This is a genomic window from Pseudomonas sp. MF08875 (assembly GCF_059862525.1).
In genome coordinates, this window is sequence record NZ_JCBCUW010000033.1 from 1 (window position 1) to 57,671 (window position 57,671).

Sequence of the window (57,671 nt, forward strand, 5' to 3'; positions counted from 1 at the left end):
GACCGTCGAAGCCGTCAATCGGACAGTAGCGAGGATCAATCTACGCCCGCGCAAGCGCTTGGGCTGGAAGACGCCGTACGAAGTGCATACAGGGGTGAGCGTTGCACTTATGTGTTGAATTCAGGAGACTTTTCATAAGGATTCGCGTCAAAAAAACGATAGAAAAGCATGGAACGTAGCTGGTTTGATGGACCACTTGGCGCGATATAACAAGGCCCCGCGCTAGATGGATACTAATTAGTGATCCGCCCCACAATTTGTTGGCACTCAACGACTGCTATTGGCCGACTTCTGCCTAATGCGACAGGCTCAATGCGGCCAAATGCAGCCCACTAAAAGTGGGCTGAAATTCCTCTCAGTATTCGGAATGTAAGGCTGTATCTGCTTTGTAAAGTGGCGCGGCAAAAGCGAGTTATCTTCGTCTTTGCCGATCTCTTCGATGTAAAGATTTCTTAGCCCAACGGCAGTTTTGGCAGGCTGTTTAGTGGAAGCTGCACCAGCTAATTTTTTGTAGGAGTTGGACGTACTTAATGAACTGCGTGGGGGGGATGTCATTCTGTACCGCCGAAATGGGCACAATTCGGTGGATCGGTAAAGTGCGATCCACCCTACGCAGGACCGCGTTAGTGCTTGAACATCACATGGCGGATGGCCGTGTAGTCCTCAAGCCCATACATGGACATGTCCTTGCCATAGCCGGACAGTTTCACACCGCCGTGGGGCATTTCGCTGACCAGCATGAAGTGCGTGTTGACCCAGGTGCAGCCGTACTGCAAACGCGCCGACAGGCGATGGGCGCGGCCGACATCGCTGGTCCACAACGAGGAGGCCAGGCCGTAGTCGGAGTCGTTGGCCCAGGCCAGCACCTGCGCTTCGTCGTCGAACGGGGTGACGGAAACCACCGGGCCGAACACTTCGCGGCGAACGATCTCGTCGTCCTGGCGGGCGCCGGCCAGCACGGTCGGCTCGAAGAAGAAGCCGGGGCCGTCGACCGCATTACCACCAGTGATCACGCTGATATGCGGTAGTGCTTTGGCGCGGTCGACCATGCCCACGACTTTCTGGCGGTGCTGTTCGGTGATCAGCGGGCCGAGTTCGGTACCTTCGTCGTCCTGCAGGCCGTACTTGATGCTGCTCACCGCCGCGCCGAGCTTGGCCACGAACTGCTCGTAGATGCCTTTCTGCGCGTAGATGCGGCAGGCGGCGGTGCAATCCTGGCCGGCGTTGTAGAAGCCGAAGGTGCGGATGCCTTCCACAGCGGCGTCGATGTCGGCATCGTCGAAGATGATTACCGGGGCCTTGCCGCCCAACTCCATGTGCATGCGCTTAACGGTGTCGGCGGTGCTGCTGATGATGGCCGAGCCGGTGGGGATCGAGCCGGTCAGCGAGACCATGCGCACTTTCGGGTGATTAGTCAGCGGTGCACCGACGCTCGGGCCGCGGCCGAAGACGATGTTGACCACGCCGGCGGGGAAGATCTCGGCGAGGAATTCGGCCAGTTTCAGTGCGGTCAGCGGGGTCTGCTCGGACGGTTTGAGCACCACGCAGTTGCCTGCGGCCAGTGCTGGGCCAAGTTTCCAGGCGGCCATCATCAGCGGGTAGTTCCAGGGCGCGATGGAGGCGATCACGCCCAGCGGGTCGCGGCGGATCATCGAGGTGTGACCCTGCAGGTATTCACCGGCCGCCGAGCCGCTCATCACCCGGCTGGCACCGGCGAAGAAGCGGAACACATCGGCGATGGCTGGCAGTTCGTCGTTCAATGCAGCGCTGTAGGGCTTGCCGCAGTTGTTGGACTCCAGGCGGGCGAGTTCTTCGGCGTGGGCGTCGATCTTGTCGGCCAGCTGCAGCAGCAGGGTGGCGCGATCCTTGGGTGTGGTCTGCGACCAGCTGTCGAAGGCGGCATCGGCGGCGCGTACGGCGGCATCGACCTGGGCTGCACTGGCTTCGTTGATTTCAACCAGGGTGGTACCTAGGGAGGGGTTGAGCACGGCCTGCAGAGTGCCTTCGCCTGTGACCAGCTGGCCATTGATCAGTAGTTTGGTTTGCATGGATTCTTCCTTTGCTTATAGCCAGCAACGGCTCAGGAGACGTTGCTAGCTGGTTGCTCACTCGTTCCGCTAGGGTCAGGCGGCCTGGCTCGTTAATGATGGCTGCAGCAGTTCGGGCAGTTCCGATATCAGCTCGACCTCCGCTTCTTTCATGCGTACGAAGTAATGCATGGGTGGTAGTAGGGTCCATACGAAGCAACCTGGCAGCATGCGTACATGCAAGCTAAGCCTGCCTTGCTCGCTGCTCAGGTTTACCTGTTCGGTATCCAGCTTGCGCAGTTGCTCAGCCAAACATGGGCGTTGGCTCAACCAGCTCGTCAGGGCAGGTTGAGCGCTTTTCCAGCTGCGCTTGTTGGTCCAGCGCGCATGCCCGTCAGGTGCTTCGCTAGCGGCTATCTCATAGCGCAAATCTAATTTGTAGATGCGGCTAAAGAACTGGCGTCGGACGTAATAACTCAGTTGCCGGTCAATGCCTGACAGGCAATCGCTTGCCTGCAAGATGGCGTGCTCCGACGGCTTGCAGCCGAACTGCTTGCACAGCTGCTGGAAGGCATGCTGCGCGCGACGTTCCACATTGCCGAAGATATTCATTTCAACGTTGTTCCAGTGGTTTGTCTGTCGCTTGCAACAACGGACTTGTGGTTGCGGGCGACTCGCTGCGCTCGGCCTGGGCCAGGTCGTAGAGCTGCTCGAGCGGTACTGGGCGAAAGAGAGGGATGCGCTTATAACGCAACCAGCAGACGGCATAGACCACGATAGCCAACATGAATCCGCCCGAGATAGCGTAAATGCGCAGCTTCATCTCGCTGTCTGGGTGGATGGTCAGGATCATATAAAGGCATGCGGCTATACCTATGATCTGTGGCAGTGGGAACAGTGGGGTACGGAAGGGCCGCTCGATATTAGGGTAGCGACGACGCAGGATCATGACGTTGACCTGAGCAATCACATAGGAAAGCAGCCAGGTGACGCAGGATGCCAGAATCAACGTGGCGATCAGCTCCATGTCGATGCTCAACAGGAACGGGATGCACAGCAGGATGAACACCGCGATGATGCCAACCCAAGGTGTGCGAAAGCGCGGGTGTACATAGGTGAATGCGTTGGGCAACAGGCCTTCACGGGCCAGGCCATAGAGCATGCGTGGCACAGCGGCAAGGTGCGAGCTGACCGAACTGGCGCTGGCCAGAACCGTGATCACCACAATGATTGCCGCACCCGCATGACCGAACATTGCACGCGCACCATCGACTTGTGGCGCAGTAGAGCCTTCAAGGATGTCCAGTGGTACATAGTGAGCAATGGCCTGACCGAACAGCATGTCTGCAACGAAGATAGTCAACAGGCCAAACAGCATCGCTTTAGGAATGGTTTTTTCTGGTTCGATGACTTCTTCTGCCATCGGCGCGACGTATTCGATACCAACAAACAACCAGATACCCAGGGCCAACGACTGGAACACCACCTCCCAACCTTTGGGGTTGAAGGGTACGGCCTGAATTTCGTTGACCGTACCGATGCTCAGCAGGCCCATCAGGCCCATGATGGATGTGCCGATAATCATTGAGCCGGTGATTAGCACCTGGACCGAGCCGAACACGCCGACGCCCATCAGATTGATGATCAGAAACAGCACAAGCATGGTGACAGCCACGAGAGTCGCGCTGACCGAAGGCAACATGCTTTGCACGGCGAGCCCAGCAGTTATTGACTCCATCGCGCCTGCCGCAGAGACCAGCACAATGTAGCCGCCCAGCACACTGACGATTGCCATGAAAGGACCCATGGCGATCAAGGTGTAATCGCCGATCATGCCGGCACCCGGCATAAATGACGACAGTTCGGAGTAGGAGAAAGACACCAAGATACTGACGAACATGGCGATCAGTGCGCTGACAATAAAGGCTGGCCCAACTAGTCCCATGCTGTAGCCAAGAGAAACCATGGTGGTGCCGGCGACGACGAGCCCGGTGCAGGTGGCGAACGCGCGCCAGAAGCCGAGCGTCCTGTTTAGGGAAGTAGATGACATGAATGCAGCCTCGGTTAGTGTTGGTAGGCTTGGCGGATGATGGTCAGGTAGCTGTCCACGCTCATCGGCTTGGCATTGCTGCTGTCGGACATGTTGCTTTTGGATTTTTCGGCAATAGCCTGGAAGTCCTCTTCACGCACTCCTGCCACTTTGCTGAAGCGCGGAATGCCCAGCTCTTTGCTCATGCTGAACAATTGCTCTACTGCGCGCTCGGCGGCTGTGGCAGCGTCCAGAGTTGGGTCGATACCCAGGGCGTAGGCTACGTCGGCATGACGACGTAGGTCGGCATCGCGGTTATGACTGAACACGAAGGGCAGGAAAATCGCATTACCCACGCCGTGTGGCGTGTCGTACATGCCGCCGATGGCCTCGGAGATACAATGCACGCTGGCGATGTCGGCATTGCCGAATGCCATGCCGGCAATCAGACTGGCGATCAGCATTTGCTCGCGGGCGGCCTGGTTCTCCGGTTCTTGTACGGCGGCCTTGAGGTTTTGGCTGATCAAGCGGATGGCGTGCAGGGCAAGACCGTCGCTGATGGGATTGGCAAGCTTACAGGTGTAGGCCTCAATCGCATGAGTCAGGGCATCCATGCCCGTGCTTGCGGCTATAGCGGGCGGCAGGGTAGCGGTGATATCCGAGTCGAGCAGGGCAAGGACCGGACCGATGCGGTAGTCCAAAATACTCATCTTGAACTGACGCTGGGTGTCGGTGATTACCGAAAAGAAGGTAACTTCACTGCCGGTGCCAGCGGTTGTCGGGATGGCAATGATTGGCAGTGCAGGGGTCTTGAGGGTAAAGGCACCTTCGTAGTCCTCAACATTGCCCTCGTGGGTCAGCAGCACGCTGATAGCCTTTGCTGCATCCATCGCGCTGCCGCCCCCTACGGCGAGCACACCATCGATGCCCTGACCGCGATATTTCTGAGCCGTGGCGTTGCAATCGTCACTGCGGGGGTTGGGTTTGACGTCGCATACCTCAGCATAGCGGACCTGCGCTGCGTCGAGGCTGGTGTAGATACTTTCTAGCAAGCCCGCGCGCTTGACCCCCGCGTCGGTCACCAACAATACGTGCCGCAGACCCAGTTCCTTCAGGTGTTCCCCGGTGCGCGCCCGCAACCCTGCCTGCATGACGATTTTCGTTGGTAGTAAAAACTGAAAGTTCATGGTCGTTTTACTCCTTGGCCTTTAAGGCTCTTTATTTGATGTTTAATAACTCAACGTAAGGTGCGTGTTTGATTGGCGTAGGGGGCGACATGGCTATGCATGGTTATGTACAGGCTTTTCGTTGAGCGATTTTAGGTGCCTAACATAAGCAGCAAGACCTAGATCATCACCAGCATCGCTATAGCGTTATTAAGTCGAGCGAGAGAGCTACAGTAAGCTCGGCGAAAGCGGTAATGATGTCGAACTGGACTCCGCACAGAGTGCCTTAAGGAGTTGGCCACACAGTGCTGTAACGAAGGTGAGCAGTGCGATGAGTACTGCGGTTGAATGCGCTGACATTGCGATTCCCTCTTCTTGTGGACTGTTATAGGGGCAGTAAAATGTCGTTCGGCGTAACGCAGCCGAGCGGGTGACGTCAGTCTAATTGTTGTCCGTGACGCGCCATGATGTGACGCACCACGCTGTAATCCTGCAACGAGTCGCTGGACAGGTCCTTGCCGTAGCCCGATCGTTTAAGTCCACCGTGGGGCATTTCGCTGGCCAGCATGAAGTGGGTGTTGATCCAGGTGCAGCCGTACTGCAAACGTCCAGCGACCTGCATGGCTTTATCCAGATTTTGCGTCCAGACCGAGCTGGCCAGGCCGTACTCGGAGTCGTTGGCCCAGTCCAGCGCCTGGCTTAACTCGTTGAAACGGGTGACGGTAACCACCGGGCCGAACACTTCGCGCTGGACGATCTCGTCGCTTTGCTTGCAGCCGGCCAGCAGGGTCGGCTGATAGTAGAAGCCCGCGCCGGAATGCACGGCCGCACCGGTCACGCGCTCGATATGCGGCTGCCCAAGGGCGCGCTCGACGAAACTTGCCACGCGGTCGCGCTGGCGAGCGCTGATCAGTGGGCCGATCTCGTTGTCGCTGTCTTTCTTGCGGGCGAAACGGATGCTTGATACGGCTTCGCCCAGCTCGGCGACCAGACGATCGTGAATGCCGGCCTGGGCATAGATGCGGCAGGCAGCGGTGCAGTCCTGGCCGGCATTGTAGTAGCCGTGAGTGCGTACGCCCTGCACTACGGCTTCGAGGTCGGCGTCGTTGCAGACGATCACCGGCGCCTTGCCGCCCAGTTCTAGGTGCGTGCGTTTTAGCGTTCGCGCGGCGCTCTGCAGGATCTTCTGCCCGGTGACGATATCGCCGGTCAGCGACACCATACGCACTCGTGGGTGGCCGACCAGTTGGCTGCCGACCCCTTCGCCGCCGCCACATATGATGTTCAGCACGCCAGCCGGGAGGATCTGCGCCAGCACCGGAGCCAAGGCCAGGATCGACAGCGGGGTATGTTCCGAGGGTTTGAACACCAGCGTATTACCGGCGGCCAGGGCCGGAGCGATCTTCCACGCGGCCATCATCAGTGGGTAGTTCCATGGCGCAATCGAGGCGACCACGCCCACCGGGTCACGGCGTACCATGCTGGTATGACCGGGCACGTATTCGCCGGCCAGTTGGCCCTGTTGGCAACGCACGGCGCCGGCAAAGAAGCGGAACACATCAGCGGTGGCGTGAATGTCGTCCTGGCGCGCTAAGTGTAGCGGCTTGCCGCAGTTCAGCGATTCTAGGCGCGCCAGCTGGTCGGCGTTCTGTTCGATGGCGTCGGCAATTGCCAGCAGCGCCGTGGCGCGTTGTGCCGGGGTGGTGCGGGACCAGCCAGCGAAGGCACGGTGGGCGGCCTGTACGGCCGCTTCCACCTGCTCCAGCGACGCTTCGGCAATTCGGGTCAGCACTTCGCCAGTGGCGGGATTGATGATGGCCTCTGCCAAACCTTCCCCGGCGACCAGGTGGCCGTCGATCAGCAATGCGCTGTACAGGGTGGGTTCGGACATCTTCGGGCTTCTTCTTTTGTTTTCTGCCTGCATGACGACTCCAATGCTGCGTGGAACCTCTGCGTTTATAGGGTCCTGAGACTAGGGCCATGCACAGAGGTCGACAAATTCTTAAAAACGAAAGCTGCGTTCGATTAAATAGATATCTTGCGATTGTGCGATTGCTCGCGCGCCACACTGAGGAAGGGATCGACCAGTGCCGGCCGCGCCGTGCCGCGACGCCAGGCCAAGCCGACATCAAGCGGCTCGCTCAGGTCAGCCAGCGGCAGGGCCTCAATGATGTCGCCTTCCAGCGACCAGGGGCGGTAGGTCATGTCCGGCTGGATCGACAGGCCAAGGCCCGCAGCTACCAGGCTGCGTACGGCTTCCACCGAAGCCGTACGCAGGGTGACATGCGGCGTCAGGCCGGCACGGGTCCAGATGCGCTGGGTGTGCAAGCCCATTTCGTCGGCGTTGAGCTGGATCAGCGGCTCGCCGGCCACATCGGCCAGGCTGATGCTGTCGCGCTCTAGCAGCGGGTGCCGCGCCGGCAACCACAGGCGATGCGGCGAGTGCGTCAGCACTTCGGTCTGCAGTGCGTGACGATCTTCCAGGTTGGACAAGATCAGCACGCCGACATCGATCTCGCCACTGACCAGCAGATGCTCGATATACGGTCGCTCATCCTCGACCACGCGGGTCTGCACGTTGGGGTAGGCGCGCTGGAAACGGGTGATCAGATCGGCCAGGTAGTAACCGGCGACCAGGCTGGTCACACCAATGGTCAGGCCGCCGGCCACCTTGTCGGTGCTCTGCTGCAGGCTGCGCTTGGCGTTATCCACCGTGGCCAGAATCAAGTGCGCCTGGCGCAGAAACTGATGTCCTTGGTGGGTCAAGCTCATGCCTTTAGCGTGTCGGTTGAACAGACAGACGCCGATTTCTTCCTCCAGTTGCTGGATGGCCAGGGTCAGGGTCGACTGGGAGATGAATACCGCTTGGGCGGCGGCAGAAATCGAGCCGGTCTCTGCAACCGCAATGAAATGGCGAATCTGGCGCAGGGTCATCATGCGAAGGTGGCTCGCTGTATTGGTTAGATGCCAATAACTATATTTTATCGAAACCTTATTGATTCATTCTTTTTAAACGAACGCCTATGACTTACTGCAATCTCCTATTGGCAGCCACAGAAAGGCACAAGCCATATAAGCGCTCTTTAAACCGAATTCACCGGGACAAGCGCTGCTTTCGGTAGACCTGACTTGCTGTGCAGCGACCAAAACCAAAAGCGGCGCGGCAATTCTAATGAGTGAGGCGCATGGCTCTGATCTGATCTCAGCTGCCTGGTCAAGATCAGGTAGTGGGGCCAGCAGCTCTGTCTAGTAGCGGCGCTTTAGCGTGGCCTTAGACGTATCGACATGACGATTTTTCCGCGCATGCGCGGAATTTTGAACAACTCAAAAAAATTAAAATTTACCTGACACGCAGCTCTACCCCAAAAACCGTGCACTTTGCTCTCCCACTACCAGGTAGTAGTCAAATAGTGAGAGCCAAGAAGATGCCAAATACATTCAATTAAGGACATGGGAGCTTCTGCGTCTGCGCGGAACTGGTAATGAAAAATCTCGGTCCGCGCTCATGTCCGAATGAGGGGTTTTGCGTTCCCACTATGAAGGTGGATCCTTTATAGAGCGGCAACCACATGAACCGACAAGCGCTAATTTCTCTAGCCACAGAGCAGGGCCAATCCGGCCAGGTAATCGGGCAAATGCTCGATGTTATTTGTGCACACCCTGACCTAATCGACTTGCCACGGATGATGACAGGGCTGCTACGCGTATTGCGCGTATCCGAGCTTGGCTCACCAATCAAAATAGGAAACTGTGATCCGCTCGTATGGCGAGAGGCATGCGAGTGGATCGTCTCGCTAAGCGGCCAACTCCATATCTCGGAGCGTTTGGGTAGCCGCTTCTGGTTGGGGACGCCTCCGCCTACTCGAAACCCTGTGCTGAGCAGGGGTGTGAAAACGTATGGGTTCCCGTACGCCGCGCTTTGGCATGCGCCACGAGATACGGAGAATGCACCAGACTACGACCGCCTGATTGCTCAGTTAGTAGCGGCAACGCAGAGCCCTAGTCAGTTTCCACTGTCTACCCAGCGCTATGCCGCGTTTCTAGATCTGAGGTGGCTGTGCGAAACGCGCCATCTGATCATTCCCCCCGAACTGAGAGTTTGGGGAACCACGTCCGGTTTCGTGGCGGCATGCCGAGGTTTCTCAGCACCCGACTCCAGGTCGGAAAATGCAGATAGATTCGCTTCAATTACCCGATTGGTCCGTTACAGCCAGGGAGAGGTGCCACAGATCAGGTCGAACGGGGGTGGCAGCCGCGGCAGACGAGGAAAATCCGATACTCCGGAGCTAACGCATTTCATTGCTGAGGACCATCATGGGTTTGCCCTGGGTGATCCAGATGATCCAGATCAGTTGCCTGGCCACTATCAGATTCTCACCAAATCACCAACGATTGATGAGGATGTTGATGGGCTGGCTCCAGATGAATTGAGTCCTGCTGCCGAGATCTGGGTACTGGACGATGACGGTATTGAGCGACCGTTCGTTGCTGACCTGCTAAGCCAGCAGGGTATCGAGAATCACATTGTACGGAGCCGGCAGCAGGTCCCGTTTACTTATGCCCAATTCACGCTTGCGGAGTTGAGAGATCTGCTTTTCGGTGCCAGCGATCTATTCATAGCATGTCGGCAAAAACTGAATCGCAACCAAGACTGCGAGCAGGTTCAGCTACGGATGGAGGCCATCCTGATGCTGCACCTCAGTCTGTGGCTCGGACAACCTCCAATCCATGTCGTTCAGTTGATAGTGGTTGATCGGGAGATGGACTGCTCCGATGGAGTGGCCTTGGTGAGAGGGGCGCCCGGGCAGTTCAGCGTAGGTGTTCGCCGTCCTGAGCTGGCAGGAAATGAGCGTTGGCAGGCCTCAGCTGGAGTCCGATCCGCACAGACTCGCCTGCTACTGCCTGATCTGGCCGGCAGCTCGGCGTTGATCGAAGCGCTACTGCGACATTTTCCTCGAGCATCCAATCGTGTTTTTACACATCAGACCGAAGCGCTGGTCACAGAGGCCAGAAGGGTTCTCGCGACCCTGGGTAAAGGCGACCCTAGGTATACCTTAGGTAAGGTAAGGAATTATTTGTTCCACCGGCTTGTCGCGGATACTCACGACATAGCCATCGCTGGGATGTTGTCTGGCGTTCGACTGCCATCTGCTCAGACGCCGCAGTACTACCTGCAGCCCAAGGCCAGCCATTTACGACGCATTTACAGTACGTCCCTAGGGCGGGTTCTACAACAGGTCTATGCCTGTGCTGGGCTGGCGTACGAATTGCCTGAGATGGATGAGATTGATCAGGGTGGGAGCGTAGGTGCGACGCACTGCCTGTTGCCCGAGACAATTTCAGCGAATGTGAGCGCCTTGGCGAGCATACTGCGTAAGAAGCCACCCTCTACTCTAGATGGCCAAATTGCTTGGCATAACGCGTACACGCAGTGGGTTGTGCAAATGTTCATGCTATCCACAGGTTGCCGGGCTATCCGCAACCCGCTGCGGTTCGTTGACGAATTCGATCCGCTGCTGAGGATGGGCGCTATAGCTGATAAGGACAGTGGCGATCGGCACATGAGCCGGCTGGTCTGCGTGCCTGAAATGCTGCAACGGCAATTGGCCCACTACTTCGCACATTGCGCGGCGATCTCGAAAACCCTTCTCTCTGCCACCGTGGAAGGTGACGAGCGATGGTTCCGCGGCTTCCTCCTCTCGCACAGTGAGAGCGGAGTCCGCCGCATAGAGATCAGGCCCGCCACCCTGTACCTACATATGGAGCAAGTGGCTGGCTATATCCCGCACCGCATTAACGCCTACCGGAAGTTTATCCGCACAGAACTGTTCGAGCGTGGCTGCCCTGCAGAGGCGCTAGCCGCATTCATGGGCCACTGGCTGCGCGGAGAAGAGCCGCAAGATCACTATTCCTCGTTTTGCCCCGCAGCCTATGCCGAAGAAATGAGCAGTTGGATTACGCGGCTGTTGAAATCACTGGGCTGGTACGTACAGGGGAGCCGATGGGGTGTGGTGCGATGAATATGTCACGCCTGAATGACCAGCAGATCGAGTATCTGTGGTCCGCAGCTCCTCATGAGCCGGACTGGAAAAGAGAAATGCGTGAGCGCCTGAGGCTGATCGCTGGGAATTGCGGGGTGCCGCTGGGCCAGTGGTTACTGGGTACACGTGCCATTCGAGAAGTTACGGTTGAGCATGTGCGCGAATTGGAGGCCCAGCTAGGTACTGACCACACGCTGCGCAACATGCTGCGCAGCATTACTCGGCGGGTGCGTATTCAGCTCCCGGGGTTTCCGCTGGCGCGTCTGGCTATTGCAGTTGATCGGTCAGCAAACCCGATCAATCCGGATCTGTACACCGCTGAGCGATTACGTCTCAGTCGTCAGTTGCTCCAGGCCATGCAGAATGGATTCAGACGGGAGCTCGACTCCCTGTGTCCTGCAGAGCGAGTCGGCCTATTCCTGATGAGTGCCTCGTATGGCGGTGGCCTGATGGAAGTCGCGCAACTGAATGCTCTCGTTTCGGTGTCCCTCGAGCAGATCGACTGGCTTGCGGGCTTGCCTGAGATCAGGCTGCCGTTACCCATTCGTGGCAAGGCGGAGGCTGAGTGCCGGCAATGGTTTCCGGACCCGGCCACGCTCGCCCTGATGTTTCGGTGCGCGGATGACCTCCTGGCTCTGAAGGAGCAGCTGCAGCCTAAGGGCGGCAAGATCCGATGCGTCCGGGCGTTTTTAACGTCAGTTGGGGTATCTGGTTGCGATCTTCCAAGCAGTTTGACTGGGCTACTAGATTTACTGCGCCTACAGATGCAGTTACGCCTGCCTCAGATAATGGTCAATTTTGCCTGCCGGCAGAAGTTTGTTTCCCAGTCTCTGCGCCCCTCGTCATGGGGCGAGCTGTTTGGGCTAATCGGACTAGAGGACCCTGCTGATGCGTATGGAGGCAGCACCGGAGGTGCGACTGAGGTACAGGAGAAGGAGGACGCGCCTGGCTGGCTAATGGAGCTATGCCAGCAGATTCGTGCCGACCTACCTATCCAGTCGGATCAGCATGCCGGGGAGCATGAAACCCTAGTGAAGGAGTGGGCGGGCTTTATGCTGTCTGGGGGCTCGCTGTATGGCCACGTTATAGGACGGTCAACGGTAGCCCGCTATGTTCGGCTGCTTGGGGGCGCTCTGACGCAGCTGGATGGTCTGACGATTTTCAGGCTGGAGCCAGATGCTTTGGAAAACGTCTACGAAGGTCTACTCGAGGCCCAGCCCACGGATGGCAAGCGTCGGGTTTTGGCCAAGGGGATTTATGAGTTTCATACGTTCCTAGAGCGTCGCTACCACTTTCCTCCGATTAGTCCATATGCAGTGCTGGGTATCGGTCAGGAAGTTGTAAGCGTGGATGCACGTATCCTCTCCGAAGATCAATATCAGGCGGTTTTGCGCGCCTTGGACATCTGTGGACTGGAGTTGCGAACGCCGCGCCTAGTGACTGCTGCCAAACTGTTTCTAGTTCTTGGATTTCGACTTGGTCTGCGACGCAACGAAGCTCTAAAGCTGCGGCTATGCGATATCCATCTGCCTCAGCTAGCAGCAGATGCCAGCAAGCGCATTCATCAAAGTCACCCAAACATGCGCAAGTTAACGCTGGCGGAACTGCTTGATCTGGATTTGCCCGTTGACCTGCTCGTGCGCCCCCACGCACAGCGTGGCCTTAAAACCCAGAACTCGGTCAGGAGGCTGCCGCTTCGAATGCTGCTGGGGCCTGACGAGTTTACGTTATTGATGAGCTGGTATCAGCAACGTCAGATTGAGGAAAGCGAGAGGGATTATTCGGAGTTTCTGTTCTGCATCCCGGAGCTGAAAACACAGTGGATAAGCGAAAGCATGCTGCTGCCGGCTTTGCATGCGTGCATGCGTTCGGTCACGGGGTCGCAGTTGATTCATTACCACCATCTACGCCACTCATGCGCTACCTGGTTGATGCTCAAACTGACGGGATTGATCACTGATGTGTCGCCAAGTCTGATTTTCGGTGATTTACCGCAAACCAGCCGGTGGCTACAGGATCTTGGTAGGTTGCGTAGTGAGCTGGTACTCCTTAATGGCGGGCCCACACGACGCATTGTTCATATTGTCAGTGCCCTGCTTGGTCATGGCAGCCCCAAGACCACATTGCTGCACTATGTTCACTGCCTGCCACAGATCCTGGCACTAGCCTGGCAGTGGAACCCCAAAGCTTGGCAGTTCAGTGCACATAACGTCGCCTCGATTGCTCGAGTGAGTCTCCCCTCGAAGGCTGGGACCTCGGATGCCGAGCACCTGTTGAAGATAATTGGCCGGATCAAGCAGCTCAAAGCCGATAAGTGGGCTCGGCAAGCTGCCGTGCAAATACAAACGAAGAAGATTGAGAATTACTGGGCGATCGGGCGAATTCAAACGATCGAGTCGATGCTGGCCTATGCCTCATATGCCGAACAGATAGGTCGAGAGGTCAATCTCGACTGGGTCGAGTTTGCTGCCGAGGAGCGCGCGCTAATGTTGGAGCGGGCACGCTATATCCGCGGCATGCAGCAGCGTCCTGGAGCAAACGATCCAAGGCCGAAACATAGGCTGCAACAAGTACTTCATGCAGACGATCCATCATATCTGTCGCTGCTGCCCTCGCCTCCGAGACATGGCGGACGGAAGGCCGTGACCGAGTACGCACAGCGCCTGTACGAGCTGCTCGAAGGCCCTGACAGCGAACGCGCTCAGCGCGTGATTGATGATTTTGTTGAGCGCTGCTGGAAGACGGAAACCACGCTGCGATTCCGGCGCGACCGTGACGAGGAACATGCTCAAGACTATCTGTGGCTGCTCGCTGCCATAGGTATTCCCGCCCGATCTATCGAGCTGATCGTCTACGACACCAACAAACCGAAGATCACTAAGTCGTACTGGCGTCAGCAACTCGGGAACACTCGCCGGCCGTTCAGTGAGAACGCGCCAGAGAGCAATGATGTAGCGAATCTACAATTGGGTATCAGGGCGAAGCTTGAGTTGAAGGGTGAGGCAAAGCAGAACCATCACTCCGGCGCTGCCTTGCGCTACTTGATGCTGATGGCCTCCATCGACTGGCATTTCCGTGCCTGAGTATTTTTCCGCTAACAATGTCACCCCTTATTCAAAGGGATTATTCATGGTCTAAATTCTAGCCGCATCTCTTGCGTTGCGGTTCCTAGCTTCTTGAGCACAGGCCAGAGTTGGCTAGTTATACTTCACAAACGAGTGAGCGAACCCGATACTGCATAAGCCGATGCTCACAGAAACCTGCTCCAATTGTTTACGCACGAAAAGCTAACAGATCGACCCGCTTACTACAGGCCTCTATGGTTGTCACCCACAATGACCGGGAGGTGCCCTAAGTGGATGATCAGCTCAATTGATGCAGGATTGCTCGCAACAACCATGGGTGACATATTTTGGTTGCTTGACCGGATTGCTTACGGCCCAGCGGAATAACGCCCTCGCCTCTATGAGTAAAGCCAGATGGATAGCTCATCGAGGTTGCTGACCACAATCTGCTGGGCGCTGGCCTTGGTCTGCACTTTATGCGGATCAATCTGGTAGCGCTGTAGCACGTACTGCACCAGCGCCCCGCGAGTCGCCACTTTCAGCTGTCCGGCCTGCATCCCAAAGTCTACCTCGATGATGCTGCGTTGGTCGGGTTTTAGCCGAGGGTCGGGCTCAATCACCACCTCGACCTCACGATTCCAACCGTCGTCAGCATCGCGGACTTGGTCCGACTCACCAAGCACGTCCAGCTCACCCCTGAATCGACTCAAGACAAAATCTCGGTAGTCGCGGTTCTTTTCGCAGTAAGCCCGCACGTGCCAGCGCATACCCGTGTAAACCAGGGTATGCGGTGCGATCAGGCGTGTTTCGGCTACAGGATTGGCCAAAGAAACGTAGTCGCACTCAAGACGTAACCCCTCGCGACAGGCACGCAAAAGCGGGCGTAGGACTTCGGGCCTAACCGAGCGATCAGGCACATTCAGCACTTCGGTATGCGCGTAAGCCAGCGCTAAGCCTTCGATATGTGGTGCCCGCTCGCTGTTTTGGTTCAGTAAATGCAAATAGGCACTGGCGCTGTCATCAATGAATAGCGGGCTGAATCGGCGATTGGGTACATAGCCTTTGATGTGCTTGTCGTAGTCCAAGTTGCCGGGCGCGTAGTCAGCCAGATAGCTGTTGATATCTTTCGAAGCTTGTTGCCGACTGATACCGAAGCTCTGCATCAAATGCCCCGTGGTCAAGCGTCCTTCCCACAACGCGATGGTCTCAATCAATCGGTACCGTAGTGCCAGATCCCAACGAACACTGGCTATGGATTGCTTGCGTTTCATACGGGGCATCCTGCTCGGAAAGTTTACCTGTTCATGTAACCAATATTTCTATGTCGTTAAACCTTACATAAGGTGTTGCTGGCAGTTCAATTCGATCTGCGAAAATTTCACGGGAGACCACATGGAGCCGTGGGTTTATGGAGAGCTAGTTATTCTCGCCCTCGCAGTTTCTGGATTGATTTGCCTGATCATGCAGCAAAAAAATCTGGCCATTCACGCTCTGCTCGCCGGCCAGACTCAAATAAGCGAGTTGCGCCGCCGCACGATCATTGGGCTAGAGCATGAAAACGCAGAGCTGAAAGCCATGCTTCGAGTACACGAGGCTCAGTTGCTACAGCTCTCAAAGCGCATTGAGTCAAACGAGTACACCCTGGCCAGCCAGACAAGAAATTAACGCTCTGATGGCTGTTTGCCTTTACCCACAAGGTCGGTCTGGATAATGTGACGGACGACACAGGCCACAACCCTATGAGGCAGTGCTAACCCTTCGCGCCAAGATTTGCGCAGAGATGGGCTGTGTCGTCACGGAGTCGGTATAGAAATGGATTGGGAATCGCTGTTAGACGAACTGTGGAGCTACGCTGCATCGGATCCAAACGAGCTGGAGACGAAGATCCGTTCGTGCCTGAAAGGCCACTCCTCGGAAGGCTTGCTCCAAGCTATTTCGCTTCTGCTGACTCAGGGGCAGCACGCCACAGCCAGAACACTCCTTACCGAATTCCTGAAAAGCCATCAGTCAGCGGATGATATCCAGCGCAGGCTTGAACTGATTCTTCATTTCAAAAAACATCGCGCCCCGCAGATGCTCTCGATCAAGAGCAAGCAACGCAGCAAAGAACTGCTCATCAAAGACGTCAACGAACTGGTCGCGTCTAGCAAATTGCAGGCTGCCGAGTCGCTTCTCCTAGAAGCCATTGAAACGGTTGAAGAGCCTGATTTCCTGAATCTGCTCAGCCGTGTGTACATGCTGCAACGCCGCCCCATAGATGGGGCAAAGGCCATGCAGCGGGCTCTCCTTTTGAAACGCCAACAGCAGGCCTTTGTCGAGATTGAGCCTGAAGAGTCGACAGACCACCTGCCAACAGACAGTGACCTGGCATTCCTCAATGACTCAGCCGAGCATCTGACTACCCTGGAAAGCCCATCAACTCCGACCAACAACGCGTTGACCGCGACCGCCGATGATTCGCTAACCTTCATTCAGAACACGGCTTCTCAATACCCCTCTTTGAAAACTGACGGCTGGTGGGAGGGCCAATCAGAATCAACGCCATCTGAAGCCTCAACACTCCACGATGAGCCCAAAGCCAGTGACGCGCCTGATAATGCTACGGCTGCTATAAACGACTCCTCCGATGAGCATTCGGCTGGGGATGAGAACGCCCAGCCCTTCGCGAAAACCATTCTCAAGCTTGCCCATCCACGAAAGGAGGCAGAGGCGGAAGAAGGGTTAGCCAAGGTCAAGATATTCAACAAATCGGGGCGCACAATAATCTCTGTCCAGCCAACAGGTTTGGGCGATGAAGAGCCATCGAGTTCTGATGAATCACTATTAAATCCAGACGATTCAGCAGCGACATCGTCAACCCCGGAGGTTCCTGCTTCTGAACCTCAACCTCACGATCAAATATCTGACGAAAATGATGAGGACGAGGATGCTGAAGACCTCGCGCTGAGTGATCTAGAACTAAATATCCCGGTTTCACCTCAGCTGCAATTGGGGCTTGAAGATCCTGAAGACCCCATCGACTTCGATCATGACTTACAGGATTTGTCGATTTACGAGCTTGGGACTGAGCAGGAAGACGGCAACCAGAATGATGTCAACGACTTCCGTGACCTGGATGACGACTATGCGGCATACGCCTTTGACCCAGATGAAATCTTTGACGGTGAGGAAGCTTCCATTCCCGAACCCGAAGATTGGCTTACAGGCAAAATATCTCGCGAAGACCGTGCACTTCAGAAAGCCGCTGAGCTGATCGGAAAGGCCAACTGGCCACTCAGCACACTGCCTCTGATCCAACAAATTTTCATCATGAGTGGCTGGGGACAGACTCGCTTAGCCCTTGAGAGAGAAATCGATAAAGGGCTCACCCCTGACGAGTTAATCCTGGCTGCTCATATCAAAGTGATCTGGTCTGAAAACGATATCTACTGGATCGCGTTTGATAAAACCGGCAGTAGCCGCCTTTCCCACTACGTACTGTCATGGCCGACAGCCTTGCTGATCGTCCGCTCTTTTGAATCTCTGCCTCAGGTGGAGGAAATCGAGGTCTTCCTCGAAAACCTCTTTACATCTTGGTACGAGAACATTGTCTTGCGTCGCGCATTTAAAGCCTTTGGCAGGTATCTGTGGTTCCGTTTTGCCAACCTAGAAGGTTGCTTACCTGCCAATCAGACCTTTGACTTCTGCGACCCTCACGAACTGCCTGCCGAGGAGTACAGCGACCTGGGTCTGTGCGACTCGCTGGAGTACGAGAAAACCGAGATTCTTAGGGCCTATGGCGTATTTCAAACCAAACACCCTCAGGAGCCTGGTTGCTACTTCAGTGACAAGCCGCCAGTAGTAGAAACGCCGTCGGTCAATGCCGAAAATCGCTCGAAGAAACAGCCTGAAGACGCTGAAATGCCTAGCGACATTGAGTCCGAGGAACAGAGCATTGACGATGATGTTGATGAAGTACCGCCTCAATGGTCAGCAGCGTCGCTCGCATCTTCCTTGCACACACAACATACCGACCAACCCTCACCAAACATTGAGCCGTAGGATAAAGGACTAGCCCATGAAGCCCCTCAGACTTACCCATGTTCCAGGTTGCTGGGTCAGCCAAGCATTGCCCAGCGGCCAGAGTGAGCGCCGGGGCATCGTCAAAATGGCCATTGCTAAAGAGGCCGAAGATCAGCTTCAGGTTCACTGGTTTAGCCCAGAGAAGAAGCTGGGCTATGTCGATGCATCTGCCGTGCGCTCGGGCTTTCAAAATGGCATGGACGTAGTCGACGAAACCCCTGGTAGCGGTGTTCGCTCACTAGGCCAGGGCGTCATCATGCAGCAGCGTACCTTGGCAGGTAGCGAACAAGTATTGGTCGACTTTCCTGAGCGCTGTGAACGCCATTGGCTGCCCTATCAATACCTGCGTCAGGTAAAGGGCGTTAAACATCGCTTTGTCACCGCCAGTAAAACCGAAGCACACGATGCAGAGCGTATGCGCCTGCGCATGCTGGCCCATGCCATCAAAGTGTGGAATGAGAATACCGGCGCCCTGTCTCACCTAGATATTGAGCCACTGCCTCACCAGATTAATTTGGTGCATCGTATTCTCGGATCCGGCAACTACAACTGGCTGATTGCGGACGATGTAGGACTCGGCAAGACCATTGAGACCGGTATGCTGCTGCATGCACTGCGGCAACGAGATCTAGTCAAACGCATCCTGCTGATCACGCCAGCTGGCCTAACAAAACAGTGGAAAGAAGAGCTTTACTATAAATTTAAGCTCGATAAGTTTCTGATCTATGGAGAAGACTTCTTTATTGATGAGCCACGTGAATGGAGCATGTATAAATTCGTAATAGGCTCCATGGATCGACTCAAGCAAGAAGGTCATCTGGAAAGCCTGCTCCAAGCCGAGCCTTGGGATCTGGTGATTTTTGACGAAGCGCATCGACTCAGCCGCCGCCAGTACGGGCAAAAGCTGGATAGTTCGGAGCGCTATGACTTGGCGAAAAAACTTCGCAGTCAAACCGAACACATGCTGTTGCTGAGTGCGACTCCTCACCAAGGCATGCAGGACAAGTTCGTGGCACTTCTAGAGCTGCTTCGCCCTGAACGCCATACCGAACTGATGGCGCTCAACCTGAAACCAGAAATTCTGGACGACATGGTATTTCGTAACCACAAAGCCGACGTAACCGACGCAGAAGGGAACTTCATCTTCCAAGGTAAGATCACCAAAGCTTTGCAGGTGCCCAGCAGCCTAGAGTCTGTCGAGTTCGATAAAACGCTTCAGGACTATCTGCGCAAAGGCTATGCCGCTGGTGAATCGCTAGGCCGTAAAGGCAACGCCATTGGGTTCGTCATGACGGTTTACCGCAAACTGGCCGCCTCCAGCGCAGCGGCCATTCACCGGGCCTTGTGTAATCGCCTCCAGCGCCTGCTCGACGATCAAGCAAATGGTACTTCCGCAGACGAGCCCAGCGATGAGCGCTACCTGGGTGAATGGGAAGAACAGTTCACCAGCGATGCACGCGAGTTCTTTGCGGGCGAGGTCCAGCTGCTGAAAGACATGATTGCTGAGGCCGCCGCACTAAAGGCGAATGACCTTAAGCTGAAGCTGTTTATCGAAGAAATCATCGGCAAGATTCACGCAACCAATGCCGATGAGAAAGTGCTGATTTTTACCGAATATCGCACTACTCAAAACTATCTGCGGGATGCCCTAGCAGAGCACTATGGCAGTGATCAGGTCGAGTTAATCAATGGATCCATGCAGCATGCCGAACGGCGTGAAGCCATCAAGCGCTTTGAAGAACAAGGGCGTTTTCTGATTTCGACTGAGGCAGGGGGGGAAGGCATCAACCTTCAGAGCAAGTGCCACATCATGGTCAACTATGACTTGCCCTGGAACCCCATGCGTCTCGTACAGCGCATTGGCCGCCTGTATCGCTATGGACAGAAGAAGAAGGTGGTCGTGTTCAACATCCAGCAAACAGACAGCCTGGATCAGAATATCGTCGACCTAATGTATGAACGAATTGACAGCGTGGTAACTGATCTGGCCGAGGTTCAGCAGCACGAATTCAATGATGGCCTGAAAGACGAAATCCTCGGTCAACTGGCCGAGTTGATCGATGTGGAAGAGATCCTGCAACAAGCTACAAAACTCGGTATCGACAGAACCCGTGAGCGTATCGATGAGGCGTTAAAGCAGGCACGCACGGCTGCGTCTAAACAACGCGAACTGTTTGCCCACGCTGCTACCAGCGACCCAAATGAGCTGCACGGTGAGCTAAAAATCACCACAGACCATCTCTACAGCTTCGTTCTGGGAATGTTCGATCAATTGGGCGTTGAAGTTGTTGAGCGCAGCCATAAAGAACAGCTACTCCGTATACGATTATCCGAACATGTGGTTCGTGATATGGGACTTTCACTCAAAGGCTCACTGCGCATGGAAGTAACCTTGCATCGTGAGCTGGCGGCAAGTCGACCTGACACCCACATGCTCGACCTCAACTCCAAGCTGATGCAGTACCTGCTGGGTAAAGCCTGCGAGCACGATTTTGGCGGTCTGGCTGCAATGCTAAAAACACCAGAACTAGAAGAGGGTGCTCTGCTTGGCGCAATGCTGCGCTGGCAAGGCCCCCAGGGCAAACGTATGCGCCAGGAATTTGTTGCCATTCAGGTTAGCGGTGGCAAAGCCAAACTGAACTCTGCAAAGGCCAGCCAATGGCTCCTGAGCCCTGCCGAACACAGCAGCCTTATCCCCGACGCTGAAGCCTCCAAAGGGCTGTTCAAGGTTGCAGAAGAAACGGCTAACCAGCGACTGGCCGATGCCAGTAACCGCTACCTGATACCCGAGAATTTGGACTGGGCTGCCGCAGGCTGGACGCAGCTAAGTTGAGCCCTACAACTCAGGATAAAGAGTAAGTCATGGCAAAGCACGTCCCCTTCGCCAAAGCAGTAAACGCAGCAGAAGAGTGGGTATTTTCTCTGTTGAAAACCGCCCTTCCAGATCACTATTGGCTGCTGACTAACATCGAGCTACTGACAGAAACCGGTCAGGCAATGGAAATTGATGCCGTCGTCGTCGGTGACTGGGGCGTGTATTTGATCGACGTGAAGGGCTACAGCGGGACGCTAGAAGCGGGGAAGGATGTTTGGCTACTTGATGGTCGCCCTGTTGATAACGCTTTGCGTAAGGCTAACCAGAACTCCCGTGTGCTTGCGGGCCGAATTCGTAATCGGGCAGGAATAGGTTTGTACGCGCCTTGGTGTCAGGGTGTTGTGCTTGTGACCGGCGATAGAGGTCATAGCATCTCGCTCATTAAAGATGAGCCCTCCCTACAAGTGTGGACGCCAGATGGGATCACCAAGGCGTTGACCAGCGCTGAGGGGCTGACAGCCACAAAAGCCTACGAGCTGATCGATGCTCAGCGCGAGCTTGTCCTCGCCACTCTAGGGCAATTGCGTCAGCAGATAGCCGAAAACAATCGATTCCAACAGTACCAAAAAACACAGTGCCTGCTGGATCAGAATGGCCTTGAGCTATGGATGGCTGAGTATCGCTTGGAGAACTGGAACTCCAAGTGGATGCTGAAAATCGTGAATCGCCCCAATTGCGAGAGCCAGGAGCGGCGTGATCAGCTTCAAGCGCAATTGCGTGACGAGTTTCGGTTACTACAAGAGTTGGCTGGCTTAACCGGCGTGACCTACAGCGCGCCGCTGATTGATGACGGTGAGCTGATGGTGCTGCCAATCAGCATGCCCAAGGGCAAACCGCTCTCTCTGGTTGATCTCTCGAAGCATTCCGAGGAGTCAGCCAGGTCAACGCTGATTTCTGCCTTAACAGCAATCCAAGGCATCCATCGCCGTGGAGCCACCCTGGGCAGGGTTTCCGTGAATTCAATCTATCTCACTGATGCGGGTGAGGTTTGCTTTATCGATGTCCTGAACAACCATAGCGCTGGCGACGATATCGACCTCATCACCTCGCTGTTTAAACCCTTGGTCGACACGCTTCATTGGGAAATCTCCGGAAGCAACGATGCAGAAGGGCAGGAGACCTCAGAGCGCCTATCACAGTTGATAGCGAACCTTATGAGCGAGCGAGCTTCAACTGCACTTGCGCCATCAGGCGCTCCTTTTGAGGCTGAGCCAGGAGCAGTTCTCGACAATCGTTATGAATTGGTCGAGCAGGTCGATGAGGATGCTTTCTCAAGCATCTGGCGATCTCGTCATGTCGCAGGACGCTTCGATTGCGCGGTTCAGATTTACGACGATGCAGATGAAGTTTGGGGGCTTGTGGCTGATCAATATCATCGGCTCTCTCAGATTTATCATCCCGCACTGGAGCGAGTATTCGATCTTGCTCGAATCCCTAACAGCGATGCTTACTTCATCAGCCGAGCATGGGCGAGTGGTGAGACGCTGTTTGACCAAGCGTCTATCAGTGCCGAGGAGTTCCGGTACTGGCTGGAGCAATTACTCGCGGGGCTTGGCTATCTACACAGACTGGGGTTCACCCATCGGAACATAACCCCGCTCAACATCCTAGTGGATGGCGCTCGGGCTACCTTGGTCGGCATGAGTTCCCTGCCAGCCGAAGATCGTCGAGTGGGTGATCTTCGATACAAATTTCCAGGCGTTATCGAGCAGGGCTGGTCTGCTTTTGCAGACTTGTATGCGCTTTGGACTTCATTACTGGATGGCCTACAGCCCGGCCTATTGAAGCAGGCAGGGGGCGATCTTGAGCGTGCGATACAGCAAGTCACTCACCCTGCGCTTAATGATGGCCTAAAAGCCAAAGTAGCGAAGCTGCTGCACGAAGGCACTGCGTTCCATGCTGATGACTACGTTGCATGGTTTGGTCTGGACATCACTGCCCAGCAGACCAAAGATTTACCCGACGCGTTTGCCAAAAAATGGGCCATCAGCAAAGGCTACATGACGTTCTTGGTTATGGATATGTTGAACGATCAACGGCCCCGCATTCGCAGCCAATGGGTTACCGATGCGTTGAGAACCAGGCGTATACCGGGCAACAAAACCAATAAAGCCTCGATGAATGCGACCTTTAGCAGGTTGAAATCAGCCGGGATCGTCGATGAGTACAAGACCAAGCATCGCCTGACGGAAGCTTTTTTGGCTGACTGGGAAACTGCTCATACCTAGTAAGCTTCGTAAGTTTGGATACCTTGCATATTTCTAAACCGGGGAAAGTTGATTGGATTTTATAGGGTCTAAATCACTGAGTTTTTGGCCCCCAACACTCGGCTTCAAGGCTGCTATCGAATTGGTAGCTTTTGAGCCGTTCTAAATTGCGGAAGGCTTGGCCACCATCGGGGAAGGCACTCTTACCAAACCCCAGAAATCATTAGCCATTCAGCAAAGCAGCCGCCATACCATCCAGTCGCTTTTTGGTCTTTTCCCATTGCGGCATCACCTGCTGCATAAGCCGGTAGAATCGCTCGCTGTGGTTGTGTTCGGCGATGTGGCAAAGCTCATGCAAGATCACATAGTCGATGCATTCGCGGGATGCCTTAACCAAATGAGGATTGAGCGTGATGCGGCCGGCAGGGGAGCAACTGCCCCACTGCGTTTGCATACTGAGAATGCGCAGTGGTGGTTTGGCAGCAACCCAAAGGGCTTGCTGCAGGACGGCCTCTAGGCGTCGATCAAACACCTCACGGGCGCGGGCTTTGTACCAAGTGTGCAGGAGCTCGCGAATCTTCTCTGCCGACTTCACCCGGACAGACACTTCCAGCTTGCCTCGCAACAAACGCACCTGCTGTAGCTCATCAGGCGCTTCGATAACCTTGAGCACATACTGCTTGCCTAGGTAGTAGTGACTTTCCCCGCTGATGTACTGCCGTGGGCGGACATGCGTGAGCTGCGCACGAAACTCTCGAAGCTGCTCATAGATCCAGCGCCCGCGTCGCTTCAGCGCGGCCAATACTTGTTCATCGCTAGCGCCGTCCGGCGCACTGACGCGCACGCGGCAGTCGGGATCAACCTTGATCAGAATGCGTGAAACCTCGCGTGTCTTTTGCCTTCGCTCAACCTGTATCAACTCATCGGCGTAGTGAAAGCTCAGCCAGTTCGATACTGCGGAGGGAGAAGGAGCACTTATGACGATGGGTACGCTCATACGCCGGACAAGCCTACTCGCGTGATTTGCACCACCCACTCAACCATGGCTTTCGCCTGATCCATACCAGCGCCCACCGCTTTACATTCCTTGAAGAGCAACGGCAGTAGCTTCTTACGGATATCGCTTTCGATATTTTGCGGGTTGATTGAATGCTCAGCCACGGAGGTCATGACCATCTCATCCAGGCTGAAAGCCAGTTTTACCCAGTGTTCCTGTACCTGCTCATCAGCTGAAGTGAGGGCGTCAGGAAGGCTTTTCTTGAAAATACCGAAGTACGCCTGGGCATGCCGGTTACCCGCAAAAACATCAGGCAGCTCATCAAGCTTACGGGCCTGCACCTGCTGCTCAAATTCGTGGAATAGCAGGTACTGCTTGAGCGGATGATCAAACAGCTTTGCCGCCTCTTCGATGGCCTGGCGCAGCAGTTTGGAGAATGCTTCCTGAGCATAGGGGTCATCACGCAACTCCTGCTCGATCATCTTGCTCACGCGGGTCTTGATGATGTCGGTTTCGTTGCGCGTCTTGTCTTCACTCCACTGCTCGGGCTTCTGCTGCCCCATCTTGCCGACTTCATAAACACCGCCTGGGTCTTTCACCTCCACGCCCACTACGTGCTTATCCAGTAGCTTGCGCACCTGTTCGGCGTACTGGTCATAGTTCACCGTTTCACCGGCATCCTGCTTGGCCAGTTGGCGCAAGCTGGAGAACTGCTTGAGGGTTTCCTTGTAGTTAGCGCGATCGGTATCGCTGAAACTGGTGTCTTCAAAGAAGGACGCAGACTGCAAAGCAACTTTCAGGCAGCTGGCGAACTCGGTTAGGGCCTCGTAGAAGTCATCGCGCACCTTGAGGTTCACATCCACCAACTCGCGGTCACGTTCCTGCATCTTGGGCACAAGTACCTGGCGCAGCTGCTCGATATCCCCTTTGTTTTTCACATCGGAAAAAATCGCCCAGAGGTCTTTGTGCAGCTGAGGTAGCCGTTTGTACTCGCTACTCATCTGGTTGTAGAGGCCAGCGATGTCATTGATGTCATAGCCGCCCTGGGTGCGCGAAGCCAGATCCTGATACTTCTGAATGGTGGTATCCAGCTCGGACAGGATGCCGCGGTAGTCGATAAGCAGGCCGAATTTCTTTAGCGGATGCAGGCGGTTTACCCGAGCAATGGCCTGAATCAGGTTGTGTTCCTTGAGCGGCTTGTCGATGTAGAGCACGGTGTTTTTCGGTTCATCGAAACCCGTCAGCAGCTTGTCCACCACGATCAACAACTTGAGCGAATCATCCTTGTCGAAGCGCTCGATGAGCTGCTTGGTGTAAGCCTGCTCATCGGTGCTGCCAACGTTTTTCTTCCACCATTGGGTTACCTCAGGTGAGGCCGCTTCATCCACATCGGTGTTGCCCTCACGGCTATCCGGCGGGCTCATCACCACGGCGCTTTCAAACAACCCCGCCTCATCCAGATACTGTTTGTACTTGATTGCCGAGGCCTTACTGTCACAGGCCAGCTGGCCTTTGAGACCCTCGTCGATGTTCTTCACGAAGTGGTTGGCGATATCCAGAGCAATCAGACGAATACGGTCATCAGCGCTGTATATCTGGCCTTTCTTGGCGAACTTGCGTTTGAGATCGGCCTTCTGCTGCTCGTTAAGCCCTTCGGTGATGCGCTCAAACCAGCTATCGATAGCACGCTCATTCACATCCAGATCGGGAATGCGCTCCTCATAGAGCAGTGGCGTCACCGCCTGATCTTCCACCGCACGTTGCATGGTGTAGGCATGCACGATTGGACCAAACTTATTCGTCGTCTTGTCATCTTTGAGTAGAGGCGTGCCGGTGAACGCGACAAAGGCCGCATTGGGCAGCGCCTGCTTCATGCGGATATGGTTTTCACCTCCCTGGCTGCGGTGGCCTTCATCGATCAGTACGATGATGTCGGCGCTGGTGTTCGCGCACTGAGGCAGCTTAGTGGCGCTGTTGAACTTCTGGATCAACGAAAAAATGATGCGCTCATTACCCTTGCCGATTTGCTCAGCCAAGCGCGTCCCGGAAGTGGCCATAGCCGCCTCTCGGTCCTTCTTGCCGGCCAGCTCACCACCCGAGGCAAACGTCTTGCTCAGCTGGCTCTCCAGATCAACCCGATCAGTGACCACCACAATGCGGCACTGCTTGAGAGAGTCATGCAGGATCAGCGCCTTGCTCAGAAAAACCATAGTGAAGGATTTGCCCGAGCCGGTTGTATGCCAGATTACTCCGCCCTCACGGCCGCCATCCTTGCGCTTGTGACCAATCCGCTCGATCAGTCGCTTGATACCGAAAACCTGCTGATAGCGGGCGACGATCTTGCCGGCCTTCTTATCGAACAGCGTGAAGTAGCGGGTCATCTCCAGCAGACGGGCAGGGGAAAGCAGGCTGATAAGCAGCTGATCCTGACCGGTTAACGCTAACTCGCCACCGGCAATCAGGGTTTCGTACCAATGCAAATCTGCCGCTGGACGATGGCGAAAAATAGAGATTTTTTGTTCGGCACTCAGTTTGCGATTCTTCAGCACATACGACTCAGCGGTGGCGATATCTTCCTCGCGCCAAGCTGCCCAGAATTTCGCAGGTGTGCCGCAGGTGGCGTAGCGCCCATCGCTGCCGTTGATCGACAGCAACAGTTGGCTGTAAGCGAAAAGCCGTGGGATTTCATCGTGGCGCTGGTTGCGCAGACTCTGTGAAACACCTTCGTCTATAGTCGGGCCTTTCAGCGCGTTGCTGTCGGGACGCTTGGCCTCGATCACCACCAGCGGGATGCCGTTAACGAAGCACACAATGTCCGGCCTGCGGGCTTCCACACCGCCACTGCGCAGTACGCGAAATTCTTCAGTGAAGATAAAGCTGTTATTGGCGGGGTTATGCCAGTCGATCAATGCCACGGTCGGGTTGGCTTTTTTGCCATCCACGAACTCAGTTACCGAGATGCCGTACAGCAAATGGTTGTAAAGCCGCTCATTGGCCGCCTGAAGCCCTTCATTGAGCGCCGGGCTGCACACTTCACTGATCAGGTTATCGATAGCCTTTGCGGAAAGCGGATATTCACCGCCTCCAAACAGGAAGCGCCGCTTACTCAGCTGCTCACGTAGCACATCACGCAACACCACTTCATCGCTCTTACCAGCCCTCGCGACCAGAGCCTGCTCGGGTGACATGAACTCCCAGCCGAGGTTGCATAACAGCGCCAGAGCAGGAAGCTTTGCGCTGTACTCCTCCTGAAACTTCGGTGTTGGTGTCATGCGCTGTGATTCTCCGGGCGGCCATCCAATTTTCGCTGAAAACCAATCAGTTCATGAATCTGGCTGCTGTGCGGGTCATAGACCCATTCATGATCAAAAAGGCTGGTTAAACGTTGAGTCATAAAGCAATTGCCCACAACCAGGGAGTAGAAGCGGTTGCCCTGAGTACGCTGCCGCTCAATTTGCTGGCGTAGCTGCCCCGGCAAGCTAGCCATGATGAAGTCTGAAATCATCAGTAGATCAGCACATTCATAGGCCTCACTCTGCATCACGCCCAACGCATGATCCAATGCCGGGATAGCATCCGTACCGCCATGAAAGGACATACCCAAAAACTTGATCAATGCCTCCATGCCAAAGTCGTCGCCAAGATCCAGGGTTTTGATGCCGGTGGAAAAGTTAATCAAATAGCATGCTCGTTTCTGCTGCCTGGCCTTACCTGCAATGAAGAGCGCCACGGCTTTGGCAACCGTCTCAGGCATACCGCTCATAGAACCGCTGGTGTCGATACAGATCACCATTGGGCCCTGCTTTGCCGCCTCTTCAACGCTACGCAGCTCTTCCTTTTGGTGATGTTGCTGCACGCGCTGAATGCCCTGCATGTCAAAACACATCAGGCGTGACTCGACGTACTTGAGGTCGAAAAGAATGGACGTTTCGGGGTCAGCCAGTAGTGCCAACTCGCTGGGCAGCACATGCTCGATGTCACGCCCTAGGCGAATGCCGATGATCTCTTCTCGCGAATTGATATCCGGTAACTCAATGTCTTGCGTATAACGCACCTGGGCTCGCTCGATACGCTCGGATAACTCCAGCTGGCGTAGCTTGCCCAGCAAATCACAGAGCGACCGAACACCCGGATCATTGGCCAAGTATGTGGCCCAACGTTTAAAGCGCTCGATCTCTTGTGCGGACAAATTACCTTTGGAGAGGTCAAGGAACATACCTGGGTCCAACCCCAGCATTTCCAACTGTTGGTGAAGCTGTTGCAGTAACTGCAGAAATGCTTCGAGCTCCTCCATGAACTGCCGGCGCAACATGGATATACGCTCAAGCTCCCACTCTGCCCGCGCCTTATCCAGTGCCTTTTGCCATTCATCTCGCAAAAGGCGGGCGCTCACAGCGCTATCGACCTGAACTTTTTTCTCAACAGTCTGAGAGGCCGTCGCTGCTGCCAGCTCACGCTGCCAAAAAGACTGATTGTCCGGCAGTTTGGCGGCTCGGCACAGCGCAACATAGTCCGCAACAGCTGCAGCCAGTTCTGCACTCGAAACAGGGGGAGACTGGTTCCGGGTTTGCCAGTCCGATAGCTGCTGCTCATATTGCGTAAAGGGAAACTCGGCTTTTAGCTCTTCAGCAGAGGCCAACTGCCACAGACGAATTCGCTCGGCAACATGACTTGCAACCGAATCAGAATTCCTTAATAAAGACGAGTAGTTTTCCCGAAAACTGTCGTCGATATTACTAGCAGCACTAGCCAGTGAATCTAGCTGCATAGTGTTTCCAGTCGCTCGCAGTCTTTGATCCGCAACTGTAAGCCGTCTATTTGAGACATTATTCCCGAAATAGCTATGGTGCTTTTCTCGGGCGGAACAAAAGGTGACGTAAATGAACCTTCAAGATTTTTAGCCCTTCTTTCTACACCCTTTAGAGTCAAATTCAATTGTTTTCTAACCTCGCCAACCGACTCTGACAACGAAGCAATCAACCGGCTATTGATATCTTTTTTCTTGTCGCCCTTATGAAACAAGACTTTCGGAGTAAAGTTTATTGTTTTGTAATTTATGCTGCGGGATATATAGTCGAGCTGACAAGTGCCTTGACCATCAAAGGAACACTCAATTTCGTCGTTTTCATTCCCGCGCTCATCTACAGGATGAAAGGTGTCTTTTGATTTTAGCTTTTCCTTTGATATGTATATATCAAAGGGCTCTTCATAGTTATTGTAATAACCTCCATCGGCTTTAAATTTTCCGGTGCAGCGGAAAAATTCTTTATCTTCGATTCTCACTGAATCATATACGTCGACTGAATAAAAAAGCTCTTTATGAATTTCTTTATCTAGCGCCTCTTTCTCTTTATCAAGCGCAGCTAAATCTATACCGCTATCAAATCCACAGGCCTTTACCGCTTCCGCAACGATATCCCAGACAGCCTGACGATTCTCTTCATGCGTCCACAGGCAGTGCTGCAGCAGCAAGGCGTCACTGTGGTTGGTTTCCTTTCGGTCATTAAAGAAGGCTGCTGCCTTCATGAGCATCGCGGCACGCTGCCAGCGTCGGTCAGAGACATAAACCTTGAGCGTTTCGTATTGCTGCTCTAGTTGCTCGCGAATCAAGTGAATGATGGTTAGCGTCTCTGCAGACAGCTTGACCTGATGCGATTGCGCCATCCATTCAGCCCATTCACTGGACTTCACCTGAAGAGCCGAGGGTATGTCGATTTTGGCTTCGGTCGGTTTGCTATTGAGTAGCTTATCGAAGTGCTGGGCTTCACGAATGGGCCCCACCATCAGCCTCACAATAAAGCGGTCGAACAAGGCCTCCAGGCCTTGATTGGCATCTGGTGTTTCGTTGGATGCAGCAATCAGGGCCTTGAGCGGGGCTTTCTCAATGGCTTCGCCATTACGGAACACATGCTCGTTAATCAGCGTCAGCAGGGTATTCAAAATAGCGGGGCTGGACTTCCAGATTTCATCGAGGAAGGCGAACTCGGCCTTGGGCAGGTAATTATCTGTTTTGCGAATGTAGTGATCTTCTTTCAGCGCCTTGATGGACACAGGGCCAAACACCTCTTCAGGCGTGCTGAAGCGATTCATCAGGTACTCGAAGTAGGTCGGCTGCTCAAAGGCGCAGGCTATACGGCGAGAAATCAAACTCTTGGCCGTGCCGGGCGGCCCGTACAGAAAAGTATTCTGCCCGCAGAGTGCTCCTAGCAGAGATACCGCGATGATCTCTTCACGCTCAAACATGCCCTCGCTTACGCTGGCAACCAAATCCCCGATACGCTTTTGCAAACCCACACCCAACTCCTTGCAATCACTCGGCAGCCCTCATGGCTACCACATGGTCCAATCCCGCCAGCTAACCTAGCGGGCAATGTAATCAAGCCTCAGTATGCTGACCGACCTGCGTACGTAACTCGTTTTCGAAAGTCATTAACAGCTTCATTTTCTCAACGATCAGGCCAAGCACTTCCTCTTCATCAAAGTGATCCAGCACCCAGCTAAAACCCAGGATGCTGTTGTTCTTCCCCTCACTCCATACCTTGGTTTCGTTACCCGTGAAGAGCTTCCGGCCCTGCTCTTGCAGCGCCTCATCGACATCACACAGGTATACCCGTACCGAGGGTTTCATCGTGCTGTTCGCACCGCTCAGGTAGAGCACAACGTCGGACCACGTTTTCCAGTTGTCAGAGGCATAACGCAGGGCGGGGCCATTCTTCCAATTGTGCCGCCGGGTATAACGCGCATAGCCGGGCACCTCGGCATCGAGTTTGTCGAGCACCTTAGCGTCGAGGGCATCGATGACCTGGTCCTTGAGGCGCGTCAGCTTGTTGATTTCATGCAAGTGTTCGATAACGAAGTTGACGGCTTTGGCGTCCATGGCCTTCTCCACAGTGATGTTTTCCAGATGCAGCAGGAAGTCGCGGGCAAACACCTGCCACTTATCTACAGGATGAGTCAGCATGCGCTGGGCCAGTTGCTGACGTGCGGCTTCAATAAATTGCGCATAACTCAGGCCATGCCATGTAGCCCGCACGCTTTTGCCTGATGGGGAGAGCACGGCATAAACCAGCGGGCGCTCACCGTCGTTTAGTTCGCGCTGAGCGAAGGTTTCATAGTCGGCAAAGGGGTTAACTTGTCCGTGGAAAATCTTGTTTTCCAAGAGCAGATCCCATCCATCACCGGGGAGCACCAGGTCGATTCGGTTGCTGTTATGGGTGACCACCTCGCGCTGGGGCGCCGCTCGCAAACTAGGCGTCAGCGTTGAGGTGTTGGGCAGGCAATTCAGTAGCGCAGTGAGGAAGCACTCTTCCAGTCCATGCACCTGCGCTGGATTGAGAAAGAACGCCAGCAGATCTGTAGTGGGGTTTTCGTAGTAGCCGCGCCCACCCAGGGCAAAAATACTCGGCTCCCGTTCAGGCTGATAAAAGCGCTCGGCCTTCGCCAGCAGTGCGCGCAGTTGTTCCAACTCCATGGTGTAACTCCCTGATCGAGTAAGCGGGTAGTCCGGTCACTTGGATTTCTTCTTTGCACTCAGCTGCTTTTCCAAACGCTCCAAGGCTGCCAGCTCTTGCGTGTCCGCTGCCAGCGCTTCGGCGCTGCGGCGGTGTTGGTCGAACGTCTCGTAACGCTCGTGCGCAACCTGCTTCATCTGCTCATGACTGATGCTGCCGGCGGTGCGCAGCAGCGGTTGCTCGTTGAAGGCCATAAAGCTGTCGATGTACTGACGCCAGTCTGCGAGCTGCAGATGCTGGCGCTGCTCAGCACGCAGTTCGGCGAAATCGAGGAACATGCTGACCAGGCGATTGAGCTGGTCCAGCTCCTCGGCATTCAGGTAGTTCTTGGCCACGACTACATCAGCCTTGCGTACCCGATCGCTCTTGAAGCTGAGCAGGTTCATGTTCGGCGCGTCGGCATCGGCACGGCGCACGATCAGCTCGGCGGCGGTATGGCCAGTAACGGCGAAGAACAGCTTGTTCTGTACTTCGGCAAACAAGCGGGCGGTGTCCTGCTCATTGGCGCGGTAATCCTCGGCCAGGGTGAAGAGGTCACGCACCTTCTGGTAGAAGCGCTTCTCCGAGGCCCGTATGTCACGGATGCGCTTGAGCAGCTCATCGAAGTAGTCCCAGCGCGGTTCCTTCAACCGGGCGTCGTCCATTACGAAGCCCTTCTGCAGGTACTCACCCAAGGTGCGAGTGGCCCACTGACGGAACTGGGTGCCACGGGTCGAGCGCACGCGGTAGCCCACGGCAATGATCATCGGCAGGGCGTAGTACGCTAGATTGCGCCTGACTTGGCGCGAGCCCTCAGATTGAACTGTCAAGTTTTCCTTGACGGTTGCCTCCTCTACCAGCTCGCCCTCAGCGAGGACGTTCTGCACATGCAAGCTGATGTTCTGCTTGCTGGTCTGGTACAGCTCGGCCATTTCCAGTTGCGTTAGCCATACTTGGCCATCCAGTACACGCAGTATCAGTTGAGCTTCACCGTCGTCACTGGTGTAAAGAATCAGGTCATTAGCATCCATGTTCTTGGCCCCTACCTCTTTAGCGTTGAGCGCAGCATTTCAGATGCTCCGGGCATGGTTGGTCCGTGCTCCTGAGCCAGCAAGCCGGTTTCGCTGCGGCTAAACAAGGCCTGCAAGACAATATCCCGCGATTCCTTGTCGATCTCTGCTTCGTTAGTGAGCGACAAATACAGGTAGGTCAGCTGCTCACGCTCTTCAGCATCGCGCATCAAGTGGAACGAGCTAAAAGCCAGCCTCGACAGCACCCTCAATAAAAAGGCGTACACACCGGCAATGGAGCCATAGAGAATTACGCCCTGGATCGTGTTGAGCTGCACGGGGGTCTCGCGACCTTGTAACCAGGTAACAAAGATTTCTTGAAAATTAATGGCGGCGACGACAACTAACGCGACAATAGCCAGCGTCCAAAGCCCACCTTGTATCCCATACCTACGCGCCGATTTAGCCCAGTATTCTGCAGGCTTTTTCAGCTTCAGCTTCTCCTCGTAGGTTTTCTCAAGGATTGAAACTTTTTCAGTCCACTCGGTTAGTTGCCGTTCAAATGCATTGGACTGTGTTTTTATCTTGCGGCGGCCTAAGGCTTTTTGTACCCGTACAAGCCTGCTGCTCTCTGCTCTGTTCTGTATGTCCCAGTCTTCAATGCTGGTTTTCAGCTCGTCCACTTCAGCAAACAACATATCTTTGGCTTCAGCGAACTGTGTTCGTAGATGTCCGAGCGATACTTTTTCGCCATTGCGCCGCTTTGTTATCTGAGAATCTTGGTTGGCAAATTCGTAGGCATACATATAACCTTTGAAATGCTCGATATTAGAAATACTTTGTACTGAATTTCGAATCGAAAAATCTAAGAAGGCACTGCCCGTAGTTTCACCATGTTCTTTGAGGCATTGCACAAATGGCTCCACAAAAGGGTGGCCACTCCAAAGCCAGTCTCGCTGTAATCGCTGAAAATAGCTTTGCTGAAGCTGCTGCAGTTGACGGCTTAGATCGTCGTCCGTCCAAGCGTCTATGTTTTCCTTCCAATCCTTTATCGTATTAATCGCTTGGGCGAACACTTCACCTGCATGTAGATGCGTATGGTTGGTAATGCTTCTCTCGGTCTGGACGATCTGTTTACGCTCCTTCCAAAAGCTGGCTTCTGCCTCAAAGAAAGCCAGCAAGGAGCGCAAGCTTTGAAAGTTCGCGGCATGCCCCGTGCAGTCGGTCAGTTGAAAACTAATGGTGCGATCCTTCACGTAGCCTCCTAGGCATCCACAGTGACCCTGCGCTTGCCGGTGAGCAGTTGCTGCATTAGAGCTTTTTTCTCTTGTTTCAGGCAGGTAAGTTTGGCTTGAAGCTTTTGAATTTCATCATCTACGGTAGCTAATATTGAAGATATTTTATTCTGTTCGCTCACATCAGTAGGAATGTAAACATTGATTTTTCTTAGATCCTTGGCGTAGAGATGTATAATAGTTATCCCTTGCGCCTTTGATGCAATTTCATGTTTCTTGATGTGCGTTAACAAATGAGCCATAAAGCATGAGTCGATTTCCTTTATTGGCCTCAATACATTTATATCGCCACCTAACAAGACGTCATCTTCTAATATTGCAGTGGCGTTTGCCAGATCAATACCGCTAGTAGTTGTTGATGATGGTATCAGAATATCTCCAGATCTTGATATAAATCCCTCTTGCGCAAAGGTCTTGCTAAAAACCCTAGAAATCACCTCTCCGTATTTTGTATATAGCTCCCCATATAGAACGCACTTTTCTCCGCTCTCAGAGAGCACTTCCTTAGAAAGACCTTTTCCTTTTCTGAATTCAAATATCTCCTCAAGAGAAAAAACACTCCATTTACTATCAAATCCAGGAAGACGCTTCTTCCCCGTAAGTAGTTGTTGTATTAGAGCCCTTTTCTTTTGTCGGCTATTATTCAATAGCTTCTCGACATTAATAACGGCCAGGTCCCACGTGGATAGTATGCTGGCAATTTTTTCTTGTTCAGGGTAAGGCGGAGTAGCAATTTTTAATTTTTTGAAATAGGGAAGCCCAATAGTTTTTATTGTGGAACCCACCGCTTGGCGCTCAAACTCTGGTTTCATAACTTGGAGCCAGTTATATAGAAACCAGCTATTCATTTTTTCGCTATTATCACAGCGCCATGCCATAAAGTGCTGACTTACCGCCATTGGGCTAGCCAGAACAGCGCTCTTGCCAACACCAGCATCACGAGAAAGGATCACGGTGCCAGCCGGATGAAGAACTGCAGAAGAGTTTTTAATTCCCTCTTCGGATATTTCCTTATCCGTCTCAAAGATAAAACCTTTGTCTAGATTAAATGAGTCGGTAAGCGAAACCCATTTAATTCCACCATTCCAATAGCTGGGTTCCTCTTTGTCAGGAGTATGGCCACTGCCGCGCACAGTAAATCTGTCGAGGTAATCATGTTTCCAGCCAGTGGGTAGGTTGCTTAATTGAATGCTACGCACCATAACCCAATTCCTTTAAGTATCCATCCATCTGTACTTCCAGCTTGGCCAGTTTCATTTTTAGTTGTTCGCGCTCAGTACGCACCGCCAATAGATTGATTTCTTCTTCTTCCTCGAAGGTATCCACATAGCGCGGAATATTCAGGTTGTAATCGTTATCGCGGATTTCCTGCAGGCTGGCGCGATGGCTGTATTTATCCGAGTTGATGCGGTGACGGTAGGTGACCAGGACATTGTTGATTTGCTCATCACCCAGGATGTTCTGGTTTTTGCCAGCCTTGAAGTCTCGGCTGGCATCGATAAACAACACGTTTTCATCAGTCTTGGCTTTGCTGAAAACCAGGATCGTAGCGGGGATGCCGGTACCGTAGAACAGCTTTTCCGGCAGACCGATTACTGCGTCCAGGAGATTCTCCTCAATCAGTTGCTGACGAATCTTGCCTTCGCTGGAGCCGCGGAACAGCACGCCGTGAGGCACGATCACCGCCATGCGACCGGTCTTGGCTTTCAGGGTTTCGATCATATGCAGGATAAAGGCGAAGTCACCCTTGGTTTTCGGCGGGATCCCGCGCTTGAAGCGCCCAAACTGATCGTGTTCGGCTTCTTCATGGCCCCATTTGTCCAGTGAGAACGGCGGGTTGGCAGTGACGATATCGAATTTCAGCAGCTGGCCATTCTGGTCGAGCAGCTTGGGGTTGCGCAGGGTGTCGCCCCACTCGATCTTGTGGTTGTCTTCGCCGTGGAGAAACATGTTCATCTTGGCCAGCGACCAGGTGGAGCCGATGGCTTCTTGCCCATAGAGGGCGTATTGCTTGCTGTTGTGGTGTTCGCGCACCTTGCGCCCGCACTTCATCAGCAACGAGGCCGAGCCGCAGGCCGGGTCGCAGATGGTGTCGCCCGGTTGCGGGTCGAGCAGTTCGGCGATCAATTCGGAGACTTCCGGTGGGGTGTAGAACTCACCAGCCTTCTGTCCGCCGCTGGCGGCGAAGTTCTTGATCAGGTACTCGTAGGCGTTACCGATTACGTCCAGGCTGCCGACGCGGGACGGCTTGAGGTTGAGTTCGGCCCCGGCGAAGTTTTCCAGCAGGTGGCGCAGGATGGTGTTCTTCTGCTTCTCCTCACCCAGCTTATCGGTGTTGAAGGAGATGTCCTGGAACACGCTCTTGCCGGCATCCTTGAGTTTGGTGCCGTTGGCTTCTTCGATGGCGTGCAGCGCCTGGTCAATGCGCTCACCGTTGCCAGGCTCATGGCGACGTTCGTAGAGGGCGTAGAAGCTGGCATCACGTGACAACACGAAACGCTCGTTCTTGAGCATTTCCTCGATCAGCTCCGGCTCGTCGCCGTATTCCTTCTTGTAGTTGTCGTAGTGGTCCTGCCAGACATCACTGATGTACTTGAGGAACAGCATGGTGAGGATGAAATCTTTATAGGTGTCCGCGCTGATGGTTCCGCGGAAGGTGTCGCAGGCAGCCCACAGCGCCTTATTGATGTCGTCCTGGTTTACTTTGTCGCTCATGGGTCAATCCTTAATAAGATGCTGGTAAATGCCTTGCAGCATTTGCTCTCTGTTGGTTTGTAGGCGCGCGATCAGTTGGTCTTCTTCATCCCATAGCTGCTGCAGGTCGATCAGCTTTTGCTGAGTGGCAAGCGGGGGGAGAGGAATCGCCATGTCTTGCAAGGCGCCTTTACTGATGGCCTGGATGCCGCTGCCGCTGCGTTCGAGGCTGCGTTGGCTTTGCGGCAAATTGATCATCCAGCAAAGGTATTCGGGTAATACGGTTGGTTTTTTTGCGCTGACAATAAAGAACTGGCTCGTCGCGACAACGGGCTCCTCATCGTTATAAAGGGCAGCCTTGTTGCTGTCGCCGCGGGAGATCACGGCGATGTCGCCAGCCTGAAGCAAGGGCGCAGCAGTGCGAGCGTCCCAGGTAATGGCAATCAGCTTATCGGGCTCAATCGCAGCGCTGTGTCGCAGATCCTTGATCTGCAGCACACGAACATCGCCGGACGGATCATGCTCCAGCGCACCGCGAAAGGTGTAGCCGGAGCGAACCTCTGCCAGTTCGCTCAATTTAAGTAATGGGGTTGGCATAAATAGCCCTGGGTAAAAGCGCCGTCCTTGGCGCAAGAGTGGTTCAGACTTCGCAGCTCTGGTACTGATTCTGCAGCCATTTGGCTTGCTCGGGTGCCAACCCATACCATGCAGCGTCTCCCTGAAGGCGGGTTACCAGCAAGCCGTCATCAGCATCCATGACAGCTTTGAGGTTATCCCTCACCTGAATGGCACTCTGACCTGTGGCAATAACCCAGGTGGATTCCAGCGGTCGACACCAGTAGCCATAGGCCTTAATGCGCTCATACAGGGATTGGTAGTTACGCTGCTTACGCAGGTCGTAGGTGATTTGGTACAGTTTCATGGCTTTAGCTCTCCTAACCGTCAGTTATTGCAATCGCGACAGGCTGCCACCTGTCGCACCTCATTTTTGCTCCGTACAAAACGTACTGAGCTGATGGCGAGATCAATATCTCCCTATCCTTAAGGTTCGTCAACTGCTTTTTGTGCAGTAGATGTTCTACAGGCCATGTTTAGTCGATGGTCTTTAGCCCGGCTCATCCTTTTGCGTCACTACCTGAATGCACTCGCTCCAATAGAAAAGGGGCCTTCCGGCCCCTTGAGTGCTTATTTCAGCTCTGGACAAGCTGCTCGATTTTGTTGATCAGGTAGTCCAGAGGGTTTTGACCTTCTAGCCGTTTCGCGAAAATCTCATCGCGGTGATAGCTCACCCACGTATCCAACGCCTGCCGATTGTCTTTCTCGTAACCTGAGCCCAAACGGAAAACCAACTCACTGCCCTGTGGGTTTTCCAAGTAGTGGCTCAAGGCTGATGCCAGATGCTTTAGATAGCGTTGCTCGCGTACTTCCAAGGACGTACCCAGGCTGATGACGTTGCCATGTTTGATCAGTTTCATCGGTTCTGTCCTCAGCTTTGCAGGTTGGCTTTAATCAGGTTGTCGAAGGCACTGCCGTCCCGGCGCGTAAGGTTGGGCACATAGCGGGAGTAAACGCGGAACAGCATCTCGGTTGTTGTGTGCCCCATTTGCCGGGCAATCCACTCTGGGTTTTCGCCCGCAGCAAGCCACAGTGTCGCGGCGGTATGCCGACTCTGATAAGGGCGGCGCTTGCGCAGGCCTAGATTGCGCAGCAGGGGGTACCACACGCGGTTGCTGATATTTCGGTACTCATGGGGCGTGCCCTCGCGGGTGCAGAACACGAACTGCTCATTGCCTGTGCGTTTGTGCTGCTCTCTAAGCGCCTCATAAACAGGGCCGGACATATCGATCTCACGCTGAGAGCCGTCGTTTTTGGTGTAGTCGAGCTTGCCGCCCACCCAGGTTTCTCGGATCAAGATCTGGCGGCGTTCAAAATCGACATATTTCCACTGCAGACCGTCAATTTCGGCGGTGCGCATCCCACTGAAGAAGCGCACCGTAAAGTACGGGCGAAAGTCGTCCCTGACTGCGTTTACGATCTGCAACACCTCTTGCAGGGTGAAAGGCTCAACATCCGTTTTCGGCACCTTCAGGGATTTGATGCCGAGGAAGGGTGACGTAAACTCGAAACGGTCAGCCGCCTCATTAAGGATCATGCGCAATGGCGTCATGATGTGGTTGATTCGCGTCGCTGACAGACTCTGACCTTTCTGCCCGGGGACTTTGCCGAGTGCCGAGCGGAAAGCCAGGATGTCTGCCTTGGTGATGGCGCTGACCTCTTGTTTGCCGAAATTAGGCAGCAGGTGTTTTTCAAGTGTCAGCCGTACTGTTTTGGTATGGCTCTGCCGCCACTCCATCTGTTTCTCGTCGAACCAGAGTTCGGCGAAGTCCCGAAAGATCGGTTCTTTCGAATCCCCACGCCCAGCCTTAAGCCTGCTGATTACCTGAGCCTGACTCCCTGACGGGAAATACTCGTTGTAATCAAAGGTGCCAAGGGTGATCTCGGCCTCGATTCGCTCGAGGAGCTTCTGCAGTTTTTTACGGTTGGCTGCCGTGTCGGCCAGCGTGGTTTGCTCTCGACACCGCTTGCCCAGATAGCGGAAGTCAAAGAACAGGTTTCCCGTTTCTTTTCGCGCGACGATCTTACCCATGGCAAACACCGCCATTGGCCATCGGGATGCCGAAGCCATTGCCGCGTGAAAACTTCACCATGTCGCGCTCGACAGCTTCCCAGATGAAAAGAATTTTCCGACCGCCAAAAGGGCGGAAGTAGTGGATGCCTTCCAGCAGCACTGAATCCTTCAAGCGATTCCGGATGGTCCGCGCGTCGTATTTGATGCGCTGAGACAGCTCATCTGTTGTCAGATAAATTTCACTCATTTCTCTCTCCAGACTCAAATGAATCAAATATGAGCTTATTGGCTCGAATGTGATAATAACGAGTCATTTGAGACTTTCAAGCTGTTTTTGACTCAAATTTGAGTCGAATGCAAAATGAGTGATCTACCTGAGCAAGGTCACCCACCATGATTCGCGTGATGTTCAAACAGCAGTTGGACGAGAAGTCCTTCAGAGAAAAGCGGCGAATCACCCTTCAAGACGTGAGTGATGCCACGGGCATTTCGAGAGCCACGTTGTCGCGCATAGCCAACACGCCTGGCTATAACACCTCGACTGATCACATTGATCTGCTCTGTGAGTATCTGGGGTGCGAGCTGGGCGATTTACTGAAGCGAGTAACTGAGTTGCCTGGAGAGGCTGAGTGACGCCTTGCGCGTCACCGCTCATAAAAGCCATTAGTGTCTACCAGCGCCCTGCAGATAAGGGCAGTGGTCAAAATGGTGTCGCTACATTCCGAGTGCCAATTTGGATGGGCACAGAATGGACACATTTTGGACACATGAAAAACAAAAGGGCCTAGGTTTTCACCTAAGCCCTTGTTTTATATGGCGCACCAGGCGGGATTCGAACCCACGACCCCTGCCTTCGGAGGGCAGTACTCTATCCAGCTGAGCTACTGGTGCAATGCGGGCGCCATGATACTCATATGCATTGCGGGCGTCCATGCTGCTGAATCGACAGGTGTTTTTTACCCGTCGGGCGGCGGAGGCGGGCGTTGATCTGAAAGTGCCGCCAGGGCGAGGGGGTTTTGTTCTTTTTTTCGAACAACCTATTGTCCTTTACCCCCTTTGAACCTAGGATTCGTTTGAGATTTCAAACGCTCTTGTCTGGGTGCTGAACCGCACGCTCGTTCCCGCGTGCGCTGATTGTGCTTCGGCCCGGTGAATGAATTTCCTGACGGCAGCCCTTGAGGCGCCTTTTTTAACAATCAACAATTCGCTCCGCCTTGTGCGGTGCTGTTAAGGAAAGCCTACATGCAGCTCAAAGACACCCAGTTGTTCCGCCAGCAAGCCTTCATCGACGGTGCTTGGGTCGACGCGGACAACGGTCAGACGATCAAGGTCACCAACCCGGCCACCGGCGAAGTGCTGGGCACCGTGCCGAAAATGGGCGCCGCTGAAACCCGCCGGGCCATTGAGGCCGCAGACAAGGCGTTGCCAGCCTGGCGTGCACTGACCGCCAAGGAGCGCGCCAACAAGCTGCGCCGCTGGTACGAATTGTTGATCGAGAACCAGGACGACCTCGGCCGCCTGATGACCCTTGAGCAGGGCAAGCCGCTGGCCGAGGCCAAGGGCGAAATCGTCTACGCCGCCTCGTTCATCGAGTGGTTCGCCGAAGAAGCCAAGCGCATCTACGGCGATGTGATCCCCGGCCACCAGCCCGACAAGCGCCTGATCGTCATCAAGCAGCCGATCGGCGTGACCGCCGCCATTACCCCGTGGAACTTCCCGGCCGCGATGATTACCCGCAAGGCCGGCCCGGCCCTGGCCGCCGGTTGCACCATGGTCATCAAACCTGCCTCGCAAACTCCGTTCTCGGCCCTGGCCCTGGTTGAGCTGGCGCACCGCGCCGGTATCCCTAAAGGTGTGTTGAGCGTGGTCACCGGCAGCGCCGGCGACATCGGCGGCGAGCTGACCAGCAACCCCACCGTGCGCAAGCTGTCCTTCACCGGCTCCACCGAAATTGGCCGTCAACTGATGGCCGAATGCGCCAAGGACATCAAGAAAGTCTCCCTGGAACTGGGCGGCAACGCGCCGTTCATCGTGTTCGACGACGCGGACCTGGATAAGGCCGTCGAAGGCGCGATCATCTCCAAGTACCGCAATAACGGCCAAACCTGCGTTTGCGCCAACCGGCTGTACATTCAGGACTCGATCTACGACGCCTTCGCCGAAAAACTCAAGGTGGCGGTGGCCAAGCTCAAGATCGGCAACGGTCTGGAGGAGGGCACCACCACTGGCCCGCTGATCGATGAAAAAGCTGTCGCCAAGGTCCAGGAACACATCGCCGACGCCCTGAGCAAAGGCGCCACACTGCTGGCCGGCGGCAAACCCATGGAAGGCAACTTCTTCGAGCCGACCATCCTGGTCAACGTGCCGAAGAACGCGGCCGTGGCCAAGGAAGAAACCTTCGGCCCGCTGGCGCCGCTGTTCCGCTTCAAGGACGAGGCCGAAGTGATCGCGATGTCCAACGACACCGAGTTCGGCCTGGCGTCGTACTTTTACGCCCGTGACCTGGGCCGGGTGTTCCGCGTGGCCGAGGCTTTGGAATACGGCATGGTTGGCGTCAATACCGGGTTGATCTCCAACGAAGTGGCGCCATTCGGCGGCATCAAGGCCTCGGGCCTGGGCCGTGAAGGCTCCAAGTACGGGATCGAGGATTACCTGGAAATCAAATACCTCTGCCTGGGCATCTAAGCCCGGCCGGGAATGCTGCAAACGCCAGGGGCACGAGAGCGCTGACCCCTGGCGCGTTCCAAACCGTTATTCGAAGTGGCCGGGAAAGCTGTGGCAGTCGATCATCGCATGCTGGCGTAGTTGCCTCCCCACCACGTAATCCTTGAGCTGCGCCACCCGATGAGTGGCGAATGAGGACTTTATGAGCAAGACAAACGCTTCTTTGATGAAACGCCGCGAAGCCGCTGTACCGCGCGGTGTTGGCCAGATTCACCCGATCTTCGCCGACTCGGCGAAGAACGCCACCGTGACCGACGTCGAAGGTCGCGAGTTCATCGATTTCGCTGGCGGTATCGCGGTGCTGAACACCGGTCACCTGCACCCGAAAATCATCGCGGCGGTCACCGAGCAACTGAACAAACTGACCCACACCTGCTTCCAGGTGCTGGCGTACGAGCCTTACGTGGAGCTGTGCGAGAAGGTCAACGCCAAGGTGCCGGGTGATTTCGCGAAGAAAACCCTGCTGGTCACTACCGGTTCCGAAGCGGTGGAAAACGCCGTGAAGATCGCCCGTGCCGCCACTGGCCGCGCCGGCGTGATCGCCTTCACCGGCGCCTACCACGGCCGCACCATGATGACCCTGGGCCTGACCGGCAAAGTCGTGCCGTACTCGGCGGGCATGGGCCTGATGCCGGGCGGTATCTTCCGCGCGCTGTACCCCAACGAGCTGCACGGCGTGAGCGTCGACGACTCCATCGCCAGCATCGAACGCATCTTCAAGAACGACGCCGAGCCCCGTGACATCGCGGCCATCATCATCGAGCCAGTGCAGGGCGAGGGCGGCTTCTACGTCGCGCCGAAAGCGTTCATGCAGCGCCTGCGCGAGCTGTGCGACAAGCACGGCATCCTGTTGATCGCTGACGAAGTACAAACCGGCGCCGGTCGTACCGGCACCTTCTTCGCCATGGAACAGATGGGCGTTGCCGCCGACCTGACCACTTTCGCCAAATCCATCGCTGGTGGCTTCCCGCTGGCCGGTGTTTGCGGCAAGGCCGAGTACATGGACGCTATCGCCCCCGGTGGCCTGGGCGGCACCTACGCCGGTAGCCCGATCGCGTGTGCTGCGGCCCTGGCGGTGATGGAAGTCTTTGAAGAAGAGCACCTGCTCGACCGCTGTAAAGCCGTGGGCGAACGCTTGGTGAGTGGCCTCAAGGCGATCCAGGCGAAATATCCGGTGATCGGCGACGTACGCGCCCTGGGGGCGATGATCGCCGTTGAGCTGTTCGACGATGGCGACACCCACAAGCCCAACGCGGCGGCGGTGGCCGCAGTGGTCGCCAAGGCGCGTGAAAAGGGCCTGATCCTGCTGTCCTGCGGCACTTACGGCAACGTCCTGCGGGTGCTGGTGCCGCTGACCTCGCCGGACGAGCAACTGGACAAGGGCCTGGCGATCATCGAAGCGTGCTTCGCCGAGCTGTGAGTGTGAGTTGATCGACAAAAAACCCGCTTCGGCGGGTTTTTTTATGGCTTTGCGCGGTTATTCGGGCTTTGTGCTGTATCGAAAGGCCAGCATTGTCTAAGGTTCAGCCATTGTCTGGAGCGTGCTGATGACGGCTGTTGATGTACCCGCTGTACCCCGAGTGCTAATCGCGGACGCGGACCCCTGGTCGCGAGACTTGCTCAAGCAGGTCGTGCTGAACGTGCGTTGCGATGCGCGGCTGGATGTGTGCGGTGATGGCCAGCAAGCGCTGGCGCTGTTTAGCGAAAAGCCCTACGACCTGGTGATTGCCGATTGGGAGTTGCCCGGTGTCGATGGGTTGGGCCTGCTGCGCAGCGTGCGTCAGCAGCGGCGCAACCCGGTGCTCCCGTTCATGTTGCTCAGCCACCGCAGCGACAGTGCCAGCGTGCGCCAAGCCTTGCCCCTGGCGCCCACCGCTTACCTGACCAAACCCCTGGACATGGAAGGCCTGACCCAGCGTTTGCGGGAGTTGCTGCTGGGCGCGGGCCCGCCGGTGACCTGCGAGGTGCCGGCCCTGGCGCGGGGCATTAGCCTCAATGGCTTTCTGGAGCGGCGCCGCGACGTGGCCGATGGCGCGCCGCTGCTGGCTGATGTGCAATTGGCGGTCAAGCGCAGCCTCAACCCCCAAGGCCTGGATCTGAAGGTGCTGGAACAGGAAATCCGCACCGACCCGCAGATCACCGCCGTGCTGATCGCCGCCGCCAACAGCGCGGCCCAGCATCACGGCAGCGCGGTGCAAACCCTGCCCCAGGCCTTGCAGCGCCTGGGCAGCGGGCAAAGCATGAACCTGATCCTGGGCCTGGCCCTCAAGCGCAGCGCGCGCCTGAGCGATCCGGCGCTGGCCGATTACGCCGAGCGTTACTGGCAACTGTCGCTGCACACCGCCGAATATGCACGCAGCCTGGCCCGCACCCTGGAACTGGACCAGGAGCGCTGTTATTGCGCGGGCATGCTGCATTGCCTGGGCGACCTGGCGCTGCTGCGCTGCCTGCAGGAGTGGTTGCAGGCGGGCGGCGAGTTGGACGACCAGCAAGAGGTAGGTGAGGCCCTGGCGCGCTTTGGTGCGGCCTACGGCTCGGCGCTGCGCACCCGCTGGCGCTTGCCCCTGGAACTGCGTGAGTTGATCGCGGCGATCTATCACCTGGGCGGCGGGGTTTACTCGCGCGAAGCCTTGGTGATGAACATGGCCGCCCAAATGGCGCGCCTGCGCACCGCGGACGGCATCGAAGCCCTGGCCGGCAGCAAAACCGCACGCCTGTTGCGGCTCGGCCTGCCGGAGCTGGCGCGCCTGCGTCGGGGCTGATGGCTTTGTAGCAAGCGGGCCTCAGCCCAGCGCAATGCGGTTGCCGCCCAGATGCTTGGCTTCGCGGCTGGCGTTTTGTGCGCGCAGGGCCAGGCTTTGCAGGCTCAGGTCGGTGCCGCCGAGGCTGGCCAGGCCCAGACTGAGGGTAATGCTGAAGTGTTGGCGGTCGTGGTCGAAGCTCAGCCCGTGAATCGTCTGGTGCAGGCGTTCGGCGACTTGCGCGGCCATGTCGGGCGGGCAACCGTTGAGTACGGCGGCAAAGGTTTCACCCTCGAGATGGCGGAACAGATCGCCATGGCGTAAGGCCAGACGCCCGCGTTCGGCGATGCGCCGCAGCACGCGCAGGCCCTGGCGCTGGCCGTAGTGGGCGTTGACGTGGGCCAGGTCGTCGATCTCCAGGCGTAAGAATGCCAGCGGGGCGCCCTGCAGGCGCGCTTTGTCGAAGGCCAGGGTGGCGCGCTCGAAGAAGTCCCGGGCGCGCTCGCCCGGCGGCAATAGGCCCGCGCCGGCCATCGGCAACGGCCCGCAAGCGCTGTGTAGGTGCTTATCGATCATCGGCACAATCTCAAAGGGCACGCCGTGCCAGCGGCGAATGGCTCTTTGAGATAAGGGAAAAGGCACGAAGTTCCGCAAGGCGCGCCCGCGAACGGGGCGCGCCGGGGTGCGGGGTCAGGCAGTGGCGGGGCGCAGCGAGTAGGTTTTCAACTGGTCGGCGAACTCACGCAGCGACTGAATACCGCTGGCCTCGGCCTCGTGGATCCACTCCTTGATCGCGGCGAGCATGTCGTGGCCGTTGCTGCTGGTCTTGGCCCAGATCTGCTGCAACGCCAAGCGTTTTTCGTAGATCACCTTCAGGGCCTGGCTGTGTTCGAGCATGGTCTGGATGCGCACGTGGTGGCGGTCGTCCAACAGGCTGGTTTCGCGCGAGAGCAAGCGCTTGGCCCGGTGGAACTGGTGGCGCACCGAGTGGTCGACCCGCTCCAGCTCCTGCTTGACCAGGGGCGCGATCACCAATTTGCGGTACTGGGCCATGATCTGGAAGCGGTTGTTGAGGATCGCCATGGCGGTGTCCATGTCCAGGTGGCCCTTGCCTTCGACGCGGTGGGCAATGGGCGCCACGCGCTGCACCTTGGCCAGGCGCAGGAAGCTGAACACCTTGATCCAGGCCCAACCCAGGTCGAATTCCCACTTCTTCACCGACAACTTGGCCGAGTTGGGGTAGGTGTGGTGGTTGTTGTGCAGCTCCTCGCCGCCCACCAGGATGCCCCACGGCACCAGGTTGGTGGCGGCGTCGCGGCACTCGAAATTGCGGTAGCCCACGGCATGCCCCAGGCCATTGATGACGCCGGCGGCCCAGAACGGAATCCACATCATCTGGATCGCCCAGATGGTGATGCCGATGGTGCCGAACAGCAGCAGGTCGATGATGCCCATGAAGGCCACGCCCAGCAGCGGGAAGCGGGTGTAGAGGTTGCGCTCGATCCAGTCGTCCGGGCAGTTCTTGCCGTAGATGCGCAGCGTCTCGGGGTTTTCTGCCTCGGCGCGGTACAGCTCGGCGCCTTTGCGCAGCACCGTGGACAGGCCCTTGATGACCGGGCTGTGGGGATCGTCCACGGTCTCGCACTTGGCGTGGTGCTTGCGGTGGATGGCGGTCCACTCGCGGGTGTTCTGCGCCGTGGTCAGCCACAGCCAGAAACGGAAGAAATGCTTGAGGCCCGCGTTGAGTTCCAGGGAGCGGTGGGCCGAGTAGCGGTGCAGATAAACCGTGACGCCGATGATGGTCACGTGGGTCATCAACAGGGTGACTGCCACCAGTTGCCACGGCGACAAGTCAAGAAAACCGTTGTACCACATAGGCTGTTTGGCCCTCGATTAAGTAAAGAGACTGCCGACGCATTATCACCATGCCCGCAGATAAAACCAGCCGAGGCGACAGATAACAGTGGCGTAATGATTCTTTCCCCTATAATCCCCAACTTTTCGTAGGGACTCTTGGCTGCCTTATGTCGGTTTCTTCTCGCGACGCCTTACGCGCAGCGCTGCTCTACTTCCTGTTATCGCTGCTCTGGCTGTCGATTACTGGTTATTTATTGAGCAATCACTTGGATGAATCTGCCGACGTGGCGCGTTGGCAGCTCGTCAATGGTGGGCTGTGGACGTTATTCAGTGCCGTGCTGATTTTTGCCGCCCGCAGCGGCTGGCTCAGTTTCCTCGGCATCGACGCCGCCGTGCGCCACCGCAAGGCCGACCGCGAACGCCTGCGCCAGGCCGCTGCCGTGTTCGATTGCACCCGCGAAGGGGTGTTGGTCAGTGACACCAAAGGCCAGATCGTGCACGTTAACCGCGCTTTCGCCGAAATAACCGGTTACCAAAAAGATGAGGTGTTGGGCCGCCAACCCAGCCTGTTCAAGTCCGGTCATCATTCCAAGGCGTTCTACGAGGAGATGTTCGCCACGCTGCAAAGCCATGACGAATGGAGCGGTGAGATCTGGAACCGGCGCAAAGGCGGCGAAATTTACCCGCAATGGCAGACGATCAGGGCCGTTCGCGACGAAAAGGGCCGAGTCTGCCACTACGTCGCGGTGTTTTCCGACATCAGCGCCATCAAGGATTCGGAGCACGAACTGGCCCACTTGGCCCACCACGACCCGCTCACCGGCCTGCCCAACCGTTTGCTGTTCACCGACCGCGCCGCCCAGGCGCTGGCGTCGGCACAGATCCACAAGCGCGGGTGCGCTTTGCTGATGATCGACCTGGACCACTTCAAGATCATCAACGACAGCCTCGGCCACAACGTCGGCGACCAGTTGCTCAAGGCTGTGGCCGAGCGCCTGCAGGGCATGTTCGGCCCCGGCATCACCCTGGCGCGGCTGGGCGGCGATGAATTTGCGGTGCTCGCCGAGAGCTGCCCGCAACTGATGCAGGCCGCGGCGCTGGCGCAACGGGTGATCGATGGCCTCAAGGAACCGTTCCAACTGGGCGGGCATGCGCTGTTCGTCAACGCCAGCATCGGCATCAGCCTGTTCCCCAGCGACGCCCTGAGCGCCGAGCAACTGCTGCGCAACGCCGACTCGGCGCTGTTCAAGGCCAAGAGCGCCGGGCGCGAGGGTTACGCGCTGTACACCGAAGAACTGACCGCCCACGCCCAGCACCGAGTGGAAATCGCCAGCCAGCTACGCCGCGCCCTCGAACAAGGGGAATTGCGGGTTTACTACCAACCCGTACACGACCTGCGCAGCCGACGCCTGGTGGGGGTGGAAGCGCTGGTGCGCTGGCAGCACCCGGAGCGGGGCCTGGTGGCACCGGCCGAATTCATTCCGATTGCCGAACGCACCGGGTTGATCGCCGAGATCGACGCCTGGGTGCTGCACCAGGCGTGCGCACAGATGTGTGAGTGGCTCAAGGCCGGGGTGGACCTGTCGTTTGTCGCGGTGAATGTCTCCAGCCGTCTGTTCGCCCGCCGAGAGCTGTTCCAACAGGTTGCCCAAGTGCTGCACGACACTGGCCTGGACCCGGCTTTCCTGGAACTGGAAGTGACCGAGAGTGCGGTGATGGAAGACCCGGAAGTGGCCCTGGAGCAAATGCACCGCTTGCGCGAACTGGGCTTGCGCCTGGCCATCGACGATTTCGGTACGGGCTATTCGTCGCTGCTGCGCCTCAAGCGTTTGCCGGTGCAGAAGCTCAAGATCGACCAGGGCTTCGTTGCCGGCCTGCCCTGGGACGAGGACGACGCGGCCATCGTGCGGGTGATAATCGCCCTCGCGCAAAGCATGGGCATGCAGGTCCACGCCGAAGGGGTCGAGCAGGTGGAACAGGCGGCATTCCTGCTCGACCACGACTGCGACCTGGGCCAGGGCTACTGGTTCGGCAAACCCGTGCCCGCGCCGATGCTGGACTGGGCCAACCGACCGCAGATCCCCTGACCGCCCTCTATGGCAGAGAGCCTGCCCTGAGGGAGCGGGCTCGCCCGTACCCAGGCCCTAACGCGCGCTGAAAATGTTGGCCTTCACCGATGCAACACGTACTGCCCGCTAAACCGCACGGCGTCTTCGTCGCTGTCGCTGTTGACCACGCGGGTGTGCAGGGTCAGGCGGGCGCGGCCGTGGCGCCGGTACATGGCCAGGAACTTGCGCCACTGCGCCTCATCCGGCGCTGCGCACAAGGCGATGGCATCGGTGGTGACGGGCAGCGGATAGCTGATCTGCCCTTCCTGAATGACGATGTGCCCCTCGTCGATGCCTTCTTCGCGCAGGCGCAAATGCAGCCAGCCCCAGCCCGCCAGCACGGCGGCGCAGTACAGGCTGCCGCCGAACATGGTGCTCTTGTGGTTGACGTTGGCCGCCAGCGGCAGTTGCAGGCGCAGTTGCGCCGATTGCCAATCGAGCACCTTGAGGCCCATTTCCCGGGTCAGGGGGATGTCGTGGTGCAGCATCGATTCCAGGTGTTGGCGCTCGCGGCTCATTGGCGGGGTCTCGTGGGGTGGGTCAATCCGGGTCATCGGGGTTGTTGTGGCTGTTGGCGTCGGCGAAGTTGAGGCCGTGTTTGCGCAGTTTGTCGTGCAGGGTCTTGCGCGCGATGCCCAGGGCTTCGGCGAGGCTGCGTACGGAGTTGTGCGGGCGGGTCAGTTCGGCGGCGATCAGGTTTTTCTCGAAGGCTTCGACCTGCTCGCTCAGGCCGCCACCCAAGTGGTTGCCCAGGGCCGCGGTGGCGGCGTCGGGTTCCTGGTTGTCGAGGGCCAGTTCCAGGCCCAGGGCGAAGCGTTCGGCGACGTTTTGCAGTTCGCGCACATTGCCCGGCCAGGTGTGGCGCAGCAGCAGCGCCCGCTGCCCCGGTTGCAGGGTTTGCAGGGCCAAGCCGTGGCGGGCGCTGGCTTCGTCGGCGAAATGCTGGAACAGCGCCAGCACATCCTCGCCCCGCTCGCGCAGCGGCGCGATGCGCAGTGGCGCGACGTTGAGGCGGTAATACAGGTCGGCGCGAAACCGCCCCTGGTCGGCTGCTTGGCGCAGGTCTTCCTTGGTGGCGGCGATGATGCGGATGTCCAGCTTGATCTGTTGGTTGCCGCCCAGGCGTTCGACCACCCGTTCTTGCAGCAGGCGCAGCAGCTTGACCTGCACGTCCAGGCTCATGCTTTCGATTTCATCGAGAAACAGCGTGCCGCCGTTGGCGAACTCGAACTTGCCGATGCGGCGTTTTTGCGCGCCGGTGAAGGCGCCGGGTTCGTGGCCGAACAGTTCGCTTTCCACCACCGATTCGGCCAGGGCGCCGGCGTTGATCGCCACGAACGGCCCGTTGCGCCGCGCCGACAAGTCGTGCAGGGCGCGGGCGACCACTTCCTTGCCGGCGCCGGTCTCACCGAGGATCAACACGTCGGCGTGGGTCGGTGCGAGGGCGCCGATCTGCTCGCGCAGGCGCAGCATCGGCGCCGATTGGCCGACCAGGCGCGCGCTCAGCTCGTTGCGCTCGCTCAGGGCCAGGCGCAGGCTGCGGTTGTCCAGCACCAGGCGGCGCAGGTCCAGGGCGCGGCGCACGCTGTCGAGCAGGGCGTCGCTGGCGAAGGGTTTTTCGAGGAAATCGTAGGCGCCGGCGCGCATGGCCTGCACCGCCAGCGGCACGTCGCCGTGGCCGGTAATCAGCAGCACCGGCAGCTCCGGGGCCTGGCCGTGCAATTGGGCCAGCAGCTCCAGGCCATCCATGCCCGGCATGCGGATGTCGCTGACCACCACCCCCGGCCAGTCGCGCTCCAGGCGCGCGGCCACGCCTTGGGCCTCGGCCAGGGCCTGGACCTTGAGGCCGGCGAGGTCGAGGGTCTGGCTCAGGGCCTGGAGCAAGTGGGGATCGTCATCGATCAGTAGCACCTGGGTTCGGTGGTCGATGGGGGCGCTCATGAACTTCGGTCCTCGGGAGGTTGCAGGCTCACGCCCGGTGCGCCGGCACGCAGGCGCAGGGTCAGGAGGGCGCCGCCTTCGCGGTGGTTGGCGAACGACAGTTCACCGCCAAAGGCGCGCATCAGGGTGTCACAGATCGCCAGCCCCAGGCCCAGGCCCTGGGTGCGGGTCTTGGTGGTGTAGAAGGGTTCGCTGGCCCGGCCCAGGGCTTCCATGCAAAAGCCCGGGCCGTTGTCGCGGATGGACAGGGTAACGCCCTCGTCCGTGGCCTGGGCACTGAGCCAGAGTTTGCGCGGCGGGCCTTTTTCGGTGAGGGCGTCGAGGGCGTTGGCCAGCAGGTTGCCCAGCACTTGGCGCAAGCGGGTTTCGCCGGCCTCGACCCACAGGGTGGCGGCCGGCAGGTCGCGGATCAGTTCCACTTCCATGGCGCGCCGGCGTTTGGCCAGCAGGGCCAGGGCATCGTCCAGGGCCGGTTGTAGGGCCACGCTTTCCGGGGCATGGCGGTCGCGGCGAGCGAAGGCGCGCAGGTGGGCGATGATCGAGGCCATGCGCCCGGTCAGTTCGTTGATGAGCTTGAGGTTGCCGCGGGCGTCGTCCAGGCGTTGGTGGTCGAGGAGGATTTCGGCGTTTTCCGCGTAGCTGCGGATCGCCGCCAGGGGCTGGTTGAGCTCATGGCTGATGCTCGCCGACATGGTGCCCAGGGCCGAGAGCTTACCGGCCTGCACCAGGTCATCCTGGGCACGCACCAGTTCTTGCTGGGCCGTTTCCCGTTCCAGCACTTCTTCTTTGAGGCGCCGGTTCAGCCCTTCGAGGTCGCTGGTGCGCTCGGCCACGCGCATTTCCAGGGTGCGCCGCGCCTTGGCTTCGAAGGCGATGCGGTCCAGGTAATGGCGGCGGCGCTGCATCATCAGCCCCAGCAACAGCATCAACACCAGCAGGGCCGCGCCGCCGATCACCAGCACGGTGCGCACCGGGCGGTCGATCAGGGTGCGCGGGGCGAGGATGCTCACGCTCCAACCGGTTTCGTCGATTTGCTGGACCTGGGTCAGCCACGCGGCGGGGTTGAGGTTCAGCGGCTGCGGGTCGCGGGTGGGGTAGGGCTGCACGGCGGCGATCGATTCGCGCTCGGCTGCGGTCAGGGGGCGGGTTGCGCGAAAGCGCCATTGCGGGCGCGAGGTGAGGATGACCACGCCATTGTGGTCGGTCACCAGCAGTTGCTCGGGGGTGTTGCCCCACAGGCGTTCGGTGTGGTCCAGGTCGACCTTGACCACCAACACGCCCACCACTTGCTCGGCATCGTGCACGGCGGCGGCGAAGAAGTAGCCGCGCTTGCCGGAGGTGGTGCCCAGGCCGAAAAACCGCCCCAGGCGCCCGGCCATGGCTTCGCTGAAATACGGGCGGAAGGCGAAATTGCGGCCGACGAAGCTGTCGCTTTTGTCCCAGTTGGACGCCGCCAGGGTGTTGCCCGTGGTGTCCATCAGGTACATGACTTCGGCGCCGCTCTGCACCGCGATGTTTTTCAGCAACTGGTTGGCGTTGTCCTGGGTCAGGCGATGGTGCGGCGCGGCGATTACCGCCCGCAGCGCCGGCAGGTCACCCAGGGTTTGGGGCATCACCTCGTAGCGGTGCAGGGTGCCCAGCAGGTTGGCGACGTAGAGATCCAGGGTCTGGCGGTTCTGCCCCGCCAGTTCGCTGCGGTAGTAGCGCTCGGCCAAGTGCTCCAGCGGCCACAGCAGCGGCGCCAGGCACAGGGCCAGCAGTGCCAGGCTGCGCCAGCGTGGGCGGCGGGGAAGGGTGGGAGTCATGGCGTTCTGATTGCTGTCGGGGCGAGGGGGCATTATGCCCAGTGCTGCCCTGCAAGGCACTCGTGCAGTGCGCTGTGCCAATCGGGCTGGCTGACGCCCCACTGCTGCTGTAGGCGCGAGCAGTCCAGGCGCGAGTTGAGCGGGCGGGTGGCGGGGGTTGGGTAGTCGCGTGTCGGGATCGGCTCCAGGCTGGCACAGGGCCGGCCCATGGCTTGCAGGTGTGCGGCGATGGCCTGGGCGAAGCCGAACCATGAAGTCTCACCGCCCGCGCTCAAGTGGTACACGCCCCACGGCCCGGCGCGGCCGGCCTGCCAGCGTTCGATCAACTGCGCCGTGCTGCGGGCGATGGTAGCGGCCCAGGTAGGCGCGCCGATCTGGTCGGCAACGATGCGCAGGTGAGGTTTTTCTTGCAGCAGGCGTTGCATCGTCAGCAGGAAATTACGCCCATGGGTGGAGTACACCCAACTGGTGCGCAAAATCAGGTGCTGGCCCGCCACGGCGCTGATGGCCTGCTCGCCCGCCCGTTTGCTGCGCCCGTATACGCTCAAGGGGTTGGGCGCATCGGCCTCGGTGTACGGCGCGTTTTTGCTGCCGTCGAACACGTAGTCGGTGGAGTAGTGGATCAACGGAATGCCCAATTCCTGTGCCTGCTCGGCGAAAACCTGGGGCGCCGTGGCGTTGATGGCGAAGGCCAGGTCCGGCTCGCTTTCGGCCTGATCCACGGCGGTGTGGGCGGCGGCGTTGATTATCAGGTGCGGGCGGATGCTCTGTACCTGGTGGCGGATCTGCGCGGGATCAGCGAGGTCGAGTTGCTCGCGCCCCAGCACCACCAACTCGCCCAAGCCCTTGAGGTGGGTTTGCAGCTCGCGGGAGACCTGGCCGTGCTGGCCGCTGATAAGGATCTTCATGGGAACAGGTCCGCGTCGCGCAGCCACTGGCCGGCCTGATCCTTGGCCGACAATTGCGGCGCCTCGTCCAGTTGCCAGTCGATGGCCAGTGTGGGGTCGTCCCAGCGTAGGCAGCGCTCCGCTTGGGGGTTGTAGTAATCGGTGGTCTTGTAGAGGAACTCGGCCACTTCGCTGAGCACCACAAAGCCATGGGCGAAGCCTTCGGGTACCCACAATTGGCGGTGGTTCTGTGCCGACAACCGCACCGCCACCCACTGGCCGAAATGCGCCGAGCTGCGGCGGATGTCCACCGCCACGTCGAGCACTTCGCCGGCGGTGACGCGCACCAATTTGCCTTGGGTGTCTTGCAACTGATAGTGCAGGCCGCGCAGCACCCCTTGGCGCGAACGGGAATGGTTGTCCTGGACGAAATTCAGCTCCAGGCCCGTGGCCTGGGCAAACGCCCGGGCATTGAAACTTTCGTAGAAAAAACCGCGCTCGTCGCCGAACACGTTCGGCTCGATCACCAGCACGCCGGGCAGTTGGGTAGGGATGACATTCATGCTCAAGCTCCGGCGATCAGGTCTTTGAAGTCACTGTTGCCCAGGCGCTGGCCTTGATAGCTGCCGTCCTGCACATGCTGGCACCACGCAAGGTTGGCCAAGTACCACTGCACGGTTTTGCGCAGGCCACTGGCGAAGGTTTCTTCGGGCACCCAGCCCAGTTCGCGTTCGATCTTGCTGGCGTCGATGGCGTAGCGCTGGTCGTGGCCGGGGCGGTCGGTGACGAAGGTGATGAGATCGGCGAACTGCGCCACACCGGCCGGTTTTTGCGGCGCCAGTTCTTCCAGCAACTGGCAGATGCCGCGCACCACGTCGATGTTCTTCTGCTCGTTGTGGCCGCCGATGTTGTAGGTCTGCCCGACCTCACCTGCGCTGACCACTTTGAGCAGGGCCCGGGCGTGGTCGTCGACGAACAGCCAGTCGCGCACTTGCTGGCCGTTGCCGTACACCGGCAGCGGTTTGCCGGCCAGGGCGTTGAGGATCACCAGCGGGATGAGTTTTTCCGGGAAGTGGAACGGCCCGTAGTTGTTCGAGCAATTGGTCAGCAGCACCGGCAGGCCATAGGTGCGATGCCAGGCGCGCACCAGGTGATCGGACGCCGCTTTGCTGGCCGAGTAGGGTGAGCTGGGGGCGTAGGGCGTGGTTTCGGTGAACAGGTCATCCACGCCATGGAGGTCGCCGTAGACTTCGTCGGTGGAGATGTGGTGAAAGCGAAACGCCCGTTTGTCTGCCTCGGCCAGCGTCTGCCAGTAGGCGCGGGTGGCTTCGAGCAAGGCGTAGGTGCCGACAATGTTGGTCTGGATGAACGCTGCCGGGCCATCGATGGAACGGTCGACATGGGACTCGGCGGCCAGGTGCATGATGGCCTGGGGCTGGAACCGCGCCAGTACGGTGCTGACGGTGGCCTGGTCGGCGATGTCGGCTTGGACGAACTCGTAACGGGTGTTGGTGGCGATGCTGGCCAGGGATTCGAGGTTGCCGGCGTAGGTCAGTTTGTCCAGGTTGAGCACCTCATGATCGGTGTGCTCGATCAGGTGGCGGATCAGGGCCGAGCCAATGAACCCGGCGCCGCCGGTGATGAGAATGCGCATGTCGTGGACCTTCTTTCTGGAGCAGGCGTGGAGCAAAAAGGAGCATAGCCTGTCGCCCCTTGGCGGGCGGCGCAAGGCTGGCGGGAGAATTCGGATAAATCGCAGCCGCGTGTAGGACGACGGCAGGGGCTTGCGTAACCGCCAGCGCAGTGGCGAGATAGGCGCCTGATTCTCAACCCAGGGGTTTTGCTATGTCGCTCGCCACCATGATTCACCGTGCCAGCCTGCCCGGCCCGCAAGTCAGCGCGGCCCAGGCACTGGAATTGCTCCAGGTGCATTACGGTTTGAGCGGCACCTTGCAGGCGCTGGGCAGCCAGCAGGATTTGAACTATCGCCTGGACAGCGACCAGGGCCGCTACGTGCTGAAAATCTGCCGGGGCGACTACGCCGCCACCGAACTCGCCGCCCAGCACGCGGCGCTCCAGCACTTGGCGGGGCAGGCCGGGCTGCCGGTGCCCCGGGTGCTCGCCGCGCGTAACGGTGCAGACCTGCTGACCCTGGAAGTGGCCGGCGCGCCGGTGCATGTGCGCGTGCTGGAGTACATCGACGGCCGCTCCCTGACCCACCTCAAGCACCTGGGCCCGGAGCTGGTGGCTGGCCTGGGGCGTCTGTGCGGCGAGATGGACCGGGCTTTAGCGACCTTCCAGCACCCAGGCCTGGAGCGCGCCCTGCAATGGGACCCGCAACACGCCCAGGCGTTGATCGCCCATTTGCTGCCGGTGCTGGGCGACGCAGGCCAACAGCAGCAGGTGGCCGCCGCCGCGCAGCAGGCCGAGCAACGTTTGCAGCCGCTGCGGGCGAGCCTGCCGGTGCAGGCGATTCACCTGGACATTACCGACGACAACGTGGTCTGGCAGCGCGATCCCCAGCGCCAATGGCAGTTGCAAGGCGTGATCGATTTTGGCGATCTGGTCCGTACCTGGCGCATCGCCGACCTCTCGGTGACCTGCGCGGCGTTGCTGCACCATGCCGAGGGCGACCCCTTCTATATCCTCCCGGCGATCCGCGCCTATCACCGCGTCAACCCCTTGCTGCCCCAGGAGTTGCAGGCGTTGTGGCCGCTGATCGTGGCCCGCGCGGCGGTGCTGGTGCTCAGCGGTGAGCAGCAGGTGAGCATCGACCCCGGCAACCAGTACAGCCGCGACAACCTGAGCCATGAATGGGAGATTTTCCGCGTGGCCACCTCGGTGCCGCTGGCCCTGATGGAAGCGGCGATTCTCAGCGCCGTCGGCGAGGTGCCCGCACCCGTGGCCAGCGAGGGCTTTGCGCCGCTGCTGCCAGGGCTGGTGGGGCGTGAGTTCGTGTTGCTCGACCTGGGCGTGCTCAGCCCCCATTTCGAAGCGGGCAACTGGGAGCAGGCCGGCATCGATGAGCGTTTGCTGGCCGAAGCGGCGGCCGTGCATGGCCTGGCGGCCAGCCGTTATGGCCAGTACCGCCTCTCGCGCACGCGCATCGACAGCGCGGTGGAACCCGAGACTTGCCCGCTGCACGTGCAGCTCCACGTGCCCTTGGGCACGGCGGTGCAGGCGCCGTTCGACGGCACGTTGCGCAGCCTGGGCGAGGGCGCCGTGCAACTCGATGGCGCGGCGTCGAGCCTGCGTTTATGGGGCGTGGTGCCGTTGCCAGAAGCCGCCACGGCGCTGCGCAAGGGCCAGGCGCTGGGCACGGCCAATGGCTTGTTGCAGGTGCAAGTGTGCCGCAGCGCCGAACTCGACCCGCCGCTCTTTTGCTCACCCACCCGCGCCCCGGCGTGGCAAGCCTTGTGCCCGTCCCCGGCGGCGCTGCTGGGGCTGGCCTGCGATGCCGCGCCAGAAACCGACCCGCAGGCCCTGCTGGCGCGCCGCGAGGCCAGTTTCGCCCGCTCGCAAAAACACTATTACGCCGACCCGCCGCGTATCGAACGCGGCTGGCGCAACCACCTGATCGACATGCAGGGCCGCTCCTACCTGGACATGCTCAACAACGTCGCGGTGCTCGGCCACGGCCACCCGCGCATGGCCCAGGAGGCGAGCCGCCAGTGGTCGCTGCTCAACACCAACTCGCGGTTTCACTACGCGGCCATTGCCGAGTTCTCCGAACGCTTGCTGGCACTGGCGCCGGCCTCCATGGACCGGGTGTTTCTCGTCAACAGCGGCACCGAAGCCAACGACCTGGCGATTCGCCTGGCCTGGGCCTACAGCGGCGGGCGCGACATGCTCAGCGTGCTGGAGGCGTACCACGGCTGGTCGGTGGCCACCGATGCGATTTCCACCTCCATCGCCGACAACCCACAAGCCCTGAGCACCCGCCCCGACTGGGTGCACCCGGTCACCGCGCCCAACACTTACCGTGGGCCGTTCCGCGGCCCCGACAGTGCGCCGGCCTACG

The 57,671-nt window shown here is 57.6% G+C and carries 41 protein-coding genes, 1 tRNA gene and 1 pseudogene (1 of these 43 running past the window's edge); 13 read left to right on the forward strand and 30 right to left on the reverse strand.

Annotation, left to right across the window (positions count from 1 at the left end):
- A pseudogene (locus tag AC19YT_RS18750) lies at positions 1-118 on the forward strand (IS30 family transposase); the annotation flags it as partial.
- Between the two features lie 505 nt (positions 119-623).
- Here AC19YT_RS18750 and AC19YT_RS18755 read toward each other — a convergent pair.
- The 6 genes from AC19YT_RS18755 to AC19YT_RS18780 form a co-directional block, all read right to left on the reverse strand.
- A complete protein-coding gene (locus AC19YT_RS18755) occupies positions 624-2,048 on the reverse strand; it encodes a gamma-aminobutyraldehyde dehydrogenase (protein WP_146537873.1) in 1,425 nt (474 codons plus the stop codon).
- A gap of 75 nt (positions 2,049-2,123) precedes the next feature.
- On the reverse strand, positions 2,124-2,639 hold the full coding sequence (locus AC19YT_RS18760) for a DUF3156 family protein (protein WP_500610790.1): 516 nt from the start codon (positions 2,637-2,639) through the stop codon (positions 2,124-2,126).
- Between the two features lies 1 nt (position 2,640).
- On the reverse strand, positions 2,641-4,077 hold the full coding sequence (locus tag AC19YT_RS18765; RefSeq protein ID WP_500610791.1) for an APC family permease: 1,437 nt from the start codon (positions 4,075-4,077) through the stop codon (positions 2,641-2,643).
- Positions 4,078-4,091: 14 nt separating this feature from the next.
- Entirely contained in the window at positions 4,092-5,243 is a 1,152-nt protein-coding gene (locus AC19YT_RS18770) for an iron-containing alcohol dehydrogenase (protein ID WP_500610792.1), read from the reverse strand.
- Between the two features lie 415 nt (positions 5,244-5,658).
- Positions 5,659-7,113, reverse strand: a complete 1,455-nt coding sequence (locus tag AC19YT_RS18775) for a gamma-aminobutyraldehyde dehydrogenase (RefSeq protein ID WP_390891945.1) — start codon at positions 7,111-7,113, stop codon at positions 5,659-5,661.
- Between the two features lie 134 nt (positions 7,114-7,247).
- A complete protein-coding gene (locus AC19YT_RS18780; protein ID WP_280085702.1) occupies positions 7,248-8,159 on the reverse strand; it encodes a LysR family transcriptional regulator in 912 nt (303 codons plus the stop codon).
- 1,415 nt (positions 8,160-9,574) lie between these two features.
- Here AC19YT_RS18780 and AC19YT_RS18785 point away from each other — a divergent pair.
- Positions 9,575-11,242, forward strand: coding sequence for a hypothetical protein (locus AC19YT_RS18785; RefSeq protein WP_500610793.1), 1,668 nt, complete (start codon positions 9,575-9,577; stop codon positions 11,240-11,242).
- Entirely contained in the window at positions 11,239-14,346 is a 3,108-nt protein-coding gene (locus AC19YT_RS18790) for a site-specific integrase (protein ID WP_500610794.1), read from the forward strand. Before AC19YT_RS18785 ends, AC19YT_RS18790 begins: the two co-directional genes overlap by 4 nt.
- Before the next feature lie 380 nt (positions 14,347-14,726).
- Here AC19YT_RS18790 and AC19YT_RS18795 read toward each other — a convergent pair whose 3' ends face one another.
- Entirely contained in the window at positions 14,727-15,599 is an 873-nt protein-coding gene (locus AC19YT_RS18795) for a helix-turn-helix transcriptional regulator (protein ID WP_500610795.1), read from the reverse strand.
- A gap of 121 nt (positions 15,600-15,720) precedes the next feature.
- Here AC19YT_RS18795 and AC19YT_RS18800 point away from each other — a divergent pair, with 121 nt between their 5' ends.
- The 4 genes from AC19YT_RS18800 (at position 15,721) to AC19YT_RS18815 (ending at position 23,493) form a co-directional block, all read left to right on the forward strand.
- On the forward strand, positions 15,721-15,993 hold the full coding sequence (locus AC19YT_RS18800) for a hypothetical protein (RefSeq protein ID WP_500610796.1): 273 nt from the start codon (positions 15,721-15,723) through the stop codon (positions 15,991-15,993).
- 147 nt (positions 15,994-16,140) lie between these two features.
- On the forward strand, positions 16,141-18,369 hold the full coding sequence (locus AC19YT_RS18805; RefSeq protein WP_500610797.1) for a hypothetical protein: 2,229 nt from the start codon (positions 16,141-16,143) through the stop codon (positions 18,367-18,369).
- 436 nt (positions 18,370-18,805) lie between these two features.
- Positions 18,806-21,223 (forward strand): helicase-related protein, encoded by a 2,418-nt coding sequence (locus tag AC19YT_RS18810; protein ID WP_500610821.1) that lies wholly within the window; start codon positions 18,806-18,808, stop codon positions 21,221-21,223.
- A 29-nt stretch (positions 21,224-21,252) separates the two neighbouring features.
- A complete protein-coding gene (locus AC19YT_RS18815; protein WP_500610798.1) occupies positions 21,253-23,493 on the forward strand; it encodes an NERD domain-containing protein in 2,241 nt (746 codons plus the stop codon).
- Between the two features lie 202 nt (positions 23,494-23,695).
- Here AC19YT_RS18815 and AC19YT_RS18820 read toward each other — a convergent pair whose 3' ends face one another.
- The 14 genes from AC19YT_RS18820 to AC19YT_RS18885 all read right to left on the reverse strand — a co-directional run bounded on the left by AC19YT_RS18820 (position 23,696) and on the right by AC19YT_RS18885 (position 39,834).
- Positions 23,696-24,469: a M48 family metallopeptidase gene (locus AC19YT_RS18820; protein ID WP_500610799.1), complete on the reverse strand. Its 774-nt coding sequence runs from the start codon at positions 24,467-24,469 to the stop codon at positions 23,696-23,698.
- Positions 24,466-27,741: a type I restriction endonuclease subunit R gene (locus AC19YT_RS18825; protein WP_500610800.1), complete on the reverse strand. Its 3,276-nt coding sequence runs from the start codon at positions 27,739-27,741 to the stop codon at positions 24,466-24,468. Before AC19YT_RS18825 ends, AC19YT_RS18820 begins: the two co-directional genes overlap by 4 nt.
- Positions 27,738-29,237, reverse strand: a complete 1,500-nt coding sequence (locus AC19YT_RS18830) for a vWA domain-containing protein (RefSeq protein ID WP_500610801.1) — start codon at positions 29,235-29,237, stop codon at positions 27,738-27,740. The genes AC19YT_RS18825 and AC19YT_RS18830 overlap by 4 nt, the downstream gene beginning before the upstream one ends.
- The gene (locus AC19YT_RS18835) at positions 29,228-30,763 is read right to left on the reverse strand and encodes an AAA family ATPase (RefSeq protein WP_500610802.1); all 1,536 of its coding nucleotides are present in this window, start codon (positions 30,761-30,763) and stop codon (positions 29,228-29,230) included. Before AC19YT_RS18835 ends, AC19YT_RS18830 begins: the two co-directional genes overlap by 10 nt.
- A gap of 82 nt (positions 30,764-30,845) precedes the next feature.
- The gene (locus tag AC19YT_RS18840) at positions 30,846-31,940 is read right to left on the reverse strand and encodes a PD-(D/E)XK nuclease family protein (RefSeq protein WP_500610803.1); all 1,095 of its coding nucleotides are present in this window, start codon (positions 31,938-31,940) and stop codon (positions 30,846-30,848) included.
- A gap of 36 nt (positions 31,941-31,976) precedes the next feature.
- A complete protein-coding gene (locus AC19YT_RS18845) occupies positions 31,977-32,990 on the reverse strand; it encodes a virulence RhuM family protein (protein ID WP_500610804.1) in 1,014 nt (337 codons plus the stop codon).
- An 11-nt stretch (positions 32,991-33,001) separates the two neighbouring features.
- On the reverse strand, positions 33,002-34,225 hold the full coding sequence (locus tag AC19YT_RS18850; RefSeq protein ID WP_500610805.1) for a DUF6161 domain-containing protein: 1,224 nt from the start codon (positions 34,223-34,225) through the stop codon (positions 33,002-33,004).
- An 8-nt stretch (positions 34,226-34,233) separates the two neighbouring features.
- Complete coding sequence (locus tag AC19YT_RS18855; RefSeq protein WP_415753944.1) at positions 34,234-35,466, reverse strand: restriction endonuclease subunit S; 1,233 nt, start codon at positions 35,464-35,466, stop codon at positions 34,234-34,236.
- Positions 35,456-36,979 carry a type I restriction-modification system subunit M gene (locus AC19YT_RS18860; RefSeq protein WP_500610806.1) on the reverse strand — a complete coding sequence of 508 codons (1,524 nt, stop codon included), beginning with the start codon at positions 36,977-36,979 and terminating at the stop codon, positions 35,456-35,458. Before AC19YT_RS18860 ends, AC19YT_RS18855 begins: the two co-directional genes overlap by 11 nt.
- Before the next feature lie 3 nt (positions 36,980-36,982).
- A complete protein-coding gene (locus tag AC19YT_RS18865) occupies positions 36,983-37,555 on the reverse strand; it encodes a restriction endonuclease subunit S (RefSeq protein WP_500610807.1) in 573 nt (190 codons plus the stop codon).
- 43 nt (positions 37,556-37,598) lie between these two features.
- Positions 37,599-37,880 (reverse strand): hypothetical protein, encoded by a 282-nt coding sequence (locus tag AC19YT_RS18870; RefSeq protein WP_102052505.1) that lies wholly within the window; start codon positions 37,878-37,880, stop codon positions 37,599-37,601.
- Positions 37,881-38,148: 268 nt separating this feature from the next.
- Positions 38,149-38,433, reverse strand: coding sequence for a hypothetical protein (locus tag AC19YT_RS18875; protein ID WP_488278925.1), 285 nt, complete (start codon positions 38,431-38,433; stop codon positions 38,149-38,151).
- Between the two features lie 11 nt (positions 38,434-38,444).
- On the reverse strand, positions 38,445-39,605 hold the full coding sequence (locus AC19YT_RS18880) for an Arm DNA-binding domain-containing protein (protein ID WP_500610808.1): 1,161 nt from the start codon (positions 39,603-39,605) through the stop codon (positions 38,445-38,447).
- A complete protein-coding gene (locus AC19YT_RS18885) occupies positions 39,598-39,834 on the reverse strand; it encodes a hypothetical protein (protein WP_147809416.1) in 237 nt (78 codons plus the stop codon). The genes AC19YT_RS18880 and AC19YT_RS18885 overlap by 8 nt, the downstream gene beginning before the upstream one ends.
- Positions 39,835-39,980: 146 nt before the next feature.
- Here AC19YT_RS18885 and AC19YT_RS18890 point away from each other — a divergent pair, with 146 nt between their 5' ends.
- Positions 39,981-40,220, forward strand: coding sequence for a helix-turn-helix domain-containing protein (locus AC19YT_RS18890; protein WP_033898926.1), 240 nt, complete (start codon positions 39,981-39,983; stop codon positions 40,218-40,220).
- Positions 40,221-40,401: 181 nt separating this feature from the next.
- Here the strand turns inward: AC19YT_RS18890 and AC19YT_RS18895 are convergent.
- Positions 40,402-40,478 (reverse strand) — tRNA-Arg (locus AC19YT_RS18895).
- Positions 40,479-40,829: 351 nt separating this feature from the next.
- Between AC19YT_RS18895 and gabD the strand changes: the two genes are divergently transcribed.
- The 3 genes from gabD to AC19YT_RS18910 all read left to right on the forward strand — a co-directional run bounded on the left by gabD (position 40,830) and on the right by AC19YT_RS18910 (position 45,073).
- On the forward strand, positions 40,830-42,272 hold the full coding sequence (gabD, locus tag AC19YT_RS18900) for an NADP-dependent succinate-semialdehyde dehydrogenase (protein WP_095108773.1): 1,443 nt from the start codon (positions 40,830-40,832) through the stop codon (positions 42,270-42,272).
- A 181-nt stretch (positions 42,273-42,453) separates the two neighbouring features.
- Entirely contained in the window at positions 42,454-43,731 is a 1,278-nt protein-coding gene (gene gabT, locus AC19YT_RS18905; RefSeq protein WP_500598531.1) for a 4-aminobutyrate--2-oxoglutarate transaminase, read from the forward strand.
- Positions 43,732-43,858: 127 nt separating this feature from the next.
- Positions 43,859-45,073 carry an HDOD domain-containing protein gene (locus AC19YT_RS18910; RefSeq protein ID WP_500610809.1) on the forward strand — a complete coding sequence of 405 codons (1,215 nt, stop codon included), beginning with the start codon at positions 43,859-43,861 and terminating at the stop codon, positions 45,071-45,073.
- 21 nt (positions 45,074-45,094) lie between these two features.
- Here AC19YT_RS18910 and AC19YT_RS18915 read toward each other — a convergent pair whose 3' ends face one another.
- Complete coding sequence (locus tag AC19YT_RS18915; RefSeq protein ID WP_500610810.1) at positions 45,095-45,628, reverse strand: GGDEF domain-containing protein; 534 nt, start codon at positions 45,626-45,628, stop codon at positions 45,095-45,097.
- Positions 45,629-45,742: 114 nt separating this feature from the next.
- Entirely contained in the window at positions 45,743-46,927 is a 1,185-nt protein-coding gene (gene desA / locus AC19YT_RS18920) for a delta-9 fatty acid desaturase DesA (protein WP_095108777.1), read from the reverse strand.
- A 149-nt stretch (positions 46,928-47,076) separates the two neighbouring features.
- On the opposite strand from desA, the gene dibA reads away from it, so the two are divergent.
- Entirely contained in the window at positions 47,077-48,996 is a 1,920-nt protein-coding gene (dibA, locus tag AC19YT_RS18925) for a phosphodiesterase DibA (protein ID WP_095108778.1), read from the forward strand.
- Between the two features lie 83 nt (positions 48,997-49,079).
- Here the strand turns inward: dibA and AC19YT_RS18930 are convergent, their stop codons facing one another.
- The 6 genes from AC19YT_RS18930 to rfbB are packed head-to-tail and all read right to left on the reverse strand — an operon-like array spanning position 49,080 to position 55,304.
- Entirely contained in the window at positions 49,080-49,535 is a 456-nt protein-coding gene (locus tag AC19YT_RS18930) for a YiiD C-terminal domain-containing protein (protein ID WP_095108779.1), read from the reverse strand.
- 22 nt (positions 49,536-49,557) lie between these two features.
- Positions 49,558-50,958, reverse strand: a complete 1,401-nt coding sequence (locus tag AC19YT_RS18935) for a sigma-54-dependent transcriptional regulator (RefSeq protein WP_500610811.1) — start codon at positions 50,956-50,958, stop codon at positions 49,558-49,560.
- Positions 50,955-52,763, reverse strand: coding sequence for a sensor histidine kinase (locus AC19YT_RS18940; RefSeq protein WP_095108781.1), 1,809 nt, complete (start codon positions 52,761-52,763; stop codon positions 50,955-50,957). Before AC19YT_RS18940 ends, AC19YT_RS18935 begins: the two co-directional genes overlap by 4 nt.
- Positions 52,764-52,795: 32 nt before the next feature.
- On the reverse strand, positions 52,796-53,671 hold the full coding sequence (gene rfbD, locus AC19YT_RS18945) for a dTDP-4-dehydrorhamnose reductase (RefSeq protein ID WP_500610812.1): 876 nt from the start codon (positions 53,669-53,671) through the stop codon (positions 52,796-52,798).
- On the reverse strand, positions 53,668-54,213 hold the full coding sequence (gene rfbC / locus AC19YT_RS18950) for a dTDP-4-dehydrorhamnose 3,5-epimerase (protein WP_500610813.1): 546 nt from the start codon (positions 54,211-54,213) through the stop codon (positions 53,668-53,670). Before rfbC ends, rfbD begins: the two co-directional genes overlap by 4 nt.
- A 2-nt stretch (positions 54,214-54,215) precedes the next feature.
- Positions 54,216-55,304, reverse strand: coding sequence for a dTDP-glucose 4,6-dehydratase (rfbB, locus tag AC19YT_RS18955; RefSeq protein WP_500610814.1), 1,089 nt, complete (start codon positions 55,302-55,304; stop codon positions 54,216-54,218).
- Positions 55,305-55,495: 191 nt separating this feature from the next.
- Here rfbB and AC19YT_RS18960 point away from each other — a divergent pair, with 191 nt between their 5' ends.
- A protein-coding gene (locus tag AC19YT_RS18960) for an aminotransferase (protein WP_500610815.1) crosses the window boundary here: on the forward strand, positions 55,496-57,671 show its 5' portion. 737 nt of this gene lie beyond the right edge of the window; 2,176 of the gene's 2,913 nt are visible here — the first part of the coding sequence; the start codon lies at positions 55,496-55,498; the stop codon falls past the right edge of the window.

Bases quoted from the DNA above. Each gene is read 5' to 3' on its own strand.
- AC19YT_RS18820 (WP_500610799.1), bottom strand. From the start codon at position 24,469: ATGAGCGTACCCATCGTCATAAGTGCTCCTTCTCCCTCCGCAGTATCG.
- AC19YT_RS18885 (WP_147809416.1), bottom strand. From the start codon at position 39,834: ATGAGTGAAATTTATCTGACAACAGATGAGCTGTCTCAGCGCATCAAA.
- gabT (WP_500598531.1), top strand. From the start codon at position 42,454: ATGAGCAAGACAAACGCTTCTTTGATGAAACGCCGCGAAGCCGCTGTA.
- AC19YT_RS18865 (WP_500610807.1), bottom strand. From the start codon at position 37,555: ATGCCAACCCCATTACTTAAATTGAGCGAACTGGCAGAGGTTCGCTCC.
- AC19YT_RS18880 (WP_500610808.1), bottom strand. From the start codon at position 39,605: ATGGGTAAGATCGTCGCGCGAAAAGAAACGGGAAACCTGTTCTTTGAC.
- AC19YT_RS18855 (WP_415753944.1), bottom strand. From the start codon at position 35,466: ATGGTGCGTAGCATTCAATTAAGCAACCTACCCACTGGCTGGAAACAT.
- AC19YT_RS18875 (WP_488278925.1), bottom strand. From the start codon at position 38,433: ATGAAACTGATCAAACATGGCAACGTCATCAGCCTGGGTACGTCCTTG.
- AC19YT_RS18825 (WP_500610800.1), bottom strand. From the start codon at position 27,741: ATGACACCAACACCGAAGTTTCAGGAGGAGTACAGCGCAAAGCTTCCT.
- desA (WP_095108777.1), bottom strand. From the start codon at position 46,927: ATGTGGTACAACGGTTTTCTTGACTTGTCGCCGTGGCAACTGGTGGCA.
- AC19YT_RS18860 (WP_500610806.1), bottom strand. From the start codon at position 36,979: ATGAGCGACAAAGTAAACCAGGACGACATCAATAAGGCGCTGTGGGCT.
- AC19YT_RS18815 (WP_500610798.1), top strand. From the start codon at position 21,253: ATGGCAAAGCACGTCCCCTTCGCCAAAGCAGTAAACGCAGCAGAAGAG.
- AC19YT_RS18765 (WP_500610791.1), bottom strand. From the start codon at position 4,077: ATGTCATCTACTTCCCTAAACAGGACGCTCGGCTTCTGGCGCGCGTTC.
- AC19YT_RS18805 (WP_500610797.1), top strand. From the start codon at position 16,141: ATGGATTGGGAATCGCTGTTAGACGAACTGTGGAGCTACGCTGCATCG.
- AC19YT_RS18760 (WP_500610790.1), bottom strand. From the start codon at position 2,639: ATGAATATCTTCGGCAATGTGGAACGTCGCGCGCAGCATGCCTTCCAG.
- AC19YT_RS18940 (WP_095108781.1), bottom strand. From the start codon at position 52,763: ATGACTCCCACCCTTCCCCGCCGCCCACGCTGGCGCAGCCTGGCACTG.
- AC19YT_RS18935 (WP_500610811.1), bottom strand. From the start codon at position 50,958: ATGAGCGCCCCCATCGACCACCGAACCCAGGTGCTACTGATCGATGAC.
- AC19YT_RS18775 (WP_390891945.1), bottom strand. From the start codon at position 7,113: ATGTCCGAACCCACCCTGTACAGCGCATTGCTGATCGACGGCCACCTG.
- gabD (WP_095108773.1), top strand. From the start codon at position 40,830: ATGCAGCTCAAAGACACCCAGTTGTTCCGCCAGCAAGCCTTCATCGAC.
- rfbB (WP_500610814.1), bottom strand. From the start codon at position 55,304: ATGCGCATTCTCATCACCGGCGGCGCCGGGTTCATTGGCTCGGCCCTG.
- AC19YT_RS18910 (WP_500610809.1), top strand. From the start codon at position 43,859: ATGACGGCTGTTGATGTACCCGCTGTACCCCGAGTGCTAATCGCGGAC.
- AC19YT_RS18830 (WP_500610801.1), bottom strand. From the start codon at position 29,237: ATGCAGCTAGATTCACTGGCTAGTGCTGCTAGTAATATCGACGACAGT.
- AC19YT_RS18810 (WP_500610821.1), top strand. From the start codon at position 18,806: ATGCGCCTGCGCATGCTGGCCCATGCCATCAAAGTGTGGAATGAGAAT.
- rfbD (WP_500610812.1), bottom strand. From the start codon at position 53,671: ATGAAGATCCTTATCAGCGGCCAGCACGGCCAGGTCTCCCGCGAGCTG.
- AC19YT_RS18930 (WP_095108779.1), bottom strand. From the start codon at position 49,535: ATGAGCCGCGAGCGCCAACACCTGGAATCGATGCTGCACCACGACATC.
- AC19YT_RS18890 (WP_033898926.1), top strand. From the start codon at position 39,981: ATGATTCGCGTGATGTTCAAACAGCAGTTGGACGAGAAGTCCTTCAGA.
- AC19YT_RS18840 (WP_500610803.1), bottom strand. From the start codon at position 31,940: ATGGAGTTGGAACAACTGCGCGCACTGCTGGCGAAGGCCGAGCGCTTT.
- AC19YT_RS18870 (WP_102052505.1), bottom strand. From the start codon at position 37,880: ATGAAACTGTACCAAATCACCTACGACCTGCGTAAGCAGCGTAACTAC.
- AC19YT_RS18795 (WP_500610795.1), bottom strand. From the start codon at position 15,599: ATGAAACGCAAGCAATCCATAGCCAGTGTTCGTTGGGATCTGGCACTA.
- AC19YT_RS18770 (WP_500610792.1), bottom strand. From the start codon at position 5,243: ATGAACTTTCAGTTTTTACTACCAACGAAAATCGTCATGCAGGCAGGG.
- rfbC (WP_500610813.1), bottom strand. From the start codon at position 54,213: ATGAATGTCATCCCTACCCAACTGCCCGGCGTGCTGGTGATCGAGCCG.
- AC19YT_RS18755 (WP_146537873.1), bottom strand. From the start codon at position 2,048: ATGCAAACCAAACTACTGATCAATGGCCAGCTGGTCACAGGCGAAGGC.
- AC19YT_RS18915 (WP_500610810.1), bottom strand. From the start codon at position 45,628: ATGATCGATAAGCACCTACACAGCGCTTGCGGGCCGTTGCCGATGGCC.
- AC19YT_RS18790 (WP_500610794.1), top strand. From the start codon at position 11,239: ATGAATATGTCACGCCTGAATGACCAGCAGATCGAGTATCTGTGGTCC.
- AC19YT_RS18800 (WP_500610796.1), top strand. From the start codon at position 15,721: ATGGAGCCGTGGGTTTATGGAGAGCTAGTTATTCTCGCCCTCGCAGTT.
- AC19YT_RS18780 (WP_280085702.1), bottom strand. From the start codon at position 8,159: ATGATGACCCTGCGCCAGATTCGCCATTTCATTGCGGTTGCAGAGACC.
- dibA (WP_095108778.1), top strand. From the start codon at position 47,077: ATGTCGGTTTCTTCTCGCGACGCCTTACGCGCAGCGCTGCTCTACTTC.
- AC19YT_RS18845 (WP_500610804.1), bottom strand. From the start codon at position 32,990: ATGGATGCTAATGACCTGATTCTTTACACCAGTGACGACGGTGAAGCT.